Raw genomic sequence first — 56,315 nt, 5'->3', positions numbered from 1 at the left:
ACTGCAATAGCGAAGAACCCTCTAACTCCTTAAATAAAAATAAAATAAAGGATCAGTCATGATTAGCGTCTTCTTAACCTTTGCTGGAATATCATTATTTATTAATGGAATGCGGATATGGCTGGATACGGTGGGGAACCCAAGCAACTTACTGGAAGGAAAGGATATTGCTATCGTCAATCTTTTTACGGGGTTCATAGGAAGCACCATAGTGGCTTTACTTATGGCTCAAGGCCATGGCGTGCCCCAATACGACTACTCCGGCGGGGCGTATATAGGTTTGGTCTCCCTAACCTGCGTATGGATTGGCATCAATCAATTTACCGGTGTAAATGGGACTGCAGTTGGTTGGTTTTCGCTGGTAGTTCCATTCTTTGCCATTCCGGCAGGAGTTATAGGGCTGAGGAATTCCCAAAGCCTGTTTGAAACATGGATGGCCTTGAACTGGTTTGCGTGGGCGGGCTTGTGGTTCCTGTTTTTCCTGCTGTTTGTACTCAGATGCAATATCGCTAAATTTACGGGCGCCATGACGGTTGCTCAATCGATAATGACAGCCATTTTGCCAGCAATCCTGCTGCATACGAAAGTAATCTAATTTTGCTCATCGCAGAGTAAGAATGCCGTTTCGATAACAAAAAATTGCGGCCGAGACTCTGTTGTGCAGGCCCAGCTTGAGCAACAGACTTTCGACATGATGCGCAACGGTGCGCTCAGAAATTTGTAAGGCCGGGCAATTTCCTTAGTTTGCAACCCCCGACCAACCAACTGGCGATATCGAGTTCCCTAGGCGTTATCGAGAATGGCAGGACACCAGGATGAGCAAACAACAAAAGCTCACCATTTTTCCTCATCGCTTTCATTGACCAACGCTTGCCATGGCAATCCTCAATATAGAACTGATGCGGGATGCGGCTTTCGCTATCAGCTCTCAATATTTTCTCTACTGTTCTTACTCCAAGTACCCGCACTGGATCTTCACGATTACAAAATACTTTTTTATTTATGACGACAAAAAGGAAGCTCTCCGGAGTGGCTTCGCACTCCAACGAGACAATTTCATGCCACCAATCAGTCACGCTGGCCAGAATGGGAGCCGAGTTCGAGATCAAGCGCTGCGCCTCACGGCTGACTGAATCGGTTGTTTTGATATTTATATGCAAGGCGCCTGTGTATTGGCGTTCCTCGGAAAAAAGGAGCTGGGTAATACCGCCATGGTAGCCTTTGGGAATAAAATATTCTTTGGCGAACAGTGTATCGCGGTAGGGCCTAGCGGTTGAGTTCCATTCGAGACAGGTCAAATTGCTGGACCTCAAAAAAACCATATCTTCATCGTAATTAATAAACGTACCATTAAGGAAGTCCAGCATGCTTTGATCATATCCACTGGCGCCGACGGATTCGTGTTCACGGGATATTGGATTGAACATGGAAATGGCAATTGACGCATCCTCAAAACAAGACCCCAATAGATCGATCATGGAGGCCCTTATCGTCTGAAAGCCTTTTCGTACGGCTGGCGTATTCATGGCTGAAGCTCTCTTGTGGAGTAATTATTGCTACATCTTATACACGTTACTTCCTTGGCGTCTTGCCATTTACATCAACCCGCCCGTTATGAAACCTTGAAAATAACCTTCGACATTGCTTGACCCTCCACCCGTTTCGCGGGTTCAATGCTATTGCTTCCACACTCGGAAAGCATGGCTACGGTGTGCCAGCACCAGGCCAAGCGCCCGGACTTATCCGGGCGTTCCTTTAATGCCTTGATGCCAGCCCTAGCCCGACCACCGCGCCCGACATAATTCCTATAATCTGAACCTCGACCCTACCTTTCTTCACTTGCAGAACCTCCTGCTTGGCGTTCGATGAAGTGGCCCGACCGAAGCCGGGCCGTGACCATTACCAGCGCACCCGCGCCTTGGCTTGCTCCACCTCATCAACCGACCAAACCCGCTTGGCATCGCCTTCAAGCGTGCAGCCAGTGAAATATGCCTTCGCCCGCAACTCTTCGGCTCTGCGCACCAGCTCCGCAGCCTCATCCATCAGCTCCGCAACGGCATCGCGACGCGCTGGAAAATCAGTCTTTGCCGCCTCGGGCAACTCATCAATCCACGGCATGATCTTGTCCATCTAAACTCTCCAACTTCTGACCTTGCAAGATGCCCGGCCTTCAATTGATATACTAGGGCAATAGGCCCTATCTGTCAATAGCTTTAGCTAAACTTTTTTCGATATATCGATTTTGTTTAACTTGAGTTTAGCCGCTAAATTTTCCCTTGGCGCTCAACACTTTCCCAAATGACCCCCAGCCCCGCGAAATAGCACAGCAGCGCCCAATTTGCGTATGCAATTTCCGATTCACCGCTAGTCCATCGCCGGATCGTGCGGCCTCCACCTTCTCCAAGCCCTAACAAATTCGCCGCCCGCTCTTTAGTAAGCCCCCCGAATCGAAGCGCCTCTTGAACCTCGTCGCAGGTAGGCCGTTGCCAGCCATCTTGAGCCGGTCGCAAACATTCCAATCTAATATCTGCCTCTTTCATAACTCAACTTCTCCCAATAAACTCACAATCCACCGCCTGGCGAAGAAATATCAAAATCCACTTTTCGCTTGGCGTACAACTTAGCAGCCTCGGGCCGCTTTGATCTTTGCCTGGGCATCAGCCGCCCACTTACGAACAATAAAAGCTCTATGCGCTGGCAAGACAACATCGACCTGGGCAAAGCCCTTGGGCACATCCACGGTCGCCGGCTCCCGGCGCGGTGGCGGCACCAGGCCGGCCGTCCAGTCCGGCAGGACATAGCTGGCCAATCGGTCGCGGCTTTCCGGCTCGATCATCTTGGGCTGCTTCTCTTTGAGGATTGCCGCGAAGATCGTGGCCGCCACGTCATCGACAGTCATACCGCCGCGCAGCCGGTCGAAGTTCGAGCGATAGCCCGTTTCCGAAATAAATGGACTGTCCAGGTCAACGGCATTAAAGGCGAAATGGCACCCCATCACCCCAATGCCACCACCGAAATCGACCAGTGCGCGCAAGCCCTCGACTTCAATCAGGAACTGGCCAGCCTGACCCCAACAGGGCACATCACCAGGCGCGGCGCTGCAAAGCCGGTCAATGACGCACCCGGCGGCATCCTGGTCGGCCTGACAGCCAAAGAACGTCCCACCGTTGAGCTTCCAGGTGGCAGCCTGATAACGACCTGTTGCCAGCTCGACCGCCGCATCATCGCAGGCCATCACACCGGCGTTCAGCTCGTCAACCGCAGCCCTGGCCACGGCCAGCAGGCCGGCCCGGTAGCCCGGCATTGAGTCGGCCAGCCTTGCCATCAACTCGTCACGCTCGTCGCGCTGCACTGATATGGTTTTTTTCATGGTATGACGTGGCCCCAGCTTTAACTGGGGCCAGCCCTTATCAGTCGATGGCGCGGTAAATCCGCGCAGCTTCGGCGTGCGTTCCAGCGTACTCACGCAACCAGTGATAACAGTCAATCAACGTATCGCATTCGTCCATGCCTTGTGTTTCCTCTGCGAGCTGGCCCAGCGCAAACAACGTGGCAACGATCCCGGCCGCATCAGCGGACATTTCCCCACTGAAATAATTGCCGGCCACCTCCACCTGCAACAAACCAACTTCCGGGGCCATGTAAAACCCTCCATTGGTCAGCTCGTAAAAATTCCAGAATCCACCGTTATAGCCACCAGACAGCCTGCGCATCCAGCGATAAACAAGACCTTCGCCATGCATCATCAAGCGCGGGCCGAAGTAGGTGGGCAAAAACGCCATACGGTTTTCATCATCGACCTGAACGGCAGTAACGGGGATCAACTCCTGTTCTTGGCTGTTCATGCTGCCACCTCCGCATTGATAGCCGCGATCCGCTGCACCGAATCAACCAGACGACTCTTGACTGCTGCAACTGCCTGAGTGAATTGCTCCACGTCATAAGCCGAAGCCCGGTTGCACTCGGCCCCCTCAACCCCAGCCAGAACACGGCCAGCGATCCGCTGCCAGTTCTCGATTTCATCCACACCCACGCAAGCGTGGTAATCAACATTAGCCACACGGAAAAGGTGATCAGCTTCTGCGCGATAGGCTGCAACTTTGATAACTCTAGACATGGAAACTCTCCAACTTCTGACCTTGCAAGATGCCCGGCCTTCAATTGATATACTAGGGCAATATGCCCTACCTGTCAAGAATGTTTAGCTAAACATTGGGATTTATTGCTTTTCCTTTGGCGTTCAACCTTTTAAGTTTTCGAGCCACTCCGGCAATGGGCCTACAAGCCCCATAGTGCGGCCTTAACCCCCAGGGAACACCAACGCATTACCAGCACCGCGAACGCGGCACCTGAGCGATTCTGGGCGGCCTTTTTTCCAGCCAAAAAAAAGCCAGCGCGCTATCGGCCGGCTTTCGTCAAAACTGATAATTTAGCGGCTAAAACTACATGCTCGCCTGCAAATGTTTTACCGCCGCCACGAAATCCAAGCGCAGCAGGTGCATCGTCAAATCAACCGCCCCGCCGCCGCCCTTTCCTGCTCTGGTGTCGTACCACTTCGGGCCGGTCGCCAGCAATTCCACCCCAGCGCCACCCAGGGCCACGTTCAGCCTGACAGTAGTTTTATCTTTCACCGGCACAAAATCGGGATCACCTTTCCAATACAAAGCCAGAGCATCGAGCGTGGCCACTACTGGAATTCAGGCGGGAATGTTTTTCTAACTCTAGACATTTGGCAACTCCATTACTCCGTGCCGTTCCGGCACTGCGCGGGATGATGGATAAGTCTCAAGCGACTTACCCACAACCCTTGCGGCTACTCGCATTTTCACAATGCCTGGCTACTCAAAAACAGCGCCTACGGCGCGGGCGTGGGCTTCGCCATTAGTAATACGCACGGACTTTGAACACTCGCTGAGTGTGCTTGCCGCTGGCTGTAATACGCACGGACTTTGAACGCTCTTCGCAGCCTTGAGGTAGCCAGATACGGCACCAGCCGACACGCCCATTTGGGCTGCAATGGCTCGAATACTTAAACCTTGTTCTCTGAGGCCCTGGGCCTGCGCCTGCTTCACGTTAGCGGGTTCCAGGTATGTTTCCCTATCCACTGCCCCAGCGGCACGCCTGCGGGCCGTCTCGCGCTCCTTGAGGCGCATAGCAGCCATGCCCTTGCTGATGATGGTGCGCAGCTCGGCCTGCTCGTCGTCGGTGATCTGAAACAAGCTGATGAGCGTGTCATTGCGCGGGGTATAGAGCGGGGCGAACTCACGGCCGCCAAAGCTGACCTTCTCGCCGGCCTCATAGCTTTTTGCCTTGGCGTACAACGTCATCAGCTCTTTGCTGTTTTGATTCCAACTAGGGGTTCTAGGGATTTTCCCCTCTAAAGTAACATAAATCGCCATACTCACGATATCTAAAGGCATACAAAGGTGGGTTACTTCTCCAAAGTATGGCAAATTATGAGGTTAACTACCCCTTAAACTTAACGTAATTCCTATGGCTATAAAAAACGAACTCTCAATTCTTACCAAAGCTGAGCAGCTTGATCTATATTCTCCGCCACTATTAACCCCTGAACAGCAACGATTGTATTTTACGCAAAACGAGATCGAGTTAACAGAGTCGAAAAGCATTCGCCTAAGGAGCCATCGATGCTATTTCATTGCGTTATTAGGGTATTTTAAGTCTAAGCCTGTCATTCTTTCACCTAGCTTTAACCTCATCTTTAACGATATGCAGTTTATTTCAACGCAAGTTCAAGGAGGCAAAGGGCTCAGGCCTTTCAGCATAAATAAGATGCAGCGTGACCGTATTTATCAAAGAATACTGAGGCTACTAAACTATCAGAAATGGGAAGAAAGTCTGCACTTTGCGCCGTTGTACGATCATCTTGTAATGGTCGGCAAAGCTTGGCTTGAGCCTCGTTATCTATTTGATGCAGCCGCTGAATATCTAGCAACGCATAGAATTGCCATCCCTAAATATACTGTCGTACAAAAGCTTATCAGTCGTGTTATCCAACAGGTCAAGAAGACGTTAAATAATAAGCTTCGTATTCATGTTTCATCTGAACTACACGGATTTCTAAATACTATTATCGATGACAAAGATGGGCTCTCCTTAAGCCAGCTTCGAGCAGGTGCAAAAAGCGTTATGGTGACAGAGCTAAAAAAAGAACTGATTGTTTATCATCAGTTACAGCCTTATACAAGACAGATTGATGATGCTGTTAAGGACTTAGCCTTATCGTCTAAAAACCAACAACACTTCGGTGAAATGGTGGATTATTATGGTAGTAAACTAAAACGCTTTAAGCGTCCACAGCAACACCTATGGTTGCTGTGTTTTCTGACTCAACGCATACGGCAAAGCTTAGAGCGACTGACTGATGGTTTTATTCATCATATCCGGAAACAATAAGAAGCTGCGCATGCGTTTGCCCAACAGGCAGTGTTTGATTCATGGAGGTCAGCTGCGGACAATGTCACCAAAGCTGCAGAATTACTCCATCTGTTTGTTGATGACAGTATCGACGATAATCAACCATTTGCAACGGTTAGGCAACAAGCATTAAGTGTAATGAATAACCAAGATATAGAAACGCTATGCCTGTACTTAAAAAAGCAAAAACGCACAGTAGAAGAATATCAATGGCAATATTATGATGATCAAAACACCTTACTTGAACAGTTATTAAGGCCCGTGTTTCTATGTCTTGAATGCCAAGCAGGTAAAGGCTCAGAAGTATTGGTGACACAGCTCAGAACCACAAAAACAGAACTATTAGCAGGTAATACATTGCAAACAATGGATAGTACACTTATCCAACAAAAACATCGTCCATGGTTACTCAACAACGATGTTGTTCATCCACAGCGATACGAATGGTTGCTTTACCGTCAACTGGCTTCTCGGCTTAATGGTCGAATTTACTTATCAAACGTCACTAAATATCGTGCGCTAGAAGACGACTTAATTGCATCGTCAATACAGTCTGATCTATTGGCATCGTCAACGTTGGAAAAGCTAAAGCAGCCGATTCAGAAGCTACTGCAAGTAAAACAAATACGCTTAGCAACATCCCTAGAAGATGTTGCTCGTCACATTGATAATGGTGATAACCGCAATGTGATCATGAAGAGCCGAAGTGGCGCACGATGGCGACTGCCAGTTAAAGGCTCCCGATCATTTGTCAACAACCCCTTCTTTAAACAGATGATCCCCGTCAGTATTGCTGATGTGTTGCGTTATGTTGAACAAGAAACCAACTTTATGCAATGCTTCGCACACGTGCTGCCAATCCAAAAACAAGTAGGCGCCAATCAGGATGATTTATTGGCTATTCTCATTGCGAATGCGACACATCGTGGCGTATATGGGATGGCACAAATATCTGATCGCAGTTATGATCATCTAAGCACTATACAAGCTAATTATATTAGGCCTGAAACCTTGCAAGAGGCAAGTGATATCATCAATAACGCAGTAGCGGCACTCCCTATCTTCCGTCACTATCACATCCAAGAAGACGTCCTACACGCCAGTACCGATGGGCAAAAATTTGAAACTCACCTTGAGACTTTTAAAACTCGCTACTCCTCGAAATACTTCGGCACCAACAAAGGTATTACGGCCATGACGTTAGTTGCCAATCATAGTGCGTTAAATGCCCGTATAATAGGATCTAATGAGCATGAGTCCCATTATATTTACGACTTACTACAATCTAATACTAGTGATCTTAAGCCTGACGTACTCTCAACCGACACCCATGGTGTTAATCATGTTAATTATGCCTTATTGGATTTATGCGGCTATAGTTTTGCGCCTCGGTATGCTCAGTTCACCAGTGTGATCAATGACCTATTTAACGTAACTGAAAGCGACGACGGAAATACGCATCTGGCGCTGAAAAAGCCGATAAAAATGAATGTGATTGAGGAAGGCTGGCAGGATATTCAGCGTATTGTGTTATCCCTTCAAGAAAAACGCACAACACAGGCATTGCTAGTACGCAAATTATCTGGTTATCCATCTGGACACCCTATATTACAAGCATTAACGGAATATAATAGGCTCATCAAAGCCCAATATTTACTTGATTATATTGATGATGCAAGTCTGCGCCAATATGTTCAACGAGCACTGAACCGAGGCGAAGCCTGGCATTTCCTCAGGCGAGCCATTGCATCGGTCAATCGTGACCAGTTCCGCGGAAAAAACGAATCAGAAATAGTCGTTTGGAACGAGTGTGCCCGTTTGACGGCAAATGCAATTATTTACTTTAACTCGATGATCCTAAGTCATCTACTACTGCACTTTGAAGACGTTGGTGACGAGGAAAAAGCTGCAATAACTCGACAAGTATCACCCGTTGCATGGCAGAATATTAATCTAAGCGGCACTTATCAGTTCGCTAGTAACCGCAAACTACCTGATTTACAGGAAATAACTAGGCCTATTGTTCAAAATGAAGTCTAAAATGAAAGGTAACCCAGCTCCACAAGCCACTAACTGCTTGGGTTATGGCGATTTATGTTACTTTAGAGGGGAAAATCCCTAGAACCCCAACGTGCTAAATATCTGAAGTGCTGCCCTGAAAAGCGCTCACTGCGCAGTCTGACCCCTGCTGTCAAATCCGTACAGTTAAACTTGGGAGATTTTAATCATACAGCTCAATGCCTGTATAGGGCACCGATCACGAATAGAATATGTATGGTAAGTACACCATGAAGTACACTGTGACTATTTCAGCGAGTTAAAACGTTGATACTATTAGCCTACAGATTGATATTCAAGTCCTCACTAGGGAACCGTATTCTTATACTAATCTGAACATAATTTTTTGTATATATCATGTGAAAATATCAATTTTTAAGAGCTAAGAAGCCTACAATCTATTTAAATATTGAGAGATTTTTATGAATGATAAATCAAAAATATCAGATAACGCATCATTAAATGAATTAGACAATGCATTTAAGATAGCAAAAAATATATCTAAAATACCTTTGATTAAACATATCATGCCTCGCATTCATAACGCCTTATCAGAATTTCTTGAAAGTGAGCCTCAATTTTCTAAAGTAAAAGAAACACCTGATAATTTTAACGAAATATTCTCAAAATTAGGATGGGTAGCTTATGAAAGCATAAGCCTAGATGTTATGGCGACAGCAGTTGATTTATATGCTGCAAAGGGCAAAGAAGTTGCTGAAAATTATCTAGGGCGTGTCATCAATTAAGCCAAACGACACAAGAAACTAAGTGAATGGCACTAAGGAAATGACTGGCTAACTTATCATAGCGAGTGGCAATCGCACGATACTGCTTAATCTTGGCAAAGAAGTTTTCTATTAGGTGCCTCGCTTTATAAAGCTCTTTATCGAAGTCTCTTGGCTGCAGCCGATGACACTTAGATGGTATAACTGCATTACCTTGCACTGCTTTAATCGGTTCAATAACGCGGGCATCAGCATCGTAAGCTTTATCGGCAAGCCACGTTTGGCTAATACTGACATCAAGCAATTCATCTGAGCCACACAGGTCATGAGCTGCCCCACCTGTTAGATAAAAGCCAGTAGGATTGCCTAGCGCATCTGTTCGAGTATGTATTTTAGTCGTCAGTCCACCTTTGCTGCGTCCAATGGCTTGATCCCTTTTTTCCAGCACTGTGCTGGTGGGCTTTAACAATCGTGGCATCTAGCATGGCATATTCGTCATCGGATTGTTCAGAGAGTTGATTAAAAACCTGCTCCCATACGCCTTTTTTTGACCAGCGACTAAAACGAGTATGAATCACTCTGAAGTCGCCAAAGCGTTCAGGTAGGTCACGCCAAGGTATGCGGTCTTGTAACGGTACAGAACCGCTTCTACGAACAAGCGGTTATCCTTTGCAGTAACACCAACGTCACTTGGTTTACCAGGTAGAATGTCTTTAATTCTCTCCCATTGGTCATCACGTAGGGCATGTCGTCTTGTCATAGTCATTGAGCTCAAATTCCTAAATACGATCTAAGTATAGCTTATTCTGAAATATCTATGCTAATTGATGACACGCCCTAGCTGATACCTATGATAAGGATACGATACGAATAGGGTTAATGAGTTTTTCAGGTCACAAGCATTTCAAAAAAAGGTTACGACTTCTAAGATTAGCTGAAATAGATTATTTGGAAGGTAGATATCATGCTTGTGTGCCATTGCTGCTTAGCTTGTTAGATGGTGTGGTGGACGACACATCTGGGCATGTTGGTTTCTTTGCACAGGGGTCTGATTTGGTAGTTCGGGACTCTATAGCTGCACATGAAACGGGATTAACAGTTTTAGCTAAGATAATGACAAAGAGTGCGAAAAAAACAAATGAGAGTCCATGCAATATTCCATATAGACACGGTATATTACATGGAAAAGAGCTTGCTTTCGACAATAAGATAGTCGCAGCAAAATGCTGGGCTGCATTTTTGCTGCAAGAAACTGGGCAGAAAGTTATGAAAAATTGAAAAATGAGCCTGAAGTAAAAGAAGAATATGGTTTAAAGCAGCACCTTGCTCATAGGGTAGAAATGAAAAAGCTCAACGACGCTATAGCAGCTTGGCGTCCAAGAAACATGGTAGATATTGATTATCTGCCTTCTTGTGGTGGGAGTGATAGTCTGCCAGAAAACACACCTGAACATGCTGTAGCTCAACTCTTAGAATATTGGCAAAAACAGAGTTTTCAGCTTATCTGTAATATGTTTGTCTACCCTAAGAAAGCCGTACAAGCAAAAAATGATTATGGTGGAAATGCGCCTATCTCGTTTAAAGTGCTTAGCGTTGAAGATACAGCACCAGTTGTTACGAAAGTAGAAGTAGAAGTCAGCTTTCAAAAAGAAAATAGAACTATAAGCGAAAAGGTCTTAACCATAACGAATTACTTAGATTCAGACGGTAACACCTTAGTACGGTCTGACCCAAACGGGAAATGGAAAGTCATGGAAGCATCGTTAGCTAGAGTTGCAAGCCTTTACCAAAGTTTCTGAAAACTACAAACACTCTATCAATCTATTTTTTAATGTGATGGTTGCCGCCCCTTGCGTAGGGACGAAAAAGGATTCTAGGTATCCTACGCCCCATGCTCTACCAAAAAATGTAAGGCGCAAAAACTCAAAACCGTATTATTCATAGTATTGAAATATCCATATACCTTACGCTTTGAGAGTTAATAACCTATTTTTACAAGATGCGGTATACCTTATTTTGATAAATTTAGATTTTGAGCAGGCTTAGTATGAAAAAAAGGACTGTAAAAGATTATATTACTTTAGGTGGCTTGCTGATATTGTCTGTAATTGGTGGGGGACGATAGCCACCTTCACGCCCAGAATCAGGGTTAGGGTTAGGTGAATTAGAAGGGTTAGGCTTATGAGGTTTTGGCTGAAAACCTCTGTTGTTACCTCTACCTGCTGTATTATTATCAGTCATACTATTATCCTTAATATTAATTTTTATCGGGTGGTTTGATCTATGAGTTCATTACAAATGGTCTTCATCTTCAGATAATTCCACTGATCTTATGTCATTTGACAATATAATTATGCCTGCCGATGCTTTATGTTTTTCTTTGAAACCGCCTTCTTCATTTGGATGCCAACACTCGTTTAAGTATATTTGAGGTTCATGAGGGTAGCTTGAAACAAATGAGCCAGATCCGTATTTACCATAAATTTTCGTACTATCATTCAGTGTTATTATCACCCAACATGCAGTTCTTGTTTTAAACACAAAATCCCATGGCGAATTGTCAGGGTGTGCGATATTCAATTCTCTCAACCATTCACTTTCTCTAAACCGAACCCATATATAAGCTAAAGCTACTGGTGAGATGAATATAATATAAAAATAGAAGATACTGTAGAGAATAGGGAAGCTATAACTTTGTTTTAAATACTCTACTAATAATATGAAAACTGAATTAAAACCATATATGACACAGCTATAAGTAATACTATCTAATATGTTTTGATTAAAGTCTCTTATTTGCATCGGGTAAAGCAAACTATATACTTTCATACATATGAAGCCGGGCATCATAAAAACTACAAAGAGTAGCAGTTTGCTCTCATCAAAAAAATCCATCCGGCTTTCTTCCTAAACAATTGATTATAATAATAATTTTATAAAATACTCACACATTATTTAGAAAATCTTTTAGGACGGGCATATATAGTAAAACCTGTTCACGGTCACTATTCTTTTCTTTTTCACTTAATTTGAAATATTCTGTGTTGGCTTGTATTGTCCAGCGACTCACTAAGTCAGCAGGTATTGTTAATGACCCATCTTCATTTCTCTTGCACTGTTCATGAAGGTATTTTTGCCAGTGTGACCAACGTTCATGCTCTATAGCCGCAAGGCTTTCCATTAAAGAATCTGGAATATTAAAGTCTAATTTTTTATTCATATAGTATAAGCCTCCATTAGATTAAGCATTTTTCAATAAGCTTATAATAGTGCTGTCCTAGAACAGTAAGCTCACAAGACTTACTATTCATTGCTGCATAAAACATGTGTTTTTCCCCAACAGGGGTTACTAAATTAACTTTAACAAACTTCTGAAGAAGCTCAAATATATACACATTTTCTGGATTGGGTTCAGCTATTGTAGGATCATCAATTTGCTCTTGGTTTCTATCTGGCTCAAAAGAGGGATCAAGAGGAAGTTGATAATCTATTCTTTTAAAAAAAACAGTCAATTTTCTTAGATCGTCTAACTCAACTAGTGGAGCTACATTTCTAAGAGAAATAAAAGTTTGTACGTTCGTCTTAAATACAGGTCTTGGAGACCATGGACCGAGTGATTGGTCGATATGAGCATATACACTACCTGGTGTTATTTCACCCAGTAGATTAGTTGCCGAACCCCTTAGTGCATCTACTAAAAGGCTTGTAAAAAGACCAGAGCTGCTACCTTCTTTTTCATTTTCTATGGCATATTGGTCAGCAGTGGCTGCTGTTAGAATAGTCGTTCCCTCCTTGATCTCTGCCATAGTAGAAAAATTCGGATTATTCGCAATTTCTCCACTGAAACAACTATCAAGAATAATAACTTTATTCTTAGCTTTCGATTTGTTTGCAAGTATCATTACTTCAGCAATTGGTAGCCCATCATCTCCTTCTAAGGTATCTTCAGCACATAAATATCCTCCAGTTTCACCACTAAACCCATGCCCCGCAAAATACAGAAGAGCTATATCTGCTTCTCCTGAAAATAGCTCTGTAATTAGGGTTTTGAGTTCACTTCTAGTTACAGCAGATCCTTCACGACTCACTACAAGACGAGGAGTAGCAAAGTTAATCTTTCCATCGCCATGATGCTCTAATACTGATTTAACCTCATATGCGTCATTAACACACCCTCTGAGTGGAGGTATTTCCGTGTAGTTATCTAATCCTATAATTAAAGCTTTACGCATATGAAAACCTATAATGAATTGATAAAATTACTTATATCTTGCTGCACCCAAGGAATAATCTTAATTCCGCTTATATTAGTTCTATCCTTGTTATAAACCCAAACACCTAGTATCGGTTTTTTTTCTTCTTTCGCACATTCAATTTCCCATCTTTGACCTGTAGAATCCACAGAATTTACGCTTACAAGTATGATCACACCATCAGATCTTTTAATACGTGTACGCACCTTGTCTTTCCAACCGGAATCGTAAGCCTTTTTAACTGACATATCTATAAATTCATAAGGCACTCGATTGTTAAGAGTTTGACCCTTAAAAAGATCTCTCATCAAACTATCTTCTATTGCGAATGCTACAAAAATCACTTTTTTATCGTTAATAGCCATATTCTAAATCCCAACTTATTTTTAATATTAGATACTCGATAGTATATCTTTAGTCATTAATATAACTGTATGTATGGTATTTAAGCATCTAACTCTTCATCTTTATGTACCAGATAAATGAGTACACCTAGAATAGTAATAAAGAAGCGAAATGCATCAGGCACACCGTTCCATTCAGAGGACATCCACATACCAAACCACTCACCACCAATCGACATAAATGATACCTGCCATGTTAAAAAACCTAAGGTTAAACCTGCAATGGCTAGCTTTTTACTACGATTAAAGGCTTGAGCTGTGAGTTTTCTGTTGTTCCATAATTTCCAAGCTCCTGCTAAACATAATAAGCTTGTTAAGCTTTCTAAAAGAATAATAATGATATAACCTAAATGGTGAATCCAAGTGGCTTCTATCGCACGATATTTAATTGTTGCATCAGGAAAAATAGTATCCATCAAAAATACATGATGTACGAAAGCAAAATTACTGCCGTAATCTGTAATATTGCCAAAAGCTACTAAGAAGGCAAAAAAGCCAATGGCAGCAACCATCAAAGTTTTGGATAAACGTAAAATCATAAAAAACCCCTTTAATTTGAAAAGCCACGCTATGGTCAACTTTGAAATAATCCATATCGAATTTAGCTTATTAATATTTACAACATTTCGTCAGATGTTAATTGCATATCGTTTACAATCAAGTTTCCACCAATGAGAAACACATCTATTTCGTCTTTACTCATCAGTTGGGATAAGAGATCAAAACTACTTAGCTTTACTCCTAATAAATTAAAAATTTGTTTTTTTATCGAAGAAATTCCTAATTCTATTTTTTCTATTTGAGTATTATGGTACTCAATACCATCTCTAGTAAGGTTCCTATCCATCTCAATATCTCGTTTATAATAGCTGATACGTCTATCTAAATCACTTATACGACTTGCCATGATATCGTTAATATCGCTCTCAGCTTTGGATATAAAATCTTTATGTCTTTGAATGTTACTTTTAGAGTAGTTACCACTGAGAATTATTTCACAGATTCTACCCGCTACTAATCGTTCAAAAACTGAAAAAACGGGATGAGTTAATAGCTTGTCTTTAAATAGATAAAGTTCATTTTCATAATAATATTTAGAATTATAATCTGGGTTATTCCCTTTAAGAGAATGTCTAAGTTGTTCTCTTTGAGAGACATAAAGCTCATAACAATCATCGTTGTTTTTTACTATTCGAGACAAGTAAGCATCTCGAAGCGATTTATCTAAAGCTAGGTCAGGTATGCTATTGAAAATATCTACTATAGTTTCTGATATTCTTTCAAAGCGAGCTTGCCCTTCAAGAATCTGATGGTTTCTAATATCAACACACAGGTTAGAGATATATGACAAACTATTCTGGATTGAGCTGTACAAACTTATACCTAACAAAACTGGCATTAAATTTGATTCATTATCCAACTCAACTCTTTCCAAACCAGCAACGTCGCTAATTTTTCCTTTTTCAATACACGTTGTTGTAGGAAGCCCTCTTAGTTCCCCGCTGTTTATTGTCATTAGCTCTCGGGAAGAGCCTTCCTTGAAAACTATTCTGTAGAAGTATTCATCTTCGTTGCCTTTTGCTGAATAATTCAGCTTTTGACTAAGAGCAAAGATAAAGGGCGAATTTGAGATCAAACGAGGATTGGTTATCAACTCACTAAGTTTTGGGTTTTTATCAAAAATAACTTGAATGCTTTTCGGTAAATTTTCCATAAATACTGCTCCACTCACTATTCAAGTAAATTAAAAATTTCCACCCACGCCTTTAAACTTTTCAACAAAGGCAGCAATTTTCTGTAAAACACTTTGCTTTTTGGTCAGGTATTGAGGGTTAAGAGGGCTTAATTTAGGCAAGATAGCATTCAACTCTGTACCGTTCTCACTGGCGTACTCACGCTTTAGAGAAGCGGTGATATAACGCTTAGCAGCTTCTTCATTCAGGTTTTCAGCGGCAATCATATCTTTGACTTCGCGTTGTTGTTCTACCTGAGCATAGCTAAAAAAGGCATCAATGATGCTGGATTTGTCAGGGATGGTATCCAAGTTGGTTTGATTGATGAAGTCTACTACCAAGCTCTCTTTAGCGCGGTTGCCAAGGCTTGCCCGAATCAAACGACGTACTTCCTCGACCAAGGCGGACTTATCCTTGGTATTCTTGTTATGCTCAAAAATCAGCTCAAGGATGTAATCAAGGTTAATCTCTTGAGACTTAAGAAGATCCACCTCAAAAACCACTTCATCCCAGTCAAGCGAAGACTCGCTTTGATCCTTGGCTGCTTTTTCACGGCGCAGCCAATCACGTATGTCGTTATACGTTGATCGATAGTCTTGTACTTCTCGTTCAGCAGGTACATCGATGCTTTGCATGGCAGCAAGATCTTCATCCGTCAAATAGTGATCAGCTTTGAACATCTCCACTGCCTCATCATCAGTAATATCTATGCTTTGAAGCGCTTTTAGGCTCGCAAACTCATCATAGTTTTGTAAGATGTTCTCGACACGTAAGTACTCACCAAATAACTTAGCAAAGTCCTTTTTGTCCGCCTCTTTGACGATCTCATCAGGGTTAGGGAAACGTTGCTGCAGCTCTTTAATCACCTCCAAATAGCCACGTCGTGCTTTGCCTGTCGCAATATCAGTAAATCCTTCTAGATACTCCCTATAGCTTTTTTCTAACACCACGTTTTTAGTGTTTCCATCCCCAAATAAGGTGATGGCATCAATGGTCGCTTGCTCTAAGTCACGAAACGTCACGATGTTACCAAAGGTCTTAGTCGCATCATAAATGCGGTTAGTCCTTGAGAACGCTTGCATCAGTCCGTGATAGCGAAGGTTTTTATCAACATAGAGCGTGTTTAAGGTCGGCGCATCAAAACCTGTGAGGAACATACCGACAACAATCAGTAAGTCCACATCCTGCTTAATGACGCGTCCTGCAAGATCACGGTAGTAATTTTGAAAAGACTTACTGTCTACGCCGTAATTGGTCTTAAACATCTCGTTGTAATCATTAATAGCACGGCTTAAAAATTCTTTAGCACTGCTATTCATAGCGGTAGGCTCAAAGCCTTCGTCAGCAATGTCACCGATTGCGTCTTGTTCTTCATTGGCAGCATAAGAAAAGATAGTGGCAATCTTTAAGGGCCTCTCGCTGTCCTTTTGTAGCTGATTCAAGGTCTCATAGTAAGCCTTTGCTGCGTCCACACTACTGACGGCAAACATGGCATTAAAGCCTTTGCCGCTTCCTTTTAAGCGATGGGTTTTTTGCTTAAAGCTTTTTAAAACGTACTTTGATATCTCTTCAATACGATCAGGGTGTAATAACAGCTGCTTGTTTTCAGCAGCTGTGAGTTTCTTCTCATCTTGCTCGCTTTCAATGGCTTGAAACTGCGGGCGCACGTCATTATAGTCCACCTTAAACTTCAAGACCTTCTCATCACGAATGGCATCAGTGATGACGTATGAATGCAGTTCATGGCCAAACACACTGGCAGTTGTCTCTGCACCTAAAGCGTTCTCTGGGAAGATGGGGGTGCCTGTAAAACCAAACTGGTAGTATTTTTAAACTTCTTCTTTAAGTTCTTTTGTGCTTCACCAAACTGGCTACGGTGTGCCTCATCAAAGATAAACACCACTTGTTTATGATAAATGGGTAAATCAGCCTCACCTTTGATCAGGTTATTTAACTTTTGAATGGTAGTGACAACAATTTTATTATCGTCTTTTTCAAGGTTACGCTTGAGTCCTGCGGTACTGTCGGAGCCATTGACGCTATCAGGGGAGAAGCGCTGGTACTCTTTCATGGTTTGATAATCAAGATCCTTACGATCCACCACAAAAAACACCTTATCAATAAAAGGTAGCGACGTTGCTAAGCGTGCAGCTTTAAAGCTGGTTAAGGTTTTACCTGAGCCTGTGGTATGCCAAATATAGCCGCCACTCTCGAGAGTGCTCCACTTTTTGGATTGATAGGCACTGTTTATTTTCCATAAGATGCGCTCAGTAGCAGCGATCTGATACGGACGCATCACTAATGAGGTATTACTCACATCAAAGACGGTGTAATGCATCAGCACGTTTAATAGGGTATTTTTTTGAAAGAAGGTCGCAGTAAAGTCTTTTAAGTCTTTGATTAAGGTATTGTCTGATCGCGCCCAGTTCATGGTGAAATCAAAGCTGTTTTTATTGCGCGTGGTGGTATTGGCAAAGTAGCGGGTATCGGTGCCGTTTGAGATCACAAACAGCTGTAGGTATTTATATAAGGAGTTATCGGAGTTAAAGCTCTCTTTGCTATAACGATGTACTTGGTTAAATGCTTCACGAATGGCGATGCCACGTTTTTTAAGCTCAATTTGCACCAAGGGCAAGCCATTGACCAAAATAGTCACATCGTAGCGATTGGCTTGTGTGCCTTTTTGAGCAAACTGTTTAATGACCTGTACTTTGTTACGTGGGATGTTTTTTTTGTCTAGCAGTGCAATGTTCTGCAGGTGCCCATCATCAAAGGTAAAAGCATAGATATGATCATCATGAATCTTTCGAGCTTTGTCAGTGATGTTATCACTAGGATTATCAAGATACTCCATCACAAAGCGCTGCCACTCAGCATCTGTAAACTGTACCTCATTTAAGATCTGCAGCTGTACACGTACGTTAGCGAGCATCGTTTCAGGCGAGTTTAAACCAGGGACAAACTCATATCCCTGGTTTTGTAAGTCTTTGAGTAGTTCACGCTCTAGATCGTCTTCAGTCTGATACCCCCCATCAGGCTGATCGCACTTGGTATATTTATTTAAAACGATAAAATTATTCGACTCAGCAATGGTTTTTGTTTGTTCAGTCATGAGCTACTACCTCAGGCTTAGGGAAGCTTAACAGCAGGTCACGGTAATACTCATATTGCTGCTGACGTAGCTCTATTTCACGCGGGAGGCCTTCGGTTAGCGATGTCGTTAAGGCGTCAAATTTATCGAGAATAGGGACGATGCGTTTTTGTTGGTCGAGCGGAGGCACCGGAATAGAAATCTTCCTTACTGTTGGAACCGTCAATTGTGGTATTCCACCTTTTGTTCCTGCAATTGGAGTCATATCTAATATATAATTTAAGCATCTAGTTAATATAAAGCCCTTATTTGGCACTAAAGCTATTAGGCGAACAATTGGAGTAAATTTCCCCTGCCTAACTGTGTGATATCCAACTTTTGCGCCTCTCGCCGAAATAGTCACCGCCTCACTTTCAATTTTATATCCATCTGTAAAACCATATAGTCCTTTGTCGCCCGTTGCATTAGCGTAAATTGGATAAGGAAATTCATCTGTGGGATTAGTTTGACCTTTTATGAAAGACTCTGGCAAGTCACCACCAGCAGAAATAGAAGAGCAAACTTCATTTAGAGTTTTCCACTCAACCTCACCCTCTTCAAACGTCAGTAACTCATCACGATAACACGCATACTGCTGCTGACGTGCTGTAAGTTCTGCTGTAAGTTCTGCTGTAAGTTCGGTAAATGTGTCTAAAATTCGGACGATTTCGGATTGGATGTTTAGGGGTGGTATAGCAATACTTATTTTAGAAAAAGTACTAATCCACTGACGTTTATGGTCACCCGCTATATCCTGACTCGGTAATGAATTTAGGTAATAGTAAATATACTTTAATAGAAACTTTGATTCATCAGTTGAAGTTATCATTTTCATCGCTGATGATTTAGCTTTAAAATCAAAATCTACCCACTTATTTGCAGTTGTAAAATCGTCAAAAATAATTACGGGACTTTCTGAAGCTTTATAGATACCCTCAGTTTCATTTGTATACCCTAAAACAAAAGTCTTACCAGCTGTCAAAACAGGCGTACTATAATCATTATTATAATTCTTTGATTTGACAAGATATTTAGTTGGTTGCTCATACGCAGCTACATCACCTAATTCCTTCCACTCAACCTCAACCCCATCAAGTAGCTTTTCCATATAACCTAACTGACTCATGCCTCAATCTCCGCAACGATTTTATCGATATCAGCACGCAGCTTATCAATCTTAGCAACTGTCGTTTTAAGCTCGCTATTTAAAGCTTTAATATCTATAACCTCACGCGTATCTTCTGCTTCTACGTAAGCACTTACCGATAAGTTATAGTCATTTTTAGCAATATCGCTGTTATCAACGCTTGCAGACAAATAATCCGTATCTTCTTTAGTATCAAACAACGCCATGATCTGCTCGATATGCGCATCGGTTAGCACATTGGTATTGGTCTCTGACTTAAACAGCTTACTGGCATCAATAAACTGCGTCTTACCCTCTGTTTTGTGCTTGGATAGCACTAAGATATTAACCGAGATACTGGTTCCAAAGAATAAGTTGGGTGCTAAGGAGATCACCGTCTCTACATAGTTATTATCTACCAAATACTGCCGAATCTTTTGTTCAGCACCGCCACGATAGAATATCCCAGGGAAACAGACAATAGCGGCGCGACCCTTACTCGATAAGTAATTTAAAGCATGAAGCACAAAGGCAAAGTCCGCCTTTGATTTAGGGGCCAATACGCCCGCTGGTGCAAAACGCTCATCATTAATTAAGGTCGGATCATCACTACCAATCCATTTCACTGAATACGGCGGGTTAGAGACAATCGCATCAAAGGGTCTATCCTCCCCAAAATGCGGATCTAACAGCGTATTACCAAGCTTGATATTAAACTTGTCGTAGTTCACGTTATGTAAAAACATATTCATACGCGCAAGGTTATAGGTAGTGTGGTTAATCTCTTGACCAAAAAACCCCTCTTCAATGATGTGATTATCAAAGTGCTTTTTAGCTTGCAGCAATAAAGAGCCCGAACCTGCAGCTGGATCGTAGATTTTGTTAACTGTCTCTTGTTTATGCATCGCAATTTGTGCAATCAGTTTAGACACGCTTTGGGGTGTGAAGAACTCACCGCCTGATTTACCCGCATTGGCCGCATAGTTTGAGATCAGATACACATAAGCATCGCCAAATAGATCAATCTCACTGTCCTCAAACTGATGCAGCTTAAGGCCAGCTACCCCTTTTAGCACCGCAGCTAAAAGAGTGTTTTTATCTGCAACAGTATTACCTAATCGGTTACTGGTGGTATCAAAATCCGCAAACAGACCCTTAATATCAGGCTCAGACGGGTAGCCATTGGCCGAGCTTTCAATCTCTTTAAAGATAGCGGCCAAATCCGTATTCAAGTTTTCATTTCTATGCGCATTATCCGCTACGTTAGCAAACAGCTGACTTGGGTATATGAAATAACCCTTAGTCTTAATCGCATCGTCTTTAATATCAGCAGTAATCACTTCATCAGGAAGAGCGGCATAATTAACGCTCTCATCCCCCGCCTCAATATAATTGGCAAAGTTCTCACTGATAAAGCGGTAGAACAAAGTCCCCAACACATACTGCTTAAAGTCCCACCCATCGACTGAGCCACGAACCTCGTTTGCAATTTGCCAAATTTGTCGATGTAGTTCGGCACGTTGTTGGGTACTTGTCATGATAAAAATCCTATAGGAATAATGATGGGGCTAGAAGCCCCTTATGTTTTGTGTAACTTAAATCGTTATTGAGTACGCTTTGATTAAGGGCAATATACCTTAGCACTGCTAACCGTTTTTGGTTCTATTATATGGTGCTGATATAGGAAACAGTGCTTGTTTTGCCATGGGCATTTTCTTTACAGCTTGCTTCTGCGTCTGGCCTAAGAAAACAAGCTTCTGATGATACTAGTAAGGTGCACAGCGTTCGACGATATGTGTAATTTTTTGAGTTTTTTATACATATCCTTTTTATAGGTATAGAAAAACGAATTTTTTATACCTATCGCTCAACCAATTTTTCCTCAATCATTTCAGTCAACAACTCAGTCACCGTTTTTCGGCTTTCAAGCGCGTACCGCTTGAGCGCAATGTGTTTATCTTCATCTAGATTAAAATTCACGCGTACCGTCTTTTTGGGACTGTCCGTCACATCCGATAAAGCCAATTGATCCTTAACGTTCTTACTAGGACGACCTGCTGATAAACTCATGACTTACTCCTCACCAAAAAATGTTTGAATCTCACTGACTAATGCAGTTATCTCTTGTATCGCATTGCTATTAGGCGATTCGGTATCAAATACTGTCTTACCAAGGGCAGCACTATTAGGATAAGCAACTCGCTGCATTACTCTGGTCTCTAATACCGGAAGATTATAATCAAGCAGCGCGGTTGCCACCTCTTTACCAATATTGGTATTTTGAATGGCGCGTGATATGACAAAGGCCGCCTTTAGTTGGCCATCCATCATCTCAATACGTTGCTGTACTAAATCAACCAAATCACTGGTTGCCCAGATATCATAAGGACTCGGCTGCACCGGAATCAATATAAAATCAGCCGCCTTTATAGCAGAAATAGCCAGACTAGTAGCTTGCGGCGATCCATCGATCACCACGGAATCTTTATCAGAAACGCTTTTTAAATCTTTATCAAGTGTTGGTCTACCAAGCCCGATCACTGGTACCGGATTGTCTTCATCAACCGCTCTCCAGTCACGCGCACTGCCCTGCTGGTCGCTATCCACCAACAAAACACTATGACCTTTTAGTTGTAAGCCACGAGCCAAATGCGTTGCGATGGTAGTCTTACCGCTACCACCCTTTTGATTTAATACCGCGATTACCTTCATAAATACAGATCCCTGTAGTATGTATTGAGTATATAAGTATATAAGTATATAAGTATATAAGTATATAAGTATATAAGTATATAAGTATATAAGTATATAAGTATATAAGTATATAAGTATATAAGTATATAAGTATATAAGTATATAAGTATATAAGTATATAAGTATATAAGTATATAAGTATATAAGTATATAAGTATATAAGTATATAAGTATATAAGTATATAAGTATATAAGTATATAAGTATAACTAAAAATGTACGTCACATCACTATTAATAGCAATACTTCATAGTAAAAATAGCATCACCTTTTCTAACTAGCGTATATCCATCATGATAGACATCCTGTATCAAAGACAGCATAATAAACTGCCTATTACTAGGCAAATTGCGCTATTGGATACCAATTTGAGCTACTAAAAGGAATACTTTAGCCGCTCATATTCGTTATAATCCGTTCACCAATCAAAAACTACTAATCGTTAATGAGGAAACCACTATGGTGAAGTGTCACTTATCGACCATCATGGGCGAAAGACGCCTTAAAATTGCCGATGTCGCAAGAGATACTGGTACCAATCGTGGCACCATTACTCGCATGTATCATGAAGAAGCCACCCTAGTTGATCTAGATGTCATCGAGTCTTTATGCACGTATCTTAGAATCAATGTTGGTGATTTATATGAAATTATAAATGAGGACAGCAGTGAAACGCCTGAGTGAACACCCTCGCTCATAAGACATTATCACCTTTAGACGCATAAAAAGACCTTTAGAAGGTCATTTTCTCTTGCAAAAGATTAAAATATAGGTATAATTTGACCTGTAGTAGGTCATTTTACCCATTATTTACGTACAATAATCTATAGGAGAATACCAATGAATAACAATCTATCGCGGCTCAACAGCTGCACATGGTTTAGTGAACAGACTAAAGCCTTAGCTTCTGAGCTGTTATCAAGCTTACAAATACAGCAAGGCATACAGCTGGCATCATTACTGGGTGTTGACGCCATTCTTTATAATGATGAAGCGGTGTATGTCTGGGTACAACGACAGCTGGATGATGGTCTTATCGTTGACGACTACACTTTAAGCATCCTTGAAACTGCTTTTATAGAGTTGGTCACAGCTTACACTGACCAAGCAGCATAATCGTTTTAGCTGATATTCACAGATATCTTGTTCAACAAGAAACAATTATCTCTAAAGCCAGATAAAGTTTCATTATCTGGCTTTTTTCTGATATGGCCATAAAAATTTAACAGACGCTATACTCATGGCTTTTTAATATAGACAAAGATAACGGCAGTCAACCAAACCTTTTTTCATTTATATACGTTTTAGAAAACTCATTTTTGACCAAGGCTATCTGCTACCAGTATCTAGCCTAAAAATGCCCGTACAATTATCTACGCTACCCTAACCCTATAAAGGCCTCTTTGGGGAGTATGGTTCACTATTACCATCGGTCTTTACTCAGTAGGTTTCGCGCGAGTCGACCCAGCTATTTTATAATAAACAAAGCCTCTCTCATCTCTCAAAACACTCTTACTGTCTGCTCTAACGCACCAGCTGATTGCATCAGGCTGCTCTTTATTAACATCACAAGCCAAAATAAACTGCGCACTTTGAGCATTATTAAAGGCCTGTTTCCAACCCGTTTCAAGCTCATCGATGCCGCGCTGTAGCTCTGCTTGCTGGTATTTCATCTCTGCAATCTCATCAAAGCTTGGCACATACCAAAATACCAGAGCCACCAAACTTATTATCACAGCCATCGTACCCGCTGCGACAGCGGCTGCAATCCTTTTAATACTCATAGTCTCAATGGACTTATGAATTTTGTCCAAGTCTTTACTAGCTCTACCCTCGACCTGCTCAATCCGCGTTTTGGTAGTGGCCTCAAAGGTCTCAATATCTTCAATAATCTGCTTATGACCAGCTTGGTACTGATTGGTGAATAGGGCTAGATTGTCCGCGCTTGCGCTAAGTTTATCAGCAACTCCTTGCATGGTACTGATTTGTACCTCTATGCTATCGTTTTTAGCAGTGACGACCGACTCTACAGCCGTATCAATCTGCTGTTTCATATCGGTGATGATGCCCGCTATTTTGTCATCATAACGACGCGGCATCTCATTGTCAGTGAAAGCCGTCACTGCTGCTTGAAGCTGCTTTAACACGAGTTCTTGATACTGGCTCAATGCCTGCGAAGTCGTGCTTGCGCTACTACCTAATTCTTCAATGGCAGAAGACACCTCATTCACCTTGCTATCAATACCGCTAAGCGAACGCTCAAGCCGCCTCGCTACCGCATCATCGGCTCGCTTAATCAGCTCACGCAAGGCCCCAATGACCGGAGTCAATGAAGTCACTAGGTTAATAAGTTGATCGTGTATGTCTTGCTCATTGCTATTGTCTTTATTCATGGGGTACTCATTATTATAATGCCGCCTAAAATGGGCGTGGTGAGGAGTAGCGGCGTGTTTGTGCTTGTTCATGCGCTTGGATGGCGTTCTTCGTTTTTTGCAGGTGATCTGTCACAGTTTGTGTGAGCGTTGCCCCATCTATGGTGATAGCAGGAACGTGCTCAAAGCGCTCATTGATTTTCGTTAACACCTCGACCTTATCTTGATTGTCAGGCAAGCGCTCAAGCTGTTGCCATAGCGTCGTTGCTGCCTTCTGCACCTGCGTTGCAATTTTTTTGGCATCGGTGTCTCGTAAACTTTTTTGTAGTGTCGTAAAGCTGTCAGTGTGTTTTAGAGTAGTGAATATAAATGCTTGTGCGGCAACCGCCTCAGCCGCGTTGATCACTTCGATCGGTGCATCAACGGCCTTAAAATCAAGGGTATTAACGCGGTTACGCACCCGTACCACTAAATTGTCAAATCGATCTCGATATGCTTTGGTCTCATTGATTCGCTGACGCTTAAGAGATGCCTGCTGCCGCCTCTGTTGTAAGGTTTCTCGCCGCCTGATCAAAGCCTCCTCTCGTGCGCGCTCAGCCTCTTTCTTAAGCTTTGCTTGCTCATGCGCTTTGTTGAGCTGATATTGCAGCGCCATAGTACGGCTGCGCCAGTCCTCAAGCCGATCTGCATTCAACTGAGTAGTCTTGGTACTTATGATTTCATCGTATAAATCATCATCTTGCACGATCACCGCCTCACTTTGATCCAGTAAGGCGATACGCTGCTCATAAAACGGTGATAAGCGCTGATAAGTCTTTTTACTGGTATTAATTTGCTGCTTTAACTGTTTGATATCGTTATCATTGGCTGTATTAAACGCTTTAACATCAGCGGCCAATGCCGTCAAACGAGTATCAGCATCCGCGTCTATCTCTACCGCTTTTAACGTACTGAGCGCCTTACGTTCTTTTTCAAGGTACTTAAAGCGCTCAACATCCAGATCTGCAAATGCGGCAAACTTATGATAAGTGTCCATGTTATTGGTGACGGCTATCTCTTGTATATCCGTAAAGGCTTGATCCCACTGTAAGGATAAGTCAGATTTTTCAATATCAATCTCATCAAGTGCGTTGAAGTCAGTCGCCAGTTTATTCAGCTTTGCGGCAAATGGTTTTAGGGTGGCCTTTAACCCTTTGTAGTCAGCAATGACTTCATTATTAAGCGGGATCAGCTTTTCTAGCATCGCTTTATTATTCAGCACCGTTTTATCAATCTGTGACAGCTGCTCTTCAAGACGGCTAACAGCGCGGCCTGTTTGTAGGGTATCATCTTGTCTAAACTCCTCAACCAACGCTAAAGCCGCCTTTAGTGCCTCACTTTGCTCTTTTGTGCTTATCTGCCTGGCAAGCTCAATCATTTTTTGGCGGGGGTCACTAAAATCCTGTCCCACCTCCTCGGTGAACCGCTGGGTACTCTTAATGTTTTTATCAATGGTAATAATCTGTTTAGACTGGTGCGCTAACTCTTCATGCAGCGCATCAATGGTTGAAAATAAGGCGCTGCGTACCATCTTTTTTTGACTCACAAAGTCGGCTGAAATTGCTAAAAGCTCATCAAGTACGTGATCATTGGCCGCATCACTATGCGTCTGACTGTTACTTTTAGGGATAGCGGGTTCAAGTTCAGCGGCAGGATCTACAAAGCGAATATTACTGAGCTCAATTCGCGCAAAGGGTTTACGCTTTTATAATGTATTGTGACGCCGTTAACCTCTTGTTCATTGCTTTCTAGGTCAATACGTCCCTTGTCGTCGTACTCAATTACTAAACCATTTTTTTCAATGTAAGCATTGATCTCATCAATCGTCTCGTTGTACTCGTGAATCACTGAACGATTGCCTTTGAGAATATCCTTATATAGTGATTTACCCAGTTTCATTTTTGGCAAACGATTGATGCCCAGCTCACGGTAGGATTTCTCACTAATGGTTTTATTCTTAGGCAGTAGCTCATTGGCCATATCCGCCCAAAGGGTGCGTTGATATTTAAGCTCATCGCCGCGTCCGTTTAACCCCTTAGATAACCGCTCCTCCGTTGACCACTGCAACCAATTCTTGCGTGCTGATAAAGCTTAACCCTCAACATCCGCTACTATCTCACGGCTTGAGAGTAAAATATGGGCATGAAAGTTACGACTGGTCAGCTCAACCACTTCAACCTCCCCCACATGTTTCTCGTGACTGTGGGGCCGATGAATGGCCACATCGACAAGCACGTTATAGCGATCAGATAAGGTTTGAGCGTAGCGCTCGGCCAGAACTATACGCTGATCCGCGGTGATCCCATCAGGAAACATCACATCAATCTCAGTACCCAATTGCGCGTTTTTACGAGTCTCAATGCGTTCAATATCATTCCAGAAACCCTCACGTGTCACTGCTAGATCCCCAGCAATAGTTGGCGTTAACAACGCCGTATGCACCACATTTTTCTCAACAACTTGCGTGTATTTAGTACCATCACTGTCCACTAAATTTAAGATTTTGTCTTTAGCTTTACTGGTGTAATCGTGGACGACTCCTGACTGTTCATCAACCAGTTTTGAGCCAGAATTATAAGCCGACTTTGCCACCACGCTATGATTTTTCGCCTTACTAACGGCGCTAACCGCCAGATGAAACCCTTTATTATTCATAGCAAAAAACCCAATATTGAGAGATGATTTTTTGGGGGTTGTAGGGGGTTCGCCCCCTGCCGAACGACGGAGTTTATGTAAAAAATAGTACCCCTTGTGGGTCTTTTTTACATAAACTCCTAAGTTCGCTCTTAACAGAGGGTTAAAATACTACTGCGCCCACGAAACGATGTGGTCTTGTGTATTTTACTACCTTGCATCCCTATGTGTACACTGCTAGGATCAACTCTATCATAGTTGACTAGAAAAGGATGAGATAATGTCAGTAATATCAGATGATCTATTCGCAGATAAGATAAAGCAGCTACAGGCTATTAAAAAAGAAATCAATCAGGACAGACTTGAGGCACATCAGGTGTTGGGAGAATGGTTGGCCAACGCATTAGACGATGATGAAAATCATGAGCTACAAGCCATATTTTTAGACGCACATGATAATGAAAGTTACGTTCGTTTAAAAAAACACCGTGAGTTTTTGAAAGCAATTGCCAATAAAATACAAAGTAAAGCTCAGGTAGCACCAAGCAGCTTTACGCCCCCTAAGGACAATCATGACAATGAGCACGGTTCATTGTTTGATGATGATTCATCAGCGCAGTAGCTTCTAGAAATTACCTAATTGACGGTACAGCTTGATCATCTGCTAATTAGCGAAAGATCAGGAGGCGATTATTGGCTGTTTTAAGCGTTTTAAAATGGTTTTAGCTACCATCATATCGAACAGAGCTTAAAATGCATATAAGAGGGTTTTTGAGCGTTTTAGCAGTACTTTGAGAGATGTTTGCAGGGGTATCAACAATGGCTACTGAAAATGAAGGCAAACAATCTACAAAAAATGAGACTGATATTGAGAATGTGGAAACAGGGTTGTCCAGAATGACAGACGAAGATATTCAAAATATCTTTGACCATGCTTTTGAAGATCTTCAAAGATCTAAGCTTGATCCGAACCATGCGAACGTGGAATAACATTAAGTAAATGGACAATTGCATTCTGAGCTACTGATCAGTTTTACAAGTGATTGGTCGATCAAATTATCATCTTAAATCCGTCGGTTTTTTGGTTTTTTCCTTATTATTTAAAATAAAAATATATTTTTTACTTTTAAAAACTTTTAAAGACTTTTAGACAGTCTGTAAGCTTTGCTATTAAAGGGTTACGCACTCTATTATGCTACTTTTATCCCGCATTATGCTACTTTTATCCCGCATTATGCTACTTTTATCCCGTTTAAATGCTACTTTTATCCCGCATTATGCTAGTATCTTAAAGTAACTAGCATAATGAGGTTGTCATAATGAATGATGTCGAGCTATACGAAAAAAATATCCTGAAAAATGGATTGTTATGCAGAATAAAATTACTCAAGCTTTTAGAGAGATGTCTATTGATGAGAAGCGCATCATTATTCTAGCGAGCCCATTGGTTAGGGTTAATAATGCTACTGAAAAAACACCGATAGAGGTTGCGTCTTCTGAATTTGCTAAGCTTAGCGGAATAGATAGAAACTCGGCTTATAAGCAAATGAAATCAGCTAGCAAAAAATTAATGAAGCGTACATTCATTTATGAGGATAAGGATGGTGATGATACAGAGGTTCAATGGCTAATCAGGTCGAAATATGCAGATGGCTATATATCGATGCATTTTACAGATGAGGTAATATACTTACTTCAGGTTTTTGATAAGCTCAACCCTTACACTAAATATTTAAAAGAAGATATCTTAAACCTCAAATTGACTTACTCGTTAGACCTTTACCATCTAGCAAAAAAGTCTGAGGGGAAGGGTGGTTTTTCTATGACTTTAGATCAATATAGGCAAGAACTTGGCACGCCTAAGTCGTATGAGCGCATCAACAATTTGAAAGAGAATGCAGTTGATGGGCCCATAAAAGAAATTAATCAGAAAACCGACATCAAAATCACCTATGAAAACATCAAACGTGGACGCACAGTTACAGGTTTGACATTCACCGTCAAGGCCAAGCCAACTAAGAAAAAAGGACAGGAGGGCTTAAATCAGAATAATGAGGATAGAGATATCCCACCTCTAACCGTTAAGCAAATTGATCGTTTTGCCCCTTTGTTGGCTAACTACTCACCGTTTGGTAGTTACGCACCATCAGGTAAAAGCACTCAAGAAGTTATTAGTTGGTTACACACTCAATTAAGAGATGAGGCTTTTTTAAAGACCCACAAAAAGCACTTACTGGCGATAGGCTATACGTTCCCTAAGCAGAAATCATAGCAAAGAAAAAAAGAGTAATTGAGCTAGCGTAGCCTATACAAATGGCTTATATTATATGTACATAAATAAGCCAAAAGTGATGTTATGACGACAACTAATTATAATATTAGGCTCGATCAAGAGCTAAAAGAAAATGCTTTTTCGGTATTTGAAAGCTATGGATTAACACCGTCTCAAGCGATCAAATTATTTTTGACCCAAGTGGCGCAAACCAATAAAGTGCCACTATCTTTTGAGTATCAGAAAGTAGCAGCTGTCAGTCAAGATGAATTGTCAATCTATAAAGAGCATACTGATTGAGAGAAAAGATGAGTATTAGATTTGAATGGGATGAACAAAAAAACATCACCAATCAGTGCAAACACCGTTTATCATTTGAGGCAGCTACCCGGGTTTTTTAGATCCTTTATGCCTGCGTCAGCAAGACAGGTATGAAAATGGTGAGGAGCGGTGGCAGGCGCTGGGTACAGTAGACGGCATAGCAGTCTTATTAGTAGCCCATACGCAGACAGACATAGATGGTGGCGAGGTTATACGCATTATCTCTGCTAGGCGTGCCACAAAGAGTGAAAGGAGACAGTATGAACAAAGTTAGCTATCACATAGACGAGTTACCGCCACTAACCGCCAAGCAGCAAGCAGATTTAGAGCATTTAGCCACGCTTAGCGATGACGACATTGATCTATCCGACATTCCAGAAGCTACCGACTGGTCAGGTGCTATCCGTGGCAGTATCAGAACGCAAGCGTCCTCTACGGAACCCAGTGTCATCAGCCCAAGCATCCTTGCTAAGTTTAAGGATAGAGCCAAGCAAACAGGTGGTGACTATCAAGAAATGATCAATAATGCGCTAGAAGAGTACTTAACTGATCACTAGCCATAATTTAACGACCATAGCCTCAAGATTACTTGAGGTTTTTTACATCTTGCATTGTAGTATGTTGTATGTTGTATTATACTATATACATATAATACAACATATCTACTCATACAAAGTTAAGGACAATTATCATGGCCATCACTATTCAGCAAATTCATGCTACTGCCGACCAATTGCAAGAACAAGGAATTAAGCCAACATTAGCTGAGGTGCGTAAGGCTTTGGGCGGTGGTTCATTCACAACCATCAGTGAGGCGATGAAGTCTTGGCGTCAGGATAATCAAGAAGAAGAGCAGCTAAGACAGGTTGAGCTGCCAAGTGGCATTGCTGAGCGCTTACAGTCGCTTGGTGCGGATATGTGGCAAACGGCTATTGATATCGCCAATGATCGGTTGGTGAAAGAGCGTGAAGCCCTAGAGAGCATTAAGACCAAGGCACAAGCTGAGACAGACGAGGCGCATTAAAGACAAGCTGATCAAGGCAGCAAGCAACTGAGAGCCGCTATCACCGCAGCTCAAGTGACTGCTGAGCGTGACACGTTGTTACAGACGCTCAGTGCAGCACGCGAGGCTAAAACAGATGCAGTTAAGACCTTTGATCAGCAGAGCTTAACGTCAACTTATCAAAAGTGGCCGCGCTTGAAGCCACTGCTAGTAGCGATAAAGCAGAAATTGCATGAGGTCACAGTGACTAAGGGTGAGCTAAAGGCAGCACTGAACGCAATGAGATAGCGACTGACACAGCAGAAGTCAAAGGGGAGTTAAAGGCCTAGTCGCTGAGCGTAACAAGCTATCAGGACTCAGACGATCAGTGACCCAAACACAGGATGAATAAGCCAGCATACGCGCTTGAGCTTGAGCAAGCTAAAACAGATGCAGCCCAAGCGCAACTTGCAGAGCTGCGCAGCAGCTTTGATCAGCAAGCAAAAGAGCTTAACGTCAACTTATCAAAAGTGGCCACGCTTCACCGCAGCTTGTGACTGTGAGCAAGCTAAAACAGATGCAGCCCAAGCGCAACTTGCAGAGCTGCGCAGCAGCTTTGATCAGCAAGCAAAAGAGCTTAACGTCAACTTATCAAAAGTGGCCACGCTTGAAGCCACTGCTAGTAGCGATAAAGCAGAAATTGCACGTCTACAAACAGAACTGACAGTGACTAAGGGTGAGCTAAAGACAGTCACCACTGAACGCAATGAGATAGCGACTGACACAGCAGAAGTCAAAGGGGAGTTAAAGGCCATAGTCGCTGAGCGTAACAAGCTATCAGGACTCAACGATCAGCTGACCCAAACACAGGCTAAGCTTGAAGCTGAGCATAGCGTACTGAATAAGCAGTATAGCGAGCTATCAAGCCATCACCTATCGGAGCAAGAACAAGTGACTCTGTTACAAGATCAACTTAAGAAAGCACAAGATGCTCTGATACTTATTCAAAACAAAGATAATGCTTTGGATGCTGATTAAATAAAAGTATTCGAGGCTTCAGTTTAATTAGAATTTCAAGATAAAGATCAGTTATGAGTGTGAAAGATACTTTGCCCAAGACATAGATCTCGTTCTATTCACACTAAGTTTATGAATCAACCATAACAATATCGACTCACTGAATAAGTGATTGTTGTATATTAACTATTCTAAATTTTTCTCTGGACTCTTATAGTATATAGCCTAGTGGGCTATATACTACTTAAATTAGCCTAAGTGAATTTATGCTGATTTTGGAGCCTTGAGCAGATTTCAAGGAACACTCACCCTAAAGCGTTTATGAGTAAAAAAATACTCACAAACGCTTTAGTGCATTCCTTGGATTTGATGTGATTAGTCATGCCGACTTCATCGCCCATCGCGTCATCAAGACCGTATCACTGTATCAAGCTACGGTTGTTAAGATTACGGCTGATAGCACCGCCTAGACACGCTCTTAACCGCTACTGTGCTGTCATACGCTAGCAAGGGCATAAACCCAATATACCGCTACGATATGCACGAGTAACCACTCATTGCGTTGCTCAATATGTCTAGAACCCCCTGTCGAGAGCTTACCCCTGTGTCAAACGCAGTCGTCGCCTTAGCCTGCCACCCATTTGACGGGTAACGGGTACAAAGAGAGCAGCACAAGGATGTAACGAGCGAACAAGCAGTTTTTAAAATGTATAGTGAATAAGGTTGATATGAAAGCAGATTTTGGATAAAATGACCTTAAACGGGCATTTAATGCTGTTCAAATAACGCAGTCTGTGTGCTTATTTGTTCGTTACAGTGTGCGTCAACACGCTGTAACCGTTACCTACATTTAAAACTAAATGCCTCTAGGAGTCAACTCCCAGAGGCATTTTTTTGTTTGTCATATAGATTAGGTTTTTAATATCTAGGGCATTTTTAAATTACTTAGGCTAAAGCAGAAAATAAACATAGAAGCCGTAGACCCGTTACTAAGAAGCGTCAAATCATCGCAAGTCTCTTAAAGGTTGACCATAGCTATTCTGAAATACAAATCGTGGCTAAGTACTCGCGTCAGTTGATTGCTGAGATGTCTCAAGAATTAAAGAACGTTTCTGGACATTAACTAACTACCTATCACTATGAAAAAGTGCCTAATTATAAATCAGGCACTTTTTGAGCTGTTATACCTTTGCTTAGTAATGATAACGGCACTGGACGATAATGATCGCATCATCTTGAATTTCATAAACCAGCCGATGCTCTTGATCAATTCGACGAGACCAGTAGCCTGCAAGGTCATGTTTGAGTGGTTCAGGTTTGCCAATACCCTTAAATGGGTCACGTTTGATGGCTTTAATTAGCTTACCGATCTGTTTGACTTTCTCTTTACTGGTTCTTTGCCAGTACTCATAGTCCTCCCACGCGTCTTCCGTCCAAGATAGTATCAAGCGTCTACCTCATCATCAAAAGTGAGTGGCATATCTTTGGCATCAATCTCACGTTCAATCAAGCGACCAGCTTTAGCATCAGCAATAGAGCGTCTGAGACGCTTGGCATTGGTAGGGCTGCTTAAAAGATGCAGTGTTTCCTCATACGAGTTAAACTCTTCTAAACTCATCAATACCGTCGGTTTAGCATTTTGTCTTGTAATTAATATCGGGCCTTTATCAGTGTCTACCTTATCGATATACTTTGCTAAGCTCTTTCTAAAATCAGTGTAGTTCACAACGTCCATAATAATTACTCCACGTTTAATTATGTTGGTTATATGACCTATCATTATAGGTTGAATGTTATACTAGTATATACTATATCTGTACTTATATCTGTACATATATTAGTAAGAAGCAAAGGGATAATTTGATATGTCTTCATGTATCTTTTTAAAACGTACATATGAAAGCTGACATATTGATCTTAGTTTAAATTTCTTGGCACGTTTGCCGCCTTATATTGTCGAAAGAAACAATTTTACTCATATACTCATATACTCATATACTCATATACTCATACCATTTTGCAGAAAAGCAATTATGAATGCAATATAATGGTTATTATCAAGCCTTACTGTATTAAATCGATTTTTATATGGCGTTGTGATGCCTTTAAATAAAAATCAAAGGGCGTAGTTTTTTTTTTTATTGTCGTATTCTCTCAGGATGTTGAGTCTCCGACAATCTCAGGGCGGTTCACACGTTAGAACAAACCTCCACGCTCAATAGTATGTATTCAGTACGTTTATACGAACTTCTAATACAATGGCGTGAAGCTAAAAAGACACCTCTATTCGATTTGAAAGTATTTAGAGGGCAACTTGGAGTAGATGACGATGAATACGAGCGGATGTGTGACTTCAAATCTGGTGTTTTAAATAAAGCTGTTAAAGAGATCAATAAGCACACTGATATAAAGGTTGATTACGAGCAAGAAAAAGACGGTAAAAGTATTATTGGCTTTAAATTTAAAGTCTTGCCTAAAAACAAACCTAAAATCACCAATCAAAAAAATATTAGCAGAGATGCAAACACAGAGGATATGTTTACCATTGAAGGGTTGAATGACAAGCAGCTAGGGCGTATTGCACGTAATCCAATTTTTATAGCGGATTATAATGATTTAGTGAGTTCAACTAGCCCAGCTGGTCAGAATATGAAGATATGGGAGTCTGAGATGGTTGATCGTCTCAAAAAAGATGCTTCACAGTTCAAGAAACGTCCGATTAAGGATTATTTAGAGTACTAAGACTAACGATAACTTATGAAAAAGATATACTAAGTATTTTTTTGGAGCAATAAAGACCTATGGATATATTTTCACAATTAACTGTTGTTGTCGGAAGACTCAATCCTGACGGTGTTTCGATGTTAGGAACAGCATTTGTTGTAAGAGACGATGGCTATTTAGTAACCCCTAGACATGTCATTAATAATACGGACAAAGGACTAGTTATTCTTGTACCTCATGTAAGAGGATTTAACGAATATCAAGATTTATCAGATACATCCTGTAGTTGTGTTGATGTAGAAATCGTTGAGATTGATCCTATTCGAGATTTAGCAATATTAAAGCTGAAAGGTAATAGAGTATTTAACTTACCAATCCCTAGTTTGGGATCTATTGATGATGTTGATGTTGGGGATACAGTACAGATATTTGGTTACCCTCATTGCACTGAAGGGCGCAGAGTTTTAACCTACCAATCAACGGTTATTGGCGCAAAATTTTTATCGTCAACTAATAGCGTTAAAATTAAACAAGCTGTTCTTAATATTCAATCAAGACCTGGTCAATCAGGATCACTAATATTTTCTCAAAAGTTGAATAAAATTATAGGAATCTTACTGGGAACATATGCTCCATCTAGTGGAATATATTTAAATGGAATTAACCCAGCTGAATTAAATCAAACAACACAAATAATATCTGCTGAATATATAGAGGATATGCTTTGATGAATGAGTTTATTTTTAGTGATAAAGAATTACTTGAGTTATTAAAACCGTATCAACAAAAAACATTATTGCCTTTGATTGAGTCTGTGGGCGAAGAAGAAGCCGCAAAGATATGGTTATCACCAGAAAGCGGAAGCCAATCATCTAGTTTTGGAGGTGGTGAAAATCAGCCAGATCCTTACTTTGATAGGTTAATTGAAGAAATAAGGAAATTAATTTGTGGAGATGAAAGTTACCAAGAAGATAGAGAGAAAATAATAGAAAAAGCTAATACATCAGCTCTTTTTGTAGTCGGAACTATCTCAGCATTAATGGGCGATGTATTTGGCGTAACTCCTGCTCTACTTACACCCGTAGTGATTCTTATTCTGAAAATGATATCAAAAGTTGGTACTAATGCTTGGTGTGCAGTTTAATTTTTCTACAATTAATGGAACGTCCGTTAAGCGCAGTCGAGACCTTCCTAAATTTTGTGTAAGTATTTAATCTAAACGTCAGTTACACAGAATCTGGGATGGTCTCGGTTTTTGTGGCTTTTACGTCGGTTCCGCTAGGGTATGCCTTTAAAAACTGCCTAATTTCATTAAGCTTTAAGCTTTAAGCTTAAGCGTATTCATATTGAATATTAATATTTGAGAATACAATTGATTATTTTCGAAGAAGGCAATTAACCTACCTTGGTCATTAGTTGAATTAATCTCATTTAGCCAACACACATATACATCCAAGCCCTCATATTCTTCAGTATATGTATTTTCATCTATATAATTTCTGCAATTCACCCAATCACCACTAGAGCGACCAAAAATATCCCTAAGAATAGGCTGAGAACTTTTTTTAGCTATAATATGATCTATAAGCATCTCAAACTTAAGACTCAGATCGTCTTCATCCATATTATAGTTCTCTTAAATGTAAGCATCCGACCAACCCCCTATTGCGATGGCATCCAGAGATGAGGCAACAACTCATCCAGATCATCTTGAATAGGCAGGCGTCTTAGCACGTCTGTCAAATAGGCAGACACATCCAAGCCGTTTAAGCGAGCTGATTGAATGATTGACATAATATTCGCAGCACGCTGCCCACTTCGCAGCGAACCGGCAAACAACCAGTTTTTACGCCCAAGCGCCCACGGACGCATCTGATTCTCCGCCCAATTATTATCAATCGGCAGCCTGCCATCATCTAGATACTGAGTCAGCGCCTGCCAACGTTTCAGGCAATAATCAATCGCCTTAGTAATACTGGCATTCTTAGTGGTTAACTGCCTTTTTTCTTGTAACCATTGGTGCAGCTTATCCGCAATCGGTTTGGCTCTATCCTGCCTGATTTTCCGGACTATCTGGGGATCTCTTGGCATTGGGGATCTCTTGGCATTGGGGATCTCTTGGCATTGGGGATGTGTTTTTTTCAAATCGCTCATCAATCTCACGTTCAACCGCATACAACTGCCCGAATAACGCTAATGCGTCAATGCTAATAACACTTTGTCCAGTAACGTGCAATTCATGAAACTTACGCCGTGCATGGGCCATACAACCGATTTCGCTCACGCCTTGATGAAATAAAAACTTATATCCACTGTAATCATCGCAAATCAGCTTACCGTGCCATTTGTCTAAAAAGGCTTTAGGGTGCTCATTACGACGGCTCTGGGCAAAGTCATACACCGCCGCTTTTAATGCACCGTGCTGTGGCGTGAGATACGCCCAAACATAGCCTTTCTTTAATGATTTACTGCCGGCTTTCACAGGGTTTTTCATGATAGACACCGGTGTTTCATCGGCATGTAAGATAGGCTCAGACAGTAACAGCGAATGCAAGCGATTCACTAAAGGTGCCATGGCAACACCACAGCGTCCCACCCAGTCTGCCATGGTGGCATCGGGAATAGTTACCCCACTTCGCTTATAGATAATATTCTGCCGATATAGAGGCTGATGGTCTGCATACTTACTCATGAGAATGTGAGCAAGCAGCTCAGGGGTGGCGATGCTCTTGTTAATGATTTGCTTGGGTGCAGCCGCTTGATGAATGATGTCACACTCACGGCATACCCATTTTGGATAGAGGTGTCGCTCAATATAAAACTGCTTGGGGATGAGTCCAAGTTTGTCCTGTTTATCCTCCCCAATTCGCTTCATTTGACAGCCGCAGTCACAGACGGTGGTGAGTGGTTCATGAACCAGGGTTTTCACCTCAAGGGTGTCAGGAATAACCGTGTATTTGGCACGCTTTGCTTTTTTAGGCTGATCAGTGGCTGAGGGTAGCGATCCGTCAGTGATCTGTGTGCTTGGTTCAAGGTCGCTCTCACCGATGAGCATTTCTGTCTGGATAGGATCGATAGCAGGTAGCTTGGCAAGCTCATCTTGGGTTAAGTCGCTGCGGTAGTCATCTCGGATTTGTTCTAGTGCAGATAAATCTTCTTGCGCAGCTTCCTGATTTAAGTGGGTTTGTTTGGCACTTAAGCCTTCGCTCTTTTGTCCATACAGTTGATGGATGAGCCGCTTTTGTTTTTCGATGAGTTCAAGCACTTGTTCATATAGCTTGTGGTTTTCTTCAACCACTTGGTTAAAAAGCTGCTGTAGTTGATCGTGGCTTGTGTTCGTTTGAACAATCTGTTGTTGCAGGTGCTCATTACGCTGTTCAAGCAGGTGGATTTTCACCAGGAGCTCGGCGTAAATGGGGTCTTTCGATAAGTCGGATAGAGTGGCAACAGTCATGGTGCTATGTTGCCAGAGTTTTATTTGCCTGTCATCGGGTATTTATAGGATGGGGGTCAATGTATCTTTGCCCATGTTACGCCAAGGCAATCCACTGATTAAGGCATTAAATTGCTCACGGTTGATGCTGATGCCGGTTTGAGTGGGGGTGAGCTGCTTGGTTAAGCCATGAAACTTGCTGTCGTCTAGCTGACGGCTGCAAAGCCAAACCCCAAGTCCGTCATGAATGAATACTTTTAGGCGTGTGTCTGCTTTGTTGTAAAACAGGTAGGCACAGTGAGGGCGGATGCCTTGGTGCTGGGTGATGATGTGAGCCAGTAGTTTGCCGCTGCCACATCGCATGTCCATGGGCGCGGTGGATAGCCAGATGTAAGTGATGGGTATCATGGTAGTCCTCGTAGTAGGTCAATCAAACTTTGGGTGTCTATTTGGGCAATAGTGAGGCTTATGGACCCAGGTCCTGGGGCTCTGATTTGCAGCTTGATGTTTTGTATGACGGAGGGTGAGGACAGATGAGTTGCTTGAGGTTCAAGGCGGATTGGGATAAAGTGCGGGTTTGGATCATGAGGACTGTTTATGGCAGCAGGTAATATGCCAGTTTGAGTCTTGTTGCGGTGATGCTGACGTTTCCAGTTATGCAGAAGGTTCTGGTTGATGCCATGGTCTCGAGCGATACTGGCAATTGATCGCCCTGAACTTTCAGCTTCTTGTACTAAAAGTTCTTTAAACTCAGCACTGTAAGTTCTACGTTTGGGTTTGTTAGGTGGTTGTGTTGTCATGTTAGTGTCCACGATCATTAATCGTGGACACTATCTCGCATTTTTTAAGTGAGGGAAAGATGGGATGGTCGGATGCTTACTCTTAAATCAGTTGTTAAGTTATCAAAAATAGTGAGTGTACAGTTTAGAGTTCGATTCCCTAGTGAGGACTTGAATCTTAGCCTGTAGCTAAGCGATTTCAATAGTTATAGGCTATTGGGTTTAATTAGTGTACATCTGAGTGTACTTAATAAGATTAGCTTTGTGATTCTTTGACTAGGATATTCCCTAATAACCTAGTCTTTATTCATCCTCTGTCATTATACCCAAGTTTTTACAGCCCAATTGATACCCATTGTCACAAGCCTTAGAAAAGTACTTTTTCGCTATAACTGTATTTTGACGTACGCCTATGCCATTGAGGTACATCATACCAAGGTTATATTGAGATCTAGCATCTCCTTGATTGGCGGCTTTTAGATACCACTTACCGGCTTTAGCATAATCCTGAGGAGCACCTTCGCCATAGCTATAGATTGTTCCAAGTTGGTATTGGGCAGGAACATATCCTTGGTCAGCGGCTTTTGTATACCACTCGATAGCTTTAGGATAATCCTGACGTACCCCTTTACCCTCGTAGTAAGCGTTACCAATGTTGAATTTACCCTCAACATCACCTTGGTTAGCTAATTTCTGCCACGCCTCAACGACTTTGGCATCATTTTGACGCACACGCTCGCTCTTTCGATGCGGTACGCCATTAATGAATTTCCTTGGTCCAATTCCTTGGTTAACAGCTTTTATGCTCCACTCTTTATGTTTATCGTAGTCTTCACTTGTACCTGTGCCATCGTAATTGTAGTAAGCCCAAGCAAGTTCGTATTGGGCCTTAGCATAGCCTTGGTTAGCAGATTTCGTGAACCATTCAATAGCTTTAGAGTGATCCTCATCTACCCCTTCGCCATCGTCGTACATGATTGCAAGGTTATATTGAGCAAGATCATATCCTTGGTTGGCAGATTTTGTATACCACTCAATGGCTTTAGCGTTATCCTCGCGTGTACCTTCGCCCTCGTCATACATTACTGCAAGGCTATATTGAGCCTCAGCATCGCCTTGATTAGCTTGTACTGCAATGTCTTCAAATTCTTTTTCAATAGCTGATTTTACGGCTGAAACTACGTTTTGAGAACTACTTATTTGAGTAACAATGGCTTTATGACACCCTGTCAGCAGAATGCCAGTCAGTAAAAATGTTGCTAGCCTTTTTTTCATAGCTGTTCGTCCTGTTCGTTAATCCAGATAACACTACAATTTATCATTTACATGCCTATCGTGATGATCTTAAATACATTAGTAGATAGTATTGTTAGGCATACCTATGGCGAACCAATCAGACGCTCGCACTGGTTCGGTTCCCTATACAGGAATCGATCTATAGACTATATGCTCATAGCCTACTATTACTAATCAGTAGCTATGACAATGCTATAAACACATAATTAATGCCGTACCAGTTGCTAAAGTATTAAAAAATACTGCTATAGGAAAATTATGTTTAGATTAGATGAGCAAGTACTTGAAGACTTATGGCTAAATGAAAAGTCTGTTGCATATTTTGTTTGCAATAATATGAGCTACTGGGTTTTAGATTATAAATACCACTATCAATTAGATGAAGAGGTAGAGGCTAAAGCTTTGCTTGATAAAGGATATATTACCTTAGAAACGTTTTATAGTGGCTTAAAAAACTCAAGAGGTGGTATATCTAAATTAAAGAAAGAAAATTTTGCTAAGTATTTAGAATTAGATGAAACGATTGTTTTAAGTACTTCTAATTTAGAGCAAATAATTTTTTATGGTTTTTCTCAAGAAAGTCTAGATGAATTATATTCTTCTATTGAATATCATTTATCTAGTGGGCATGAACTAGAGGGTAATTTTCTTGATGCTATTAATCAAATAAAATCGAGGCTACCAAGATATTATATAAATTTTGGGTGGTGTTTCAAAAAGTATGCTGACATTAAATGAAGCCATTATTGATGTAAAAAAAGGTTAAGTCGAAAGCTTTAAAATGGTTTTCAATCTTTTTTGAAAAATTACAACTCCTTCTAAAACCGCGCCTAATTCGATGCCTTATTTTGCAATTATTACCTTCAATACCTACAGTAAAAAATTTACCAATACTTTGCTTGCAGTTTTTAAAAGCAGTTATGAAACTGTCCCAATGATCACTTGCAATTCGGGTGTAGTGAATACCTAATTGTTTAAGCTTTGCCTTCAATCGTTGAACTGTAGCTAAGTCTCTTTTACCCCAAACATAAGCAACAATCTCACCTGTTTCTCGATGGTAGGCGTAAATAAGCCATTGTTTATTATTTTTATTTCCCACAAAAGTCCAAAACTCATCAACTTCAAGAGACTCATAATGACTTTGTTTAGGCTGAATTTGGTAGGTCGATTCGGTTAAAGTACGTAAAACTTTACCGATACTGATTCGCTCAACTTCAGCGATATCTCGTATACCACTACCTCTGACCATCAACTGTAATATTTTTCGAGTAATGCCTGAATGACATCCTAGATAGCTCAGAGCATGGTCACCAATAAACTGACGTTTACAGTCTTTGCACTGATAGTTTTGTTTCCCATCTACTTTGATGCCATTTTTCTTTATACTGTCACTGAGGCAGGTTGGACATTTGATTTCTAGAGTTATTCGCATTTCTCTATTTTATCAAAATTCAACCTGCTTTGTTTCAGCATACTTTTTGAAACACCACCCGGTTTTGCGGGTGATTCTGCGGGTGCAATGCTGTCTCTTGCTACCGTATTGTGGCTACGCGACAAACAAATTCACTGCGGCAATATCAGTGCAGTTTTGCTTTGGTATGGATTATATGGATTACGCGATTCCACCAGCCGTCGCCTTTATGGAGGGGAATGGGATGGATTGCGCCAGCAAGATCTAGAAGAATATGATAATGCATATCTAACCGCACTTGGCAGTCGCGATGCTCCTTATTATTGCCTATTTAATAATGATTTAACGCAAGATATTCCGCCTTGCTTTATCGCCAGCGCACAATATGACCCACTTATTGATGATAGTGTGACGCTATTTAAAACCTTAGAAGCCCATCAGTTAGCTTGTGAATATAAAATGTATCCAGGCACATTACATGCTTTTTTACACTACTCACGCATGATGAAAGTGGCTGATGACGCCATTCGAGATGGTGCTCACTACTTTGTCAAACAACTCACTTTGTAAAATGTCAGCCTATTAAAACTCAAGATTTCGAATAAAACGATAATCCGCGGACGCCTCTTTAAGTCGATACAGACTTGCGGGGCGTCCTCTTTCTGCACGCTTTTCTCCAGTATCAATTAATAAATCGGCTTGTTCGATGCGTCGCCTAAATGATTTTTTCTGGATCTCTTTACCAATCAGAATTTCATGAACATGTTGCAATTCTGGCAAGGTAAATACTTCTGGTAATGCAAATCCGGGAACAATCGAATAAAGTGATTTTTGCTTTAATCGCTCTCTCGCTTGGACAATTAATTTATGGTGATCAAACGCTAAGCTTTGTTGTGCAATCTCATCAATAGGACACCACATCACCGAATCTACGGTATCTATATGCGCTTCACAGGCTTGATGTGCAATTAACGCGGTATAACAAACCGTCACCGACCAACCTCTTACATCACGCCGGCTATTTCCCACTGAACAGAGTTGCTCTATATAAGGGGGGATCACGCCCGTTTTCTCTTTTAATTTTCTTAGCACCGTATCTTCAAGGCATTTGTCTTGCACTTCATCGATAAATCCACCTGGTAAGCCCCATTTTCCTTTTTCAGGATGCTCCCCTCTTTTCACCAACAACACTTTTAACTGCTCTTCATGATAAGTAAACAGTACGGCATCAATGGTGATCAGTGGAGATAGGAAATCACGACGGTTATAACTGGCTAAAAAATCTTGTTCATTCATGGCGTAAGCTTTATTAAAAAACGATGAAACTATTTTAAGCCTAAACAGCAAAAAATCAAATTTTGTCATAAAGACACTAAATCAGTTGACAAAGATAGTGTCGATAGGACACAATTCAGTTAATGTCACAAGGACACTAACTGGAGAGACACTATGTTTAATTTAAATTACTCTAAAGCTGATTCATCAACATTCATTATCAAATCCGTCAATGGTCGCGTTCGCCAACAAGGTAAAGGCTTGAGTTTTTGGTATAACTCCGCCACAACCTCCATTGCGGCATTGCCTTTAAACGCTCAAGAAGCACCTTTTATTTTTAATTTCCAAACCTCGGACTTTCAGGGTTTACGTATTCAAGGGCAAATCTCATTTCAGGTTAAAGCGCCCGAAAAAGCCGCAGAAGTACTCAACTTTAACTTGAGCAAAAACGGCAAATCGTATGCTTCTGAAGATCCGCTCAAACTCAGTGATCGTGTTGTACGTATTGCACAAACCTTAATTCAAGCAAAGATCCAAAGTACACCACTTAGAGAAGCGTTATTACTTAGCCAATCATTAGTGACTTTAGTGATGGAACAATTAATTGAACATCCATCATTAGAGGCATTAGGTATTGCGATTTTAGATGTCTCTATAGCGGCAATCACACCATCACCAGAAACCTTAAAAGCACTAGAAGCTGAAGCGAGAGAATCCTTACTGAAAGAAGCCGACGATGCCATTTATGCTCGTCGTAAATTCTCAGTAGAACAAGAGCGCACCATTAAAGAGGCTGAATTAGAAACCGATTTATCTGTTCAACGTAAACGCCAAGAGATTGAAGAAGCACGTTTAGAAAACGAACGTACATTACTACGCGAACAAGCTGAGATTGAAAAAGAACGCCTTGAAGCCAAAGTTAATGCGGAAGCAAAACGCAAAGAACTAGTCGCATTAAGTGCTGAAAATCAGCGAACACAATCAGAAGCGGATGCTTATGCTATTGAAGCTACCATGCGTGCTTATCGTGAATTACCAGTTGAGAACCTAAAAGCAATGGCATTAGCAAAAATGGACTCACAACAATTAATGGCAATGGCATTTGAAACCTTAGCACTGAATTCAGGAAAAATCGGCGAGTTGAATATCACACCTGATTTATTTAGCCAATTTATGAAAAAAGGCAGTAAATAATGCAACGTAACGAAGATTTTCGCTTTGTGCTGGTGATGAGAAAAAGCCGCTTACAGGAATTAATTGAGCGCTTTAATACCTGGTCACAAGCCAAATTCTATTTAGAACACAACAATGTTGAGGTAAAGGATTATCTCAATGAACACAATTTATATCAAAAGCAACTCACAGAAGCTGAGTTGATTTTAAAATCATTAGGACGATTTCAACTTTTAGAAAGAGGCTTATTACCCAGCTATCAATTCTCACCTCACGATATTGTGGTGGTGATTGGTCAAGATGGGCTTGTTGCCAATACGCTGAAATACCTTAATGGACAGCCTATCATTGCCATAAATCCTGATCCATCAAGGTGGGATGGTAAATTATTACCCTTTGAAATAGGGCAATTAAAAGAGACAGTTATTAACACCATTAATAAAAAAATGCCATTTAAAACGGTCACTTTTGCACAAGCAACAACCAATGATGGTCAATCCTTATTAGCGGTTTATGACTTATTTATTGGCCCTAAAAGCCACACTTCCGCACAGTATATTTTGCAATGGAATGGCGCTGAAGAAGTGCAATCTTCATCAGGCATTATTGTATCAACAGGATTGGGATCAACGGGGTGGTTTCAATCTATTCTTGCTGGTGCGATGGCAATTACAGGAGAAGCTTCGCACCCTCTATTACAAGGCTTTAGCTGGAGTGATCGAAAGCTACAATTTAGTGTAAGAGAGCCATTTCCAAGTAGAACAACAGGTGTTGCACTGACTTTTGGCACTATTGAGCCTGACTCACCACTGCAATTAGGATCTTTGATGCCAGAGAATGGCGTAATTTTCTCTGATGGCATCGAAGATGACTATTTACAATTTAATGCAGGTTGTATTGCTCACATTGGTATCGCTGACATACAAGGGCAACTAATTAGCCAAAAAGGGCGTCAGCGAATTTAGATTTATTTAGCGCTCTTTAATACTGTTTCAAGTCCAGAGATCATCACATCAAGGACAAACAAAAATGCAGCATCACCATTATCACTATCCATAATTGCAACGGCTTGGGTTAATAATGGCGGATAGGCAACAGTATCCGTCTCTACTTTTTCACGCTCTTTTTGGCTTTCTTGATGCTCTTGAGTTTCCAGTACGGAGCCTAATGTAAAATGCGCAATAGAGCTTAATGCATACACGGCTTGAGATAGACTAAACCCAGCATCACACAAAAACTGTAGTTGCTGTTCTGATGTCTCAAATTGACTTTCAGAGGGGCGTGTTCCCGCATGAATTTTGCCACCATCACGATACATTAATAAGGCTTGGCGGAAGCTTTTCGCGTTATTTCGCAAAAAGTCCTGCCATGTTTCATTCGGCAATGGCAAAACATGATGATGGTGCTTTTGCAAAATAGTTTCTGCTAATGCATCTAACAAAGCGCGTTTATTTTTTACATGCCAATACAATGTGGGTTGTTCCACACCTATTTTTTGCGCCAGCTTACGCGTTGTTAATCCTTCAATACCAACTTCATTAAGTAAAATCAACGCATTATCAATAACTTGTTCTTTATCTAGCTTTGCCATTACCTACCTCAAAATAAAATAGCCTTGACAATCTATCACTGATAGAGATATTTTACACCCACTCTATCACTGATAGATTTTTAGGATCTCAATGAATAAATCAATTATTATTATACTGCTGATCACCGTATTAGATGCCATTGGTATCGGGCTTATCATGCCAGTACTCCCTACTCTATTAAATGAATTTGTCAGTGAAAATTCACTGGCAACCCATTACGGTGTGCTATTAGCGCTCTATGCTACCATGCAGGTTATTTTTGCTCCTATTCTAGGACGACTGTCTGATAAATACGGCAGAAAACCCATCTTGCTGTTTTCCCTTTTAGGCGCGGCACTCGACTATCTTTTAATGGCATTCTCAACCACACTTTGGATGCTCTATATTGGGCGCATCATTGCGGGGATCACAGGCGCAACAGGTGCCGTATGTGCATCAGCGATGAGTGATGTGACTCCCGCTAAAAATCGAACTCGCTATTTTGGTTTCCTAGGTGGTGCTTTTGGTGTTGGCCTTATTATCGGCCCAATGCTAGGGGGATTATTAGGTGATATCAGTGCTCATATGCCATTTATTTTTGCCGCTATTTCACACTCGATATTATTAATACTCTCTTTGCTCTTTTTCCGAGAAACACAAAAAAGAGAAGCGCTTGTTGCCAATAGGACACCTGAAAACCAAACTGCCTCAAATACAGTCACTGTTTTTTTTAAGAAAAGCCTCTACTTTTGGTTAGCAACCTATTTTATTATCCAGCTTATCGGGCAAATTCCTGCCACCATCTGGGTGCTGTTTACACAATATCGTTTTGATTGGAACACAACTTCTATCGGTATGTCTTTGGCGGTTCTGGGTGTATTACATATTTTCTTTCAGGCGATTGTCGCTGGGAAATTGGCACAAAAATGGGGCGAAAAAACCACCATTATGATCAGTATGTCTATTGATATGATGGGCTGTTTATTATTAGCGTGGATAGGCCACGTTTGGGTCATCTTACCAGCATTAATTTGCTTAGCGGCAGGAGGTATGGGGCAACCCGCATTACAAGGTTATTTATCAAAATCTGTCGATGATAATGCGCAAGGGAAATTACAAGGTACGCTGGTGAGCCTAACCAATATTACCGGGATCATTGGTCCCCTTTTATTTGCCTCTATTTATAGTTATAGCGTCGCTTATTGGGATGGTCTGTTATGGCTGATGGGGGCAATACTTTATGCTATGTTGCTTATTACCGCTTATTTTCACCAAAGAAAAACCACACCTAAAGCTGTTATTTCAACCCCTTAATACTAGAAATTATAAAGATCATAAAAGTCCTGTCCGCTCTTAATAACGTTGATAGGACTTTATTTTTATCGCAATTAATAAGCCTCTTTTACCCAAGGCTTACTGGCTGCAATCATAAACATCGGCGTTGAACGATAAAGCAGGTAAGGGAGTCGTTTAGTTACATAGTTATTTTATGATAGTTATTTTCAATCATATTCACCCTGAGTAAAAAAAACAAATATTTCATTATTAATTTACTTTTTATTTACATTGTGAAATTATTATCCAACTAAAAATAAAAATAGAATTTCTATTAGTTTTAGCTCTATTTAATTAAGAATTATTTGTAGTAATAGCCATATATTAATTTAGATCAATACTCACTAATCATTTTTAGATACTCCCAATAATAAAGTTTATCTGTTAATTCTAAATCCATCACAAAACAAATAAAACACCAAGGTAAGTCCAAAAAAGACCAAGTTATTGAACTTATATTTCTAAAAATTACCTTACAAAATAAAAAAAAAACAAAAAGAGAGTAAATAAAAATTTTTATATAGTGATAACTAATCATAAATACTTAAGTTATCTTTATTTAATAACGATAAAAACTCGATTTACGCGTATGAAAATCAATACAAAGTTTAAAAACACTAATATTTTTACTTTCCAGCATAAAATCCTATGGGATTAATCCTATCCACATAAAAAATTTAAATTGTAGAATTGACCTCATGACAAATTAGTAAATAAAACCAATAATCCAAAAAAGAATAAATGCACTTATTTTAGCTTTATTACTTTTTTTGCGCATTTGAATATATTGATTTAAATCATAAAGAGAATCGACACTCACAAATTCAAAAAATCAGTTTTCTATTTCAAAAATATATTTTATTTAAAATGAATCTATTTAAAAGTTCATTTTAAATAAGTATTTTTACTAAAACCTAAATAACTGAATAACTGAATAACTGATTATTTTTAAATAATATCTGTTATTTAAAAACATTATGTAATAAGAATTAATCTACGAAGGATATTTTATGAAAAAGCTGACATTAGCCGTTCTTGCAGTTGCTATTATGGGTACAACAACTCTTGCTCAAGCTGATACTCGTACAGCAAGTGCTGTTGCTTCATGGGATGCGAAAGCATACAAAGATACTAAAAGTATGTTAGTTGTTACACCATTAAAATCTTTAACTTTCAATTATGCGGAAGGTATTAAAGCATTTAATTCTCAAGATGGTGCGTTCGATATCACTATCCAAGGTCAAGAAAAAGCGACTGATTTTAAACTGACTTCAAAAATCATCACCGATAAATTAGTACGTGCTTCTGATAACAGTGAATTAACTGTTGGTGTTAAATGGAATGGTACAGACTTAACTAGCTCAACAGAAACTACCATGGTTGACGTTGCTGCAGGTACAACGGCTGGTCTTGATTTCTTAGCTCAAGACGGTGCTTACAACGGTAAAGAGCGTGTAAGCGGTCAAAGCCAATTCACGTTCAATATTGCTTCCGCAAAAATCGCTGGTACTGATACTCAATTCTCTGATTTAGCTGATGGTTACTGGGATGGTGACGTTAAAGTTCAGTTTACTGCAACTTGGGAAGGCGACTTCACTAAAACACCATAAGTTACAAAGTAAGTATTTTAATAAATACGGGATGAGCGAATTTTCGCTCACCCTAAAGGATCCACGATGAAAAAAATAATATTAGCGTGTTTGAGTCCTTTGGTTTTTTATAGCCAATTTGCAGCAGCCATCCATGTCGGCGCCATTACTGAAACAATGCAGTCTGACCAAACTATTCTTGCTAAAGAAATTGAAAATAACGTCGAGCAAGCACGGTTAGTTGGATTGTCTATTGAACGTATTTCATCGCCTTTAGAAGATGGAAAAGTGATCCCTTTAGTTAATAATGAGATTTTGATCTCACCAGCAAACTTAATTTTACCCGGAAAAACCAAAGAAAATTTCAAGATTTTCTATAAAGGTCCTAGTGATAATCAAGAACGCTATTATCGCTTAGTTTGGCGTGATGATCCCGTGACTGAAACCGGATCAACACAGAGCTCAAAAGCAGCAACTGCGACCACATCAGCAATGATAAGTACCATTTTAGTCGTCGCTCCACGTCAAGAAAACTTCAGTTACCGTTTCGATAAAAGCACTCGTATTGTTTACAACACGGGGAATAGCTCATTCCGTACTGTCGCCACAGGCGATTGTATGCCTGATGCCGTGACAAAAAATGAAAATAATCGTTGTAGTGAACGTTATTATGTCATGCCAGGCCTTGGTGTTAAGTTAAAACAAGTCGATGTTCAAAGCAAAAGAGCAACTGTCGGTATTTGGCATAACGATGATTTTATTATTATAAATGGTGGTGTTTCAAAAAGTATGCTGACATTAAATGAAGCCATTATTGATGTAAAAAAAGGTTAAGTCGAAAGCTTTAAAATGGTTTTCAATCTTTTTTGAAAAATTACAACTCCTTCTAAAACCGCGCCTAATTCGATGCCTTATTTTGCAATTATTACCTTCAATACCTACAGTAAAAAATTTACCAATACTTTGCTTGCAGTTTTTAAAAGCAGTTATGAAACTGTCCCAATGATCACTTGCAATTCGGGTGTAGTGAATACCTAATTGTTTAAGCTTTGCCTTCAATCGTTGAACTGTAGCTAAGTCTCTTTTACCCCAAACATAAGCAACAATCTCACCTGTTTCTCGATGGTAGGCGTAAATAAGCCATTGTTTATTATTTTTATTTCCCACAAAAGTCCAAAACTCATCAACTTCAAGAGACTCATAATGACTTTGTTTAGGCTGAATTTGGTAGGTCGATTCGGTTAAAGTACGTAAAACTTTACCGATACTGATTCGCTCAACTTCAGCGATATCTCGTATACCACTACCTCTGACCATCAACTGTAATATTTTTCGAGTAATGCCTGAATGACATCCTAGATAGCTCAGAGCATGGTCACCAATAAACTGACGTTTACAGTCTTTGCACTGATAGTTTTGTTTCCCATCTACTTTGATGCCATTTTTCTTTATACTGTCACTGAGGCAGGTTGGACATTTGATTTCTAGAGTTATTCGCATTTCTCTATTTTATCAAAATTCAACCTGCTTTGTTTCAGCATACTTTTTGAAACACCACCTCTTTTCGCAGGTTGAGCCACCTCCGCGCTTCATCAGAAAACTGAAGGAACCTCCATTGAATCGAACTAATATTTTTTTGGTGAATCGCATTCTGACTGGTTGCCTGTCAGAGGCGGAGAATCTGGTGATTTTGTTTTTCGACGTGGTGACGGGCATGCCTTCGCGAAAATCGCACCTGCTTCCCGCCGCGGTGAGCTCGCTGGAGAGCGTGACCGCCTCATTTGGCTCAAAGGTCGAGGTGTGGCTTGCCCCGAGGTGATCAACTGGCAGGAGGAACAGGAGGGTGCATGCTTGGTGATAACGGCAATTCCGGGAGTACCGGCGGCTGATCTGTCTGGAGCGGATTTGCTCAAAGCGTGGCCGTCAATGGGGCAGCAACTTGGCGCTGTTCACAGCCTATCGGTTGATCAATGTCCGTTTGAGCGCAGGCTGTCGCGAATGTTCGGACGCGCCGTTGATGTGGTGTCCCGCAATGCCGTCAATCCCGACTTCTTACCGGACGAGGACAAGAGTACGCCGCAGCTCGATCTTTTGGCTCGTGTCGAACGAGAGCTACCGGTGCGGCTCGACCAAGAGCGCACCGATATGGTTGTTTGCCATGGTGATCCCTGCATGCCGAACTTCATGGTGGACCCTAAAACTCTTCAATGCACGGGTCTGATCGACCTTGGGCGGCTCGGAACAGCAGATCGCTATGCCGATTTGGCACTCATGATTGCTAACGCCGAAGAGAACTGGGCAGCGCCAGATGAAGCAGAGCGCGCCTTCGCTGTCCTATTCAATGTATTGGGGATCGAAGCCCCCGACCGCGAACGCCTTGCCTTCTATCTGCGATTGGACCCTCTGACTTGGGGTTGATGTTCATGCCGCCTGTTTTTCCTGCTCATTGGCACGTTTCGCAACCTGTTCTCATTGCGGACACCTTTTCCAGCCTCGTTTGGAAAGTTTCATTGCCAGACGGGACTCCTGCAATCGTCAAGGGATTGAAACCTATAGAAGACATTGCTGATGAACTGCGCGGGGCCGACTATCTGGTATGGCGCAATGGGAGGGGAGCAGTCCGGTTGCTCGGTCGTGAGAACAATCTGATGTTGCTCGAATATGCCGGGGAGCGAATGCTCTCTCACATCGTTGCCGAGCACGGCGACTACCAGGCGACCGAAATTGCAGCGGAACTAATGGCGAAGCTGTATGCCGCATCTGAGGAACCCCTGCCTTCTGCCCTTCTCCCGATCCGGGATCGCTTTGCAGCTTTGTTTCAGCGGGCGCGCGATGATCAAAACGCAGGTTGTCAAACTGACTACGTCCACGCGGCGATTATAGCCGATCAAATGATGAGCAATGCCTCGGAACTGCGTGGGCTACATGGCGATCTGCATCATGAAAACATCATGTTCTCCAGTCGCGGCTGGCTGGTGATAGATCCCGTCGGTCTGGTCGGTGAAGTGGGCTTTGGCGCCGCCAATATGTTCTACGATCCGGCTGACAGAGACGACCTTTGTCTCGATCCTAGACGCATTGCACAGATGGCGGACGCATTCTCTCGTGCGCTGGACGTCGATCCGCGTCGCCTGCTCGACCAGGCGTACGCTTATGGGTGCCTTTCCGCAGCTTGGAACGCGGATGGAGAAGAGGAGCAACGCGATCTAGCTATCGCGGCCGCGATCAAGCAGGTGCGACAGACGTCATACTAGATATCAAGCGACTTCTCCTATCCCCTGGGAACACATCAATCTTACCGGAGAATATCGTTGGCCAAAGCCTTAGCGTAGGATTTCGCCCTCTCCCGCAAACGACCCCTTGAAGCAGATAAAGATTTAAATGTTTTCTGCTGCGCTGTCACCTTTTGATCTACAACCTGTTTCACTTCAGGATTGTTCATATAGCGTTTTACATACTGATCACCATAGCGGGCTTTTGCTTCTCTAATTTTTAACTCTACATTCGATTTGCTATAAATCCCTGTCGCATAGGTTTCACCTTTTTTAGTAGTTTGACCTGTAATTTTAATTTCAGCGTCTTTAGGTAAATTAGTGCTTTTGAATAAGCCGTCTTTTTGACTGTAGGCTTCATTCAGCTTGATATAGTCACCTTGAGCAACTGATAGCCCATTTGCAGACTTAGCAAAATCCGCACCCAATTTACCTTCTATTTTTAGCTGTATTCGGACTTGTTTAGTTATTTCGTGCTTATCTAACTCTAATTCCTTACGGCTTAACTGGGCTTCATCAGCTTGATTATTGAAGTTCTTAACTTCGCTAGTTTTGTATGCTCCTTGATCGTCCACAATCTTATTTTCAAGATTTAATAATTGCTCTTTAACTTCACTATAAATTTGCAAGGCAATATCTTCTGACTGTTGTGGGTCATGATCTGTAACCTGCTTTACGAGCATCATTTCATTTTCAGTAACATTAATTAGCTCAAGGCAATCTCGGCTCTGACGAAACAATACTAAATTGAGCTTACCACTTACTTTAATCTTTGGTGGTGTTTCAAAAAGTATGCTGAAACAAAGCAGGTTGAATTTTGATAAAATAGAGAAATGCGAATAACTCTAGAAATCAAATGTCCAACCTGCCTCAGTGACAGTATAAAGAAAAATGGCATCAAAGTAGATGGGAAACAAAACTATCAGTGCAAAGACTGTAAACGTCAGTTTATTGGTGACCATGCTCTGAGCTATCTAGGATGTCATTCAGGCATTACTCGAAAAATATTACAGTTGATGGTCAGAGGTAGTGGTATACGAGATATCGCTGAAGTTGAGCGAATCAGTATCGGTAAAGTTTTACGTACTTTAACCGAATCGACCTACCAAATTCAGCCTAAACAAAGTCATTATGAGTCTCTTGAAGTTGATGAGTTTTGGACTTTTGTGGGAAATAAAAATAATAAACAATGGCTTATTTACGCCTACCATCGAGAAACAGGTGAGATTGTTGCTTATGTTTGGGGTAAAAGAGACTTAGCTACAGTTCAACGATTGAAGGCAAAGCTTAAACAATTAGGTATTCACTACACCCGAATTGCAAGTGATCATTGGGACAGTTTCATAACTGCTTTTAAAAACTGCAAGCAAAGTATTGGTAAATTTTTTACTGTAGGTATTGAAGGTAATAATTGCAAAATAAGGCATCGAATTAGGCGCGGTTTTAGAAGGAGTTGTAATTTTTCAAAAAAGATTGAAAACCATTTTAAAGCTTTCGACTTAACCTTTTTTTACATCAATAATGGCTTCATTTAATGTCAGCATACTTTTTGAAACACCACCAAATTTTGATAGACAGATTTACTTACATACTGATTATGATTATTCTCCCGAAAGCTCTGTTTCGTATGAGGGGTGGGTTGCTTCAGTTGGTGATTTTAGCTATTACATTCCCGATTCCAAAAATTATTGGATATCAAACGAGAAAAACTTCTGGAAAACTATGTACCTCTAAAGACCAATATCATGACTAAATGATTTTAGAGAAGTTAGTTTAGAATAGTTTTATTAGGGTATACCTCAAGAGAACCAGCGCTTAACAACTCAAAACAGCTTCCAGAACCACTTATAACAGACTACAATAAGAGAACCATTTAAAACAGACTGGTATCTCTAAAATGTTCTTACGCGCCTATCTACGAGCTTCAACTACTGAGCAAAATGCTGAGCGTGCAAAACAGTCGCTGATTAATTTTGCTGCCGACCACAATCAGAGAATCGCTTCCTTCTATATAGAGAACGAATCGGGTGCGACATTGCATCGACCTAAGCTAATGGAATTAATTTCAGATGCTGAAGAAGGTGACACTATCCTAGTCGAACAAATTGATCGGCTGGCACGACTGAAACAATCTGACTGGGAAACGCTAAAACATCTGCTGGCATCAAAAAAGCTGATGATCGTTTCGCCAGAATTACCCACCAGCTGGATGGCGTTTAAAAGTTCTGATAGCACAGAGTTCACAGCTTCCATCATCCAAGCCGTTAACGGAATGCTTCTTGATATGTTGGCGGCAGTCGCCCGCAAAGATTACGAGGATCGGCGTAGGCGTCAGCTGCAAGGTATCGAAAAAGCGCGAGCGGACGGAAAGTACGTTGGGCGTAAACCTGATTTGAAGAAACGTGCGAGTATTGCCTCATTGCTTCAAGCAGGGCAAAGCTATTCGAGTATCCAAGAAACGCTTGGTTGCTCGCGGCATTTGATTGCTGATGTAAAAAAAAGAATGGATGCGCTTGAGTCAGATAAAACATAGGTAGGTGGCCAATTTTACTTTGCCACTACAACTGGAACACTTAGACGATTGATAACCGTAATGGGTTAGAGTATAAGTTGAGTAGTCGTGTGTTAGCCGAGCACGTACGTTGGAATACATGATTCTATATTATCGACTACAACTTTTTGAATAGGAATTTTAATATGCCTCTGGATGATGAAGATAGCTGCTACATGTGTGAAGGAAAGGGAGTAGCTGACTGCTCACTTGAGTATGGTGGTCGCCACCCAGAAAGCTGCCCTGCTTGTGGTGGTACTCAAAAAGTAGCTCCGTGCCCATCTCAAGGCCATTGCGGCTCATCCCTGCAGAGTTGAGGCCTAGGTGAACGCGCAAGATCTTGCCATGGCGCGTGGCAATCTCGCCTGCCATGCGGGCGAAATCCAGGCCGCCCATCAATTCTTCGACATCATAGGTTAAAGCGGTCTCCATCTCGGCCAGCGTCGGGGGCAGACTCGACTCAGATCTGCGTTTTAGAGGAGCCCATAAGCAGGGGCTAGCACCCCATTCTCACTAGCTCGTGCAAAGTTTCTAGACTGTCTATAGGCAAAACACCCCATTTGCAAAGCGGCAACTCCTTTGCTATCATGCCGATAGGGATGAAGTACCTGTGATAGAGCTCACTTATAAGGTTTTTCTATAACAAGGCTCTAGCGTTTCAATGAAATAAAATGAGCACCTAAGTGCCGGAGATCTAAATGATAGGTTCCCAAGTTCACTGGAAAACAGCGACCGAGATCGCTGGATTGGTAAAATCCAAACAGATTTCTCCGCGAGAAGTCGTTGAAGGAACTATAGAGCTCATCGAGCAGCGCAATCCCAGCATGAATGCGGTTACATACAAGGCTTACGATGAAGCTCGCGTAAAAGCGGCAGAGCTTGAGCGGCACATCATGAATGGAGGACGTACCGGGGCGCTTGCGGGCGTACCGACGCTTATGAAGGATTTGTTTGCGGCCAAGCCAGGCTGGCCGTCTACGCTGGGCGGCATCAGCGCGCTCAAGCATCTCCGCGGCGCTGAGGGAGCGTGGTCGACTTTCCCATTGAAAATGTCTAATGAAGACAGTCTGCTGTTGGGGCAGACCAATAGTCCGGTATTTGGTTTTCGCGGGGTAACAGACAATAAATTCTTCGGGCCGACGCGCAACCCATTCAACCTCGACTACAACGCCGGTGGCTCATCGGGCGGAGCCGCGGCGGTTGTGGCTGACGGCATTGTGCCCATCGCTGGGGGCACTGATGCTGGCGGGTCAGTGAGAATTCCAGCGGCCTGGACCAATACTTACGGATTTCAACCTTCCATAGGACGTATACCTTTCATCAGCCGCCCGAATGCATTCCATCTGGCAACTTATATTTATGAAGGGCCCATCACACGAACTGTCGAAGATGCGGCATTGGCAATGAATGCATTGCACGGCTTCGATCGTCGCGATCCCAATTCACTACGGGTCAAACTGGATTTCACCTCCGCACTTGTCCAAGGGGTTCGCGGTAAGAAAATCGGCTTGACACTGGACTATGGCGTGTTCCCGGTTCAGCCAGAGATAAAGGATCTGATCAGCAAGACGGCGCAGGTTTTCACACAGCTCGGTGCGCATGTGGAATTTGTGGATTTGGGAATACCCTATAGCCAGGAACAGATGAGC

The 56,315-nt window shown here is 41.6% G+C and carries 64 protein-coding genes and 6 pseudogenes (1 of these 70 running past the window's edge); 32 read left to right on the top strand and 38 right to left on the bottom strand.

The features are described from left to right. Positions 1-10: part of an amidase family protein coding region (locus JMX03_RS14805; protein WP_265090507.1), annotated on the top strand (this coding region is incomplete at its 5' end). The annotated region extends 522 nt beyond the left edge of the window; the window shows 10 of its 532 annotated nt. A gap of 48 nt (positions 11-58) precedes the next feature. Next, positions 59-595 carry an AmiS/UreI family transporter gene (locus tag JMX03_RS14800; RefSeq protein WP_044102779.1) on the top strand — a complete coding sequence of 179 codons (537 nt, stop codon included), beginning with the start codon at positions 59-61 and terminating at the stop codon, positions 593-595. Between the two features lie 6 nt (positions 596-601). Here JMX03_RS14800 and JMX03_RS15380 read toward each other — a convergent pair whose 3' ends face one another. The 8 genes from JMX03_RS15380 to JMX03_RS14755 form a co-directional block, all read right to left on the bottom strand. Beyond that, positions 602-718, bottom strand: a complete 117-nt coding sequence (locus JMX03_RS15380; RefSeq protein WP_201598348.1) for a LuxR C-terminal-related transcriptional regulator — start codon at positions 716-718, stop codon at positions 602-604. After that, entirely contained in the window at positions 711-1,526 is an 816-nt protein-coding gene (locus JMX03_RS14790; RefSeq protein ID WP_201598345.1) for a hypothetical protein, read from the bottom strand. Before JMX03_RS14790 ends, JMX03_RS15380 begins: the two co-directional genes overlap by 8 nt. Positions 1,527-1,899: 373 nt before the next feature. Beyond that, the gene (gene kleA, locus JMX03_RS14785) at positions 1,900-2,130 is read right to left on the bottom strand and encodes a stable inheritance protein KleA (RefSeq protein ID WP_201598344.1); all 231 of its coding nucleotides are present in this window, start codon (positions 2,128-2,130) and stop codon (positions 1,900-1,902) included. Between the two features lie 490 nt (positions 2,131-2,620). Further along, positions 2,621-3,370, bottom strand: a complete 750-nt coding sequence (locus JMX03_RS14775; protein WP_201598341.1) for a hypothetical protein — start codon at positions 3,368-3,370, stop codon at positions 2,621-2,623. A 40-nt stretch (positions 3,371-3,410) separates the two neighbouring features. Further along, on the bottom strand, positions 3,411-3,845 hold the full coding sequence (locus JMX03_RS14770) for an antirestriction protein (protein ID WP_201598338.1): 435 nt from the start codon (positions 3,843-3,845) through the stop codon (positions 3,411-3,413). After that, on the bottom strand, positions 3,842-4,117 hold the full coding sequence (locus JMX03_RS14765) for a hypothetical protein (RefSeq protein ID WP_201598335.1): 276 nt from the start codon (positions 4,115-4,117) through the stop codon (positions 3,842-3,844). The genes JMX03_RS14770 and JMX03_RS14765 overlap by 4 nt, the downstream gene beginning before the upstream one ends. A 325-nt stretch (positions 4,118-4,442) precedes the next feature. Next, complete coding sequence (locus tag JMX03_RS14760; RefSeq protein ID WP_227695941.1) at positions 4,443-4,688, bottom strand: hypothetical protein; 246 nt, start codon at positions 4,686-4,688, stop codon at positions 4,443-4,445. Between the two features lie 150 nt (positions 4,689-4,838). Continuing rightward, the gene (locus JMX03_RS14755; RefSeq protein ID WP_265090506.1) at positions 4,839-5,420 is read right to left on the bottom strand and encodes a hypothetical protein; all 582 of its coding nucleotides are present in this window, start codon (positions 5,418-5,420) and stop codon (positions 4,839-4,841) included. A gap of 73 nt (positions 5,421-5,493) precedes the next feature. On the opposite strand from JMX03_RS14755, the pseudogene JMX03_RS14750 reads away from it, so the two are divergent. Together JMX03_RS14750 and JMX03_RS14745 are read left to right on the top strand one after the other, a co-directional pair. Continuing rightward, positions 5,494-8,478 (top strand): annotated as a pseudogene (locus JMX03_RS14750) (Tn3 family transposase). Between the two features lie 440 nt (positions 8,479-8,918). Next, positions 8,919-9,242, top strand: a complete 324-nt coding sequence (locus JMX03_RS14745; RefSeq protein WP_201598333.1) for a hypothetical protein — start codon at positions 8,919-8,921, stop codon at positions 9,240-9,242. Here the strand turns inward: JMX03_RS14745 and JMX03_RS14740 are convergent. Then, positions 9,235-9,981: pseudogene (locus JMX03_RS14740) on the bottom strand (IS5 family transposase). The gene JMX03_RS14745 and the pseudogene JMX03_RS14740 sit on opposite strands and share 8 nt — an antisense overlap. A 119-nt stretch (positions 9,982-10,100) precedes the next feature. Between JMX03_RS14740 and JMX03_RS14735 the strand changes: the two are divergent. Continuing rightward, complete coding sequence (locus tag JMX03_RS14735; RefSeq protein ID WP_201598332.1) at positions 10,101-10,499, top strand: hypothetical protein; 399 nt, start codon at positions 10,101-10,103, stop codon at positions 10,497-10,499. Beyond that, positions 10,445-11,020 carry a hypothetical protein gene (locus tag JMX03_RS14730; RefSeq protein WP_201598330.1) on the top strand — a complete coding sequence of 192 codons (576 nt, stop codon included), beginning with the start codon at positions 10,445-10,447 and terminating at the stop codon, positions 11,018-11,020. Before JMX03_RS14735 ends, JMX03_RS14730 begins: the two co-directional genes overlap by 55 nt. Before the next feature lie 271 nt (positions 11,021-11,291). Here the strand turns inward: JMX03_RS14730 and JMX03_RS14725 are convergent, their stop codons facing one another. The 12 genes and pseudogenes from JMX03_RS14725 to parA all read right to left on the bottom strand — a co-directional run bounded on the left by JMX03_RS14725 (position 11,292) and on the right by parA (position 22,579). Continuing rightward, on the bottom strand, positions 11,292-11,462 hold the full coding sequence (locus JMX03_RS14725) for a hypothetical protein (RefSeq protein WP_201598325.1): 171 nt from the start codon (positions 11,460-11,462) through the stop codon (positions 11,292-11,294). Between the two features lie 51 nt (positions 11,463-11,513). Next, positions 11,514-12,116 carry a DUF6338 family protein gene (locus JMX03_RS14720; protein ID WP_201598322.1) on the bottom strand — a complete coding sequence of 201 codons (603 nt, stop codon included), beginning with the start codon at positions 12,114-12,116 and terminating at the stop codon, positions 11,514-11,516. Between the two features lie 49 nt (positions 12,117-12,165). Next, positions 12,166-12,441 (bottom strand): hypothetical protein, encoded by a 276-nt coding sequence (locus JMX03_RS14715; protein ID WP_201598319.1) that lies wholly within the window; start codon positions 12,439-12,441, stop codon positions 12,166-12,168. A gap of 16 nt (positions 12,442-12,457) precedes the next feature. After that, a complete protein-coding gene (locus JMX03_RS14710; RefSeq protein WP_201598316.1) occupies positions 12,458-13,453 on the bottom strand; it encodes a caspase family protein in 996 nt (331 codons plus the stop codon). Between the two features lie 8 nt (positions 13,454-13,461). Next, positions 13,462-13,839, bottom strand: a complete 378-nt coding sequence (locus JMX03_RS14705) for a TIR domain-containing protein (protein ID WP_265090505.1) — start codon at positions 13,837-13,839, stop codon at positions 13,462-13,464. 80 nt (positions 13,840-13,919) lie between these two features. Next, positions 13,920-14,417, bottom strand: a complete 498-nt coding sequence (locus JMX03_RS14700) for a DUF2165 family protein (RefSeq protein WP_201598311.1) — start codon at positions 14,415-14,417, stop codon at positions 13,920-13,922. A gap of 77 nt (positions 14,418-14,494) precedes the next feature. After that, a complete protein-coding gene (locus JMX03_RS14695; protein WP_201598309.1) occupies positions 14,495-15,592 on the bottom strand; it encodes a hypothetical protein in 1,098 nt (365 codons plus the stop codon). A 30-nt stretch (positions 15,593-15,622) separates the two neighbouring features. Continuing rightward, a pseudogene (locus JMX03_RS14690) lies at positions 15,623-18,723 on the bottom strand (type I restriction endonuclease subunit R). Further along, positions 18,716-19,867 (bottom strand): restriction endonuclease subunit S, encoded by a 1,152-nt coding sequence (locus JMX03_RS14685; RefSeq protein WP_201598306.1) that lies wholly within the window; start codon positions 19,865-19,867, stop codon positions 18,716-18,718. The pseudogene JMX03_RS14690 and the gene JMX03_RS14685 overlap by 8 nt, the downstream one beginning before the upstream one ends. After that, positions 19,864-21,405, bottom strand: a complete 1,542-nt coding sequence (locus tag JMX03_RS14680; protein WP_201598294.1) for a type I restriction-modification system subunit M — start codon at positions 21,403-21,405, stop codon at positions 19,864-19,866. Before JMX03_RS14680 ends, JMX03_RS14685 begins: the two co-directional genes overlap by 4 nt. A gap of 322 nt (positions 21,406-21,727) precedes the next feature. Beyond that, the gene (locus tag JMX03_RS14675; RefSeq protein ID WP_025652656.1) at positions 21,728-21,937 is read right to left on the bottom strand and encodes a plasmid partition protein ParG; all 210 of its coding nucleotides are present in this window, start codon (positions 21,935-21,937) and stop codon (positions 21,728-21,730) included. 3 nt (positions 21,938-21,940) lie between these two features. Continuing rightward, entirely contained in the window at positions 21,941-22,579 is a 639-nt protein-coding gene (parA, locus tag JMX03_RS14670; RefSeq protein ID WP_201598292.1) for a ParA family partition ATPase, read from the bottom strand. A gap of 500 nt (positions 22,580-23,079) precedes the next feature. Between parA and JMX03_RS14665 the strand changes: the two genes are divergently transcribed. After that, complete coding sequence (locus tag JMX03_RS14665; RefSeq protein WP_201598290.1) at positions 23,080-23,304, top strand: helix-turn-helix domain-containing protein; 225 nt, start codon at positions 23,080-23,082, stop codon at positions 23,302-23,304. Positions 23,305-23,460: 156 nt separating this feature from the next. Then, positions 23,461-23,736, top strand: coding sequence for a hypothetical protein (locus JMX03_RS14660; RefSeq protein WP_201598287.1), 276 nt, complete (start codon positions 23,461-23,463; stop codon positions 23,734-23,736). 320 nt (positions 23,737-24,056) lie between these two features. On the opposite strand, the gene JMX03_RS14655 is transcribed toward JMX03_RS14660, so the two are convergent. The 4 genes from JMX03_RS14655 to JMX03_RS14640 form a co-directional block, all read right to left on the bottom strand. Then, positions 24,057-25,013 carry a hypothetical protein gene (locus JMX03_RS14655; RefSeq protein ID WP_201598285.1) on the bottom strand — a complete coding sequence of 319 codons (957 nt, stop codon included), beginning with the start codon at positions 25,011-25,013 and terminating at the stop codon, positions 24,057-24,059. A gap of 25 nt (positions 25,014-25,038) precedes the next feature. After that, positions 25,039-26,577, bottom strand: a complete 1,539-nt coding sequence (locus tag JMX03_RS14650; RefSeq protein ID WP_201598283.1) for a hypothetical protein — start codon at positions 26,575-26,577, stop codon at positions 25,039-25,041. A 110-nt stretch (positions 26,578-26,687) separates the two neighbouring features. Continuing rightward, a complete protein-coding gene (locus JMX03_RS14645; protein ID WP_201598281.1) occupies positions 26,688-27,098 on the bottom strand; it encodes a hypothetical protein in 411 nt (136 codons plus the stop codon). A gap of 24 nt (positions 27,099-27,122) precedes the next feature. Then, positions 27,123-27,686, bottom strand: a complete 564-nt coding sequence (locus JMX03_RS14640) for a MobA/MobL family protein (RefSeq protein WP_201598279.1) — start codon at positions 27,684-27,686, stop codon at positions 27,123-27,125. Between the two features lie 259 nt (positions 27,687-27,945). On the opposite strand from JMX03_RS14640, the gene JMX03_RS14635 reads away from it, so the two are divergent. The 9 genes and pseudogenes from JMX03_RS14635 to JMX03_RS14595 all read left to right on the top strand — a co-directional run bounded on the left by JMX03_RS14635 (position 27,946) and on the right by JMX03_RS14595 (position 32,278). Beyond that, a complete protein-coding gene (locus JMX03_RS14635) occupies positions 27,946-28,287 on the top strand; it encodes a hypothetical protein (protein WP_181718480.1) in 342 nt (113 codons plus the stop codon). A gap of 197 nt (positions 28,288-28,484) precedes the next feature. Then, positions 28,485-28,655, top strand: coding sequence for a hypothetical protein (locus JMX03_RS14630; RefSeq protein WP_201598277.1), 171 nt, complete (start codon positions 28,485-28,487; stop codon positions 28,653-28,655). 379 nt (positions 28,656-29,034) lie between these two features. After that, a complete protein-coding gene (locus JMX03_RS14625) occupies positions 29,035-29,937 on the top strand; it encodes a replication initiation protein (protein WP_201598275.1) in 903 nt (300 codons plus the stop codon). Positions 29,938-30,021: 84 nt separating this feature from the next. Beyond that, complete coding sequence (locus tag JMX03_RS14620; protein WP_201598273.1) at positions 30,022-30,237, top strand: type II toxin-antitoxin system RelB/DinJ family antitoxin; 216 nt, start codon at positions 30,022-30,024, stop codon at positions 30,235-30,237. A gap of 8 nt (positions 30,238-30,245) precedes the next feature. Next, a pseudogene (locus JMX03_RS14615) lies at positions 30,246-30,532 on the top strand (BrnT family toxin). Further along, positions 30,519-30,815 (top strand): hypothetical protein, encoded by a 297-nt coding sequence (locus tag JMX03_RS14610; RefSeq protein ID WP_227522864.1) that lies wholly within the window; start codon positions 30,519-30,521, stop codon positions 30,813-30,815. The pseudogene JMX03_RS14615 and the gene JMX03_RS14610 overlap by 14 nt, the downstream one beginning before the upstream one ends. A 134-nt stretch (positions 30,816-30,949) precedes the next feature. Beyond that, entirely contained in the window at positions 30,950-31,282 is a 333-nt protein-coding gene (locus JMX03_RS14605) for a DNA-binding protein (protein ID WP_201598270.1), read from the top strand. A 54-nt stretch (positions 31,283-31,336) separates the two neighbouring features. Beyond that, complete coding sequence (locus tag JMX03_RS14600) at positions 31,337-31,549, top strand: hypothetical protein (RefSeq protein ID WP_201598267.1); 213 nt, start codon at positions 31,337-31,339, stop codon at positions 31,547-31,549. A 123-nt stretch (positions 31,550-31,672) separates the two neighbouring features. After that, positions 31,673-32,278, top strand: a complete 606-nt coding sequence (locus JMX03_RS14595) for a hypothetical protein (protein ID WP_201598264.1) — start codon at positions 31,673-31,675, stop codon at positions 32,276-32,278. A 1,172-nt stretch (positions 32,279-33,450) separates the two neighbouring features. Here JMX03_RS14595 and JMX03_RS14590 read toward each other — a convergent pair. Both JMX03_RS14590 and JMX03_RS14585 read right to left on the bottom strand, forming a co-directional pair. Then, positions 33,451-33,705 carry a Txe/YoeB family addiction module toxin gene (locus JMX03_RS14590; RefSeq protein ID WP_087813577.1) on the bottom strand — a complete coding sequence of 85 codons (255 nt, stop codon included), beginning with the start codon at positions 33,703-33,705 and terminating at the stop codon, positions 33,451-33,453. Beyond that, positions 33,702-33,992: a type II toxin-antitoxin system Phd/YefM family antitoxin gene (locus JMX03_RS14585; RefSeq protein ID WP_087813576.1), complete on the bottom strand. Its 291-nt coding sequence runs from the start codon at positions 33,990-33,992 to the stop codon at positions 33,702-33,704. The genes JMX03_RS14590 and JMX03_RS14585 overlap by 4 nt, the downstream gene beginning before the upstream one ends. A gap of 488 nt (positions 33,993-34,480) precedes the next feature. On the opposite strand from JMX03_RS14585, the gene JMX03_RS14580 reads away from it, so the two are divergent. Genes JMX03_RS14580 through JMX03_RS14570 form a run of 3 tightly spaced genes read left to right on the top strand, consistent with a single transcriptional unit; the run spans position 34,481 to position 36,125 of the window. Continuing rightward, a complete protein-coding gene (locus JMX03_RS14580; protein WP_201598261.1) occupies positions 34,481-34,999 on the top strand; it encodes a RepB family plasmid replication initiator protein in 519 nt (172 codons plus the stop codon). A 59-nt stretch (positions 35,000-35,058) separates the two neighbouring features. After that, positions 35,059-35,709 carry a S1 family peptidase gene (locus JMX03_RS14575; protein WP_201598258.1) on the top strand — a complete coding sequence of 217 codons (651 nt, stop codon included), beginning with the start codon at positions 35,059-35,061 and terminating at the stop codon, positions 35,707-35,709. After that, positions 35,709-36,125, top strand: a complete 417-nt coding sequence (locus tag JMX03_RS14570; RefSeq protein ID WP_201598254.1) for a hypothetical protein — start codon at positions 35,709-35,711, stop codon at positions 36,123-36,125. The genes JMX03_RS14575 and JMX03_RS14570 overlap by 1 nt, the downstream gene beginning before the upstream one ends. Before the next feature lie 174 nt (positions 36,126-36,299). Here JMX03_RS14570 and JMX03_RS14565 read toward each other — a convergent pair whose 3' ends face one another. The 5 genes and pseudogenes from JMX03_RS14565 to JMX03_RS14545 all read right to left on the bottom strand — a co-directional run bounded on the left by JMX03_RS14565 (position 36,300) and on the right by JMX03_RS14545 (position 40,468). Then, positions 36,300-36,605 (bottom strand): hypothetical protein, encoded by a 306-nt coding sequence (locus JMX03_RS14565; RefSeq protein ID WP_201598252.1) that lies wholly within the window; start codon positions 36,603-36,605, stop codon positions 36,300-36,302. A 38-nt stretch (positions 36,606-36,643) separates the two neighbouring features. Next, positions 36,644-38,342, bottom strand: a pseudogene (tnpC, locus tag JMX03_RS14560) (IS66 family transposase). A gap of 135 nt (positions 38,343-38,477) precedes the next feature. Next, positions 38,478-38,822 carry an IS66 family insertion sequence element accessory protein TnpB gene (tnpB, locus tag JMX03_RS14555; RefSeq protein WP_201598250.1) on the bottom strand — a complete coding sequence of 115 codons (345 nt, stop codon included), beginning with the start codon at positions 38,820-38,822 and terminating at the stop codon, positions 38,478-38,480. After that, positions 38,819-39,214: a transposase gene (locus tag JMX03_RS14550; protein ID WP_201598240.1), complete on the bottom strand. Its 396-nt coding sequence runs from the start codon at positions 39,212-39,214 to the stop codon at positions 38,819-38,821. The genes tnpB and JMX03_RS14550 overlap by 4 nt, the downstream gene beginning before the upstream one ends. Positions 39,215-39,496: 282 nt before the next feature. After that, a complete protein-coding gene (locus JMX03_RS14545; RefSeq protein WP_201598237.1) occupies positions 39,497-40,468 on the bottom strand; it encodes a tetratricopeptide repeat protein in 972 nt (323 codons plus the stop codon). Between the two features lie 279 nt (positions 40,469-40,747). Here JMX03_RS14545 and JMX03_RS14540 point away from each other — a divergent pair, with 279 nt between their 5' ends. Further along, entirely contained in the window at positions 40,748-41,227 is a 480-nt protein-coding gene (locus JMX03_RS14540; protein ID WP_201598231.1) for a hypothetical protein, read from the top strand. Here JMX03_RS14540 and JMX03_RS14535 read toward each other — a convergent pair. Continuing rightward, positions 41,220-41,921, bottom strand: coding sequence for an IS1-like element ISPa14 family transposase (locus JMX03_RS14535; protein ID WP_015586042.1), 702 nt, complete (start codon positions 41,919-41,921; stop codon positions 41,220-41,222). The two genes, JMX03_RS14540 and JMX03_RS14535, sit on opposite strands and share 8 nt — an antisense overlap. Positions 41,922-41,927: 6 nt before the next feature. Between JMX03_RS14535 and JMX03_RS14530 the strand changes: the two genes are divergently transcribed. Then, positions 41,928-42,470 carry an alpha/beta hydrolase fold domain-containing protein gene (locus JMX03_RS14530; RefSeq protein ID WP_406947752.1) on the top strand — a complete coding sequence of 181 codons (543 nt, stop codon included), beginning with the start codon at positions 41,928-41,930 and terminating at the stop codon, positions 42,468-42,470. Positions 42,471-42,482: 12 nt separating this feature from the next. On the opposite strand, the gene JMX03_RS14525 is transcribed toward JMX03_RS14530, so the two are convergent. Continuing rightward, positions 42,483-43,265, bottom strand: coding sequence for an NUDIX hydrolase (locus JMX03_RS14525; protein ID WP_201598224.1), 783 nt, complete (start codon positions 43,263-43,265; stop codon positions 42,483-42,485). A gap of 84 nt (positions 43,266-43,349) precedes the next feature. Here JMX03_RS14525 and JMX03_RS14520 point away from each other — a divergent pair, with 84 nt between their 5' ends. Together JMX03_RS14520 and JMX03_RS14515 are read left to right on the top strand one after the other, a co-directional pair. Further along, positions 43,350-44,369 carry an SPFH domain-containing protein gene (locus JMX03_RS14520; protein WP_032056459.1) on the top strand — a complete coding sequence of 340 codons (1,020 nt, stop codon included), beginning with the start codon at positions 43,350-43,352 and terminating at the stop codon, positions 44,367-44,369. Beyond that, positions 44,369-45,313, top strand: a complete 945-nt coding sequence (locus tag JMX03_RS14515) for a diacylglycerol kinase catalytic domain-containing protein (protein WP_201598221.1) — start codon at positions 44,369-44,371, stop codon at positions 45,311-45,313. Before JMX03_RS14520 ends, JMX03_RS14515 begins: the two co-directional genes overlap by 1 nt. Positions 45,314-45,315: 2 nt before the next feature. On the opposite strand, the gene tetR(H) is transcribed toward JMX03_RS14515, so the two are convergent. Further along, the gene (tetR(H), locus tag JMX03_RS14510; protein ID WP_006248868.1) at positions 45,316-45,939 is read right to left on the bottom strand and encodes a tetracycline resistance transcriptional repressor TetR(H); all 624 of its coding nucleotides are present in this window, start codon (positions 45,937-45,939) and stop codon (positions 45,316-45,318) included. Between the two features lie 91 nt (positions 45,940-46,030). On the opposite strand from tetR(H), the gene tet(H) reads away from it, so the two are divergent. From tet(H) to JMX03_RS14495, 3 genes are all read left to right on the top strand, one after another. Further along, positions 46,031-47,233 (top strand): tetracycline efflux MFS transporter Tet(H), encoded by a 1,203-nt coding sequence (gene tet(H) / locus JMX03_RS14505; protein WP_201598220.1) that lies wholly within the window; start codon positions 46,031-46,033, stop codon positions 47,231-47,233. A gap of 1,031 nt (positions 47,234-48,264) precedes the next feature. Beyond that, positions 48,265-48,864, top strand: a complete 600-nt coding sequence (ecpA, locus tag JMX03_RS14500; RefSeq protein WP_109394146.1) for a common pilus major fimbrillin subunit EcpA — start codon at positions 48,265-48,267, stop codon at positions 48,862-48,864. Between the two features lie 66 nt (positions 48,865-48,930). Further along, positions 48,931-49,677, top strand: coding sequence for an EcpB family pilus assembly chaperone (locus JMX03_RS14495; RefSeq protein ID WP_201598211.1), 747 nt, complete (start codon positions 48,931-48,933; stop codon positions 49,675-49,677). Here the strand turns inward: JMX03_RS14495 and JMX03_RS14490 are convergent. Beyond that, positions 49,642-50,343, bottom strand: a complete 702-nt coding sequence (locus JMX03_RS14490; RefSeq protein WP_015586042.1) for an IS1-like element ISPa14 family transposase — start codon at positions 50,341-50,343, stop codon at positions 49,642-49,644. The genes JMX03_RS14495 and JMX03_RS14490 overlap by 36 nt on opposite strands. 115 nt (positions 50,344-50,458) lie before the next feature. Between JMX03_RS14490 and aph(3'')-Ib the strand changes: the two are divergent. Together aph(3'')-Ib and JMX03_RS14480 are read left to right on the top strand one after the other, a co-directional pair. Then, positions 50,459-51,261: pseudogene (aph(3'')-Ib, locus tag JMX03_RS14485) on the top strand (aminoglycoside O-phosphotransferase APH(3'')-Ib). Beyond that, positions 51,261-52,097, top strand: coding sequence for an aminoglycoside O-phosphotransferase APH(6)-Id (locus tag JMX03_RS14480; protein WP_000480968.1), 837 nt, complete (start codon positions 51,261-51,263; stop codon positions 52,095-52,097). Before aph(3'')-Ib ends, JMX03_RS14480 begins: the two are co-directional and overlap by 1 nt. Before the next feature lie 41 nt (positions 52,098-52,138). Here the strand turns inward: JMX03_RS14480 and JMX03_RS14475 are convergent, their stop codons facing one another. Beyond that, complete coding sequence (locus JMX03_RS14475; RefSeq protein ID WP_227695940.1) at positions 52,139-52,801, bottom strand: hypothetical protein; 663 nt, start codon at positions 52,799-52,801, stop codon at positions 52,139-52,141. A 147-nt stretch (positions 52,802-52,948) separates the two neighbouring features. Here JMX03_RS14475 and JMX03_RS14470 point away from each other — a divergent pair, with 147 nt between their 5' ends. Together JMX03_RS14470 and JMX03_RS14465 are read left to right on the top strand one after the other, a co-directional pair. After that, positions 52,949-53,650 carry an IS1-like element ISPa14 family transposase gene (locus JMX03_RS14470; RefSeq protein WP_015586042.1) on the top strand — a complete coding sequence of 234 codons (702 nt, stop codon included), beginning with the start codon at positions 52,949-52,951 and terminating at the stop codon, positions 53,648-53,650. Positions 53,651-54,012: 362 nt separating this feature from the next. Next, on the top strand, positions 54,013-54,648 hold the full coding sequence (locus tag JMX03_RS14465; RefSeq protein WP_201598208.1) for a recombinase family protein: 636 nt from the start codon (positions 54,013-54,015) through the stop codon (positions 54,646-54,648). A gap of 159 nt (positions 54,649-54,807) precedes the next feature. On the opposite strand, the gene JMX03_RS15225 is transcribed toward JMX03_RS14465, so the two are convergent. After that, positions 54,808-55,098: a hypothetical protein gene (locus tag JMX03_RS15225; protein WP_201598204.1), complete on the bottom strand. Its 291-nt coding sequence runs from the start codon at positions 55,096-55,098 to the stop codon at positions 54,808-54,810. 266 nt (positions 55,099-55,364) lie between these two features. On the opposite strand from JMX03_RS15225, the gene JMX03_RS14455 reads away from it, so the two are divergent. Next, positions 55,365-56,315, top strand: a 951-nt coding sequence (locus JMX03_RS14455) for an amidase (protein ID WP_201598200.1), incomplete at its 3' end; no start/stop codon positions are given.

Origin of the sequence: Psychrobacter fulvigenes (genome assembly GCF_904846155.1) — a bacterium.
GTDB classification, from domain to species: domain Bacteria; phylum Pseudomonadota; class Gammaproteobacteria; order Pseudomonadales; family Moraxellaceae; genus Psychrobacter; species Psychrobacter fulvigenes.
The sequence above is the reverse complement of the archived record's forward strand: the minus strand, read 5'-3'. Positions and strand labels throughout refer to the sequence as shown.

Coding starts and splice junctions, on each gene's coding strand:
- JMX03_RS14800 (WP_044102779.1), top strand. CDS start 59: ATGATTAGCGTCTTCTTAACCTTTGCTGGAATATCATTATTTATTAAT.
- JMX03_RS14790 (WP_201598345.1), bottom strand. CDS start 1,526: ATGAATACGCCAGCCGTACGAAAAGGCTTTCAGACGATAAGGGCCTCC.
- kleA (WP_201598344.1), bottom strand. CDS start 2,130: ATGGACAAGATCATGCCGTGGATTGATGAGTTGCCCGAGGCGGCAAAG.
- JMX03_RS14775 (WP_201598341.1), bottom strand. CDS start 3,370: ATGAAAAAAACCATATCAGTGCAGCGCGACGAGCGTGACGAGTTGATG.
- JMX03_RS14770 (WP_201598338.1), bottom strand. CDS start 3,845: ATGAACAGCCAAGAACAGGAGTTGATCCCCGTTACTGCCGTTCAGGTC.
- JMX03_RS14765 (WP_201598335.1), bottom strand. CDS start 4,117: ATGTCTAGAGTTATCAAAGTTGCAGCCTATCGCGCAGAAGCTGATCAC.
- JMX03_RS14755 (WP_265090506.1), bottom strand. CDS start 5,420: ATGCCTTTAGATATCGTGAGTATGGCGATTTATGTTACTTTAGAGGGG.
- JMX03_RS14745 (WP_201598333.1), top strand. CDS start 8,919: ATGAATGATAAATCAAAAATATCAGATAACGCATCATTAAATGAATTA.
- JMX03_RS14735 (WP_201598332.1), top strand. CDS start 10,101: ATGAGTTTTTCAGGTCACAAGCATTTCAAAAAAAGGTTACGACTTCTA.
- JMX03_RS14730 (WP_201598330.1), top strand. CDS start 10,445: ATGCTGGGCTGCATTTTTGCTGCAAGAAACTGGGCAGAAAGTTATGAA.
- JMX03_RS14725 (WP_201598325.1), bottom strand. CDS start 11,462: ATGACTGATAATAATACAGCAGGTAGAGGTAACAACAGAGGTTTTCAG.
- JMX03_RS14720 (WP_201598322.1), bottom strand. CDS start 12,116: ATGGATTTTTTTGATGAGAGCAAACTGCTACTCTTTGTAGTTTTTATG.
- JMX03_RS14715 (WP_201598319.1), bottom strand. CDS start 12,441: ATGAATAAAAAATTAGACTTTAATATTCCAGATTCTTTAATGGAAAGC.
- JMX03_RS14710 (WP_201598316.1), bottom strand. CDS start 13,453: ATGCGTAAAGCTTTAATTATAGGATTAGATAACTACACGGAAATACCT.
- JMX03_RS14705 (WP_265090505.1), bottom strand. CDS start 13,839: ATGGCTATTAACGATAAAAAAGTGATTTTTGTAGCATTCGCAATAGAA.
- JMX03_RS14700 (WP_201598311.1), bottom strand. CDS start 14,417: ATGATTTTACGTTTATCCAAAACTTTGATGGTTGCTGCCATTGGCTTT.
- JMX03_RS14695 (WP_201598309.1), bottom strand. CDS start 15,592: ATGGAAAATTTACCGAAAAGCATTCAAGTTATTTTTGATAAAAACCCA.
- JMX03_RS14685 (WP_201598306.1), bottom strand. CDS start 19,867: ATGAGTCAGTTAGGTTATATGGAAAAGCTACTTGATGGGGTTGAGGTT.
- JMX03_RS14680 (WP_201598294.1), bottom strand. CDS start 21,405: ATGACAAGTACCCAACAACGTGCCGAACTACATCGACAAATTTGGCAA.
- JMX03_RS14675 (WP_025652656.1), bottom strand. CDS start 21,937: ATGAGTTTATCAGCAGGTCGTCCTAGTAAGAACGTTAAGGATCAATTG.
- parA (WP_201598292.1), bottom strand. CDS start 22,579: ATGAAGGTAATCGCGGTATTAAATCAAAAGGGTGGTAGCGGTAAGACT.
- JMX03_RS14665 (WP_201598290.1), top strand. CDS start 23,080: ATGGTGAAGTGTCACTTATCGACCATCATGGGCGAAAGACGCCTTAAA.
- JMX03_RS14660 (WP_201598287.1), top strand. CDS start 23,461: ATGAATAACAATCTATCGCGGCTCAACAGCTGCACATGGTTTAGTGAA.
- JMX03_RS14655 (WP_201598285.1), bottom strand. CDS start 25,013: ATGAATAAAGACAATAGCAATGAGCAAGACATACACGATCAACTTATT.
- JMX03_RS14640 (WP_201598279.1), bottom strand. CDS start 27,686: ATGAATAATAAAGGGTTTCATCTGGCGGTTAGCGCCGTTAGTAAGGCG.
- JMX03_RS14635 (WP_181718480.1), top strand. CDS start 27,946: ATGTCAGTAATATCAGATGATCTATTCGCAGATAAGATAAAGCAGCTA.
- JMX03_RS14630 (WP_201598277.1), top strand. CDS start 28,485: ATGGCTACTGAAAATGAAGGCAAACAATCTACAAAAAATGAGACTGAT.
- JMX03_RS14625 (WP_201598275.1), top strand. CDS start 29,035: ATGCAGAATAAAATTACTCAAGCTTTTAGAGAGATGTCTATTGATGAG.
- JMX03_RS14620 (WP_201598273.1), top strand. CDS start 30,022: ATGACGACAACTAATTATAATATTAGGCTCGATCAAGAGCTAAAAGAA.
- JMX03_RS14610 (WP_227522864.1), top strand. CDS start 30,519: ATGAACAAAGTTAGCTATCACATAGACGAGTTACCGCCACTAACCGCC.
- JMX03_RS14605 (WP_201598270.1), top strand. CDS start 30,950: ATGGCCATCACTATTCAGCAAATTCATGCTACTGCCGACCAATTGCAA.
- JMX03_RS14585 (WP_087813576.1), bottom strand. CDS start 33,992: ATGGACGTTGTGAACTACACTGATTTTAGAAAGAGCTTAGCAAAGTAT.
- JMX03_RS14580 (WP_201598261.1), top strand. CDS start 34,481: ATGTATTCAGTACGTTTATACGAACTTCTAATACAATGGCGTGAAGCT.
- JMX03_RS14575 (WP_201598258.1), top strand. CDS start 35,059: ATGGATATATTTTCACAATTAACTGTTGTTGTCGGAAGACTCAATCCT.
- JMX03_RS14570 (WP_201598254.1), top strand. CDS start 35,709: ATGAATGAGTTTATTTTTAGTGATAAAGAATTACTTGAGTTATTAAAA.
- JMX03_RS14565 (WP_201598252.1), bottom strand. CDS start 36,605: ATGGATGAAGACGATCTGAGTCTTAAGTTTGAGATGCTTATAGATCAT.
- tnpB (WP_201598250.1), bottom strand. CDS start 38,822: ATGATACCCATCACTTACATCTGGCTATCCACCGCGCCCATGGACATG.
- JMX03_RS14550 (WP_201598240.1), bottom strand. CDS start 39,214: ATGACAACACAACCACCTAACAAACCCAAACGTAGAACTTACAGTGCT.
- JMX03_RS14545 (WP_201598237.1), bottom strand. CDS start 40,468: ATGAAAAAAAGGCTAGCAACATTTTTACTGACTGGCATTCTGCTGACA.
- JMX03_RS14540 (WP_201598231.1), top strand. CDS start 40,748: ATGTTTAGATTAGATGAGCAAGTACTTGAAGACTTATGGCTAAATGAA.
- JMX03_RS14535 (WP_015586042.1), bottom strand. CDS start 41,921: ATGCGAATAACTCTAGAAATCAAATGTCCAACCTGCCTCAGTGACAGT.
- JMX03_RS14525 (WP_201598224.1), bottom strand. CDS start 43,265: ATGACAAAATTTGATTTTTTGCTGTTTAGGCTTAAAATAGTTTCATCG.
- JMX03_RS14520 (WP_032056459.1), top strand. CDS start 43,350: ATGTTTAATTTAAATTACTCTAAAGCTGATTCATCAACATTCATTATC.
- JMX03_RS14515 (WP_201598221.1), top strand. CDS start 44,369: ATGCAACGTAACGAAGATTTTCGCTTTGTGCTGGTGATGAGAAAAAGC.
- ecpA (WP_109394146.1), top strand. CDS start 48,265: ATGAAAAAGCTGACATTAGCCGTTCTTGCAGTTGCTATTATGGGTACA.
- JMX03_RS14495 (WP_201598211.1), top strand. CDS start 48,931: ATGAAAAAAATAATATTAGCGTGTTTGAGTCCTTTGGTTTTTTATAGC.
- JMX03_RS14490 (WP_015586042.1), bottom strand. CDS start 50,343: ATGCGAATAACTCTAGAAATCAAATGTCCAACCTGCCTCAGTGACAGT.
- JMX03_RS14480 (WP_000480968.1), top strand. CDS start 51,261: ATGTTCATGCCGCCTGTTTTTCCTGCTCATTGGCACGTTTCGCAACCT.
- JMX03_RS14475 (WP_227695940.1), bottom strand. CDS start 52,801: ATGATGCTCGTAAAGCAGGTTACAGATCATGACCCACAACAGTCAGAA.
- JMX03_RS14470 (WP_015586042.1), top strand. CDS start 52,949: ATGCGAATAACTCTAGAAATCAAATGTCCAACCTGCCTCAGTGACAGT.
- JMX03_RS14465 (WP_201598208.1), top strand. CDS start 54,013: ATGTTCTTACGCGCCTATCTACGAGCTTCAACTACTGAGCAAAATGCT.
- JMX03_RS15225 (WP_201598204.1), bottom strand. CDS start 55,098: ATGGAGACCGCTTTAACCTATGATGTCGAAGAATTGATGGGCGGCCTG.